Annotated in this window: 54 protein-coding genes and 4 pseudogenes (1 of these 58 cut by a window edge); 34 read left to right on the forward strand and 24 right to left on the reverse strand. The window is 70.6% G+C overall.

Annotated elements, in window-relative coordinates:
* The 6 genes from AB0912_RS09925 to AB0912_RS09950 all read left to right on the forward strand — a co-directional run.
* Nucleotides 1–259, forward strand: the 3' end of a protein-coding gene (locus AB0912_RS09925) for a DUF2993 domain-containing protein (RefSeq protein WP_366697610.1). It extends 476 nt beyond the left edge of the window; the window shows 259 of its 735 coding nt (coding positions 477–735); its start codon lies off the left edge, out of view; its stop codon occupies nt 257–259.
* A gap of 200 nt (nt 260–459) precedes the next feature.
* Nucleotides 460–540 (forward strand): putative leader peptide, encoded by an 81-nt coding sequence (locus AB0912_RS09930; protein ID WP_350310325.1) that lies wholly within the window; start codon nt 460–462, stop codon nt 538–540.
* A 156-nt stretch (nt 541–696) separates the two neighbouring features.
* Nucleotides 697–1,542, forward strand: coding sequence for a sulfurtransferase (locus AB0912_RS09935; protein WP_366697612.1), 846 nt, complete (start codon nt 697–699; stop codon nt 1,540–1,542).
* A 29-nt stretch (nt 1,543–1,571) separates the two neighbouring features.
* Complete coding sequence (locus AB0912_RS09940; RefSeq protein WP_366697614.1) at nt 1,572–1,859, forward strand: DUF1416 domain-containing protein; 288 nt, start codon at nt 1,572–1,574, stop codon at nt 1,857–1,859.
* Between the two features lie 167 nt (nt 1,860–2,026).
* Nucleotides 2,027–2,290 carry a DUF3099 domain-containing protein gene (locus tag AB0912_RS09945; protein ID WP_366697616.1) on the forward strand — a complete coding sequence of 88 codons (264 nt, stop codon included), beginning with the start codon at nt 2,027–2,029 and terminating at the stop codon, nt 2,288–2,290.
* A gap of 143 nt (nt 2,291–2,433) precedes the next feature.
* Nucleotides 2,434–2,823, forward strand: a complete 390-nt coding sequence (locus AB0912_RS09950) for a VOC family protein (protein WP_366697618.1) — start codon at nt 2,434–2,436, stop codon at nt 2,821–2,823.
* Between the two features lie 49 nt (nt 2,824–2,872).
* On the opposite strand, the gene AB0912_RS09955 is transcribed toward AB0912_RS09950, so the two are convergent.
* Nucleotides 2,873–3,235 carry a DsrE family protein gene (locus AB0912_RS09955; RefSeq protein WP_366697620.1) on the reverse strand — a complete coding sequence of 121 codons (363 nt, stop codon included), beginning with the start codon at nt 3,233–3,235 and terminating at the stop codon, nt 2,873–2,875.
* Between the two features lie 182 nt (nt 3,236–3,417).
* Between AB0912_RS09955 and AB0912_RS09960 the strand changes: the two genes are divergently transcribed.
* From AB0912_RS09960 to AB0912_RS09985, 6 genes are all read left to right on the forward strand, one after another.
* Entirely contained in the window at nt 3,418–4,185 is a 768-nt protein-coding gene (locus AB0912_RS09960) for a hypothetical protein (protein ID WP_366697622.1), read from the forward strand.
* Nucleotides 4,182–5,060, forward strand: a complete 879-nt coding sequence (locus AB0912_RS09965; RefSeq protein WP_366697624.1) for a hypothetical protein — start codon at nt 4,182–4,184, stop codon at nt 5,058–5,060. Before AB0912_RS09960 ends, AB0912_RS09965 begins: the two co-directional genes overlap by 4 nt.
* Entirely contained in the window at nt 5,057–6,007 is a 951-nt protein-coding gene (locus AB0912_RS09970) for a hypothetical protein (protein ID WP_366697626.1), read from the forward strand. Before AB0912_RS09965 ends, AB0912_RS09970 begins: the two co-directional genes overlap by 4 nt.
* A gap of 307 nt (nt 6,008–6,314) precedes the next feature.
* A complete protein-coding gene (locus AB0912_RS09975) occupies nt 6,315–6,890 on the forward strand; it encodes an FABP family protein (protein ID WP_366697628.1) in 576 nt (191 codons plus the stop codon).
* A gap of 136 nt (nt 6,891–7,026) precedes the next feature.
* Nucleotides 7,027–7,452 (forward strand): transcriptional repressor, encoded by a 426-nt coding sequence (locus AB0912_RS09980; protein WP_366697630.1) that lies wholly within the window; start codon nt 7,027–7,029, stop codon nt 7,450–7,452.
* 166 nt (nt 7,453–7,618) lie between these two features.
* Nucleotides 7,619–8,584 carry a folate-binding protein gene (locus tag AB0912_RS09985; protein ID WP_366697632.1) on the forward strand — a complete coding sequence of 322 codons (966 nt, stop codon included), beginning with the start codon at nt 7,619–7,621 and terminating at the stop codon, nt 8,582–8,584.
* Between the two features lie 78 nt (nt 8,585–8,662).
* On the opposite strand, the gene dtd is transcribed toward AB0912_RS09985, so the two are convergent.
* Nucleotides 8,663–9,088, reverse strand: coding sequence for a D-aminoacyl-tRNA deacylase (gene dtd, locus AB0912_RS09990; protein WP_366697634.1), 426 nt, complete (start codon nt 9,086–9,088; stop codon nt 8,663–8,665).
* A gap of 195 nt (nt 9,089–9,283) precedes the next feature.
* Here dtd and AB0912_RS09995 point away from each other — a divergent pair, with 195 nt between their 5' ends.
* The 3 genes from AB0912_RS09995 (at nt 9,284) to AB0912_RS10005 (ending at nt 13,133) form a co-directional block, all read left to right on the forward strand.
* On the forward strand, nt 9,284–9,940 hold the full coding sequence (locus AB0912_RS09995) for an AmfC protein (protein ID WP_366697636.1): 657 nt from the start codon (nt 9,284–9,286) through the stop codon (nt 9,938–9,940).
* A 438-nt stretch (nt 9,941–10,378) separates the two neighbouring features.
* The gene (locus tag AB0912_RS10000; RefSeq protein WP_366697638.1) at nt 10,379–11,464 is read left to right on the forward strand and encodes an asparaginase; all 1,086 of its coding nucleotides are present in this window, start codon (nt 10,379–10,381) and stop codon (nt 11,462–11,464) included.
* Nucleotides 11,465–11,855: 391 nt separating this feature from the next.
* Nucleotides 11,856–13,133 carry a GNAT family N-acetyltransferase gene (locus tag AB0912_RS10005; RefSeq protein WP_366697640.1) on the forward strand — a complete coding sequence of 426 codons (1,278 nt, stop codon included), beginning with the start codon at nt 11,856–11,858 and terminating at the stop codon, nt 13,131–13,133.
* Between the two features lie 315 nt (nt 13,134–13,448).
* Here the strand turns inward: AB0912_RS10005 and AB0912_RS10010 are convergent, their stop codons facing one another.
* On the reverse strand, nt 13,449–13,634 hold the full coding sequence (locus AB0912_RS10010; protein ID WP_366697642.1) for a hypothetical protein: 186 nt from the start codon (nt 13,632–13,634) through the stop codon (nt 13,449–13,451).
* Between the two features lie 335 nt (nt 13,635–13,969).
* Between AB0912_RS10010 and AB0912_RS10015 the strand changes: the two genes are divergently transcribed.
* The gene (locus tag AB0912_RS10015; protein WP_366697644.1) at nt 13,970–14,356 is read left to right on the forward strand and encodes a hypothetical protein; all 387 of its coding nucleotides are present in this window, start codon (nt 13,970–13,972) and stop codon (nt 14,354–14,356) included.
* Nucleotides 14,357–14,383: 27 nt separating this feature from the next.
* On the opposite strand, the gene AB0912_RS10020 is transcribed toward AB0912_RS10015, so the two are convergent.
* Entirely contained in the window at nt 14,384–14,572 is a 189-nt protein-coding gene (locus AB0912_RS10020; RefSeq protein ID WP_366697646.1) for a hypothetical protein, read from the reverse strand.
* Nucleotides 14,573–14,749: 177 nt separating this feature from the next.
* On the opposite strand from AB0912_RS10020, the gene AB0912_RS10025 reads away from it, so the two are divergent.
* The 3 genes from AB0912_RS10025 (at nt 14,750) to AB0912_RS10035 (ending at nt 17,785) form a co-directional block, all read left to right on the forward strand.
* Nucleotides 14,750–15,631 carry a winged helix-turn-helix domain-containing protein gene (locus AB0912_RS10025; RefSeq protein WP_366697648.1) on the forward strand — a complete coding sequence of 294 codons (882 nt, stop codon included), beginning with the start codon at nt 14,750–14,752 and terminating at the stop codon, nt 15,629–15,631.
* Nucleotides 15,580–16,392, forward strand: coding sequence for an HAD-IA family hydrolase (locus AB0912_RS10030; RefSeq protein WP_366697650.1), 813 nt, complete (start codon nt 15,580–15,582; stop codon nt 16,390–16,392). The genes AB0912_RS10025 and AB0912_RS10030 overlap by 52 nt, the downstream gene beginning before the upstream one ends.
* Nucleotides 16,393–16,708: 316 nt before the next feature.
* Complete coding sequence (locus tag AB0912_RS10035) at nt 16,709–17,785, forward strand: phosphotransferase (RefSeq protein WP_366697652.1); 1,077 nt, start codon at nt 16,709–16,711, stop codon at nt 17,783–17,785.
* Between the two features lie 122 nt (nt 17,786–17,907).
* On the opposite strand, the gene AB0912_RS10040 is transcribed toward AB0912_RS10035, so the two are convergent.
* Entirely contained in the window at nt 17,908–18,951 is a 1,044-nt protein-coding gene (locus tag AB0912_RS10040; RefSeq protein ID WP_366697654.1) for a zinc-binding dehydrogenase, read from the reverse strand.
* Between the two features lie 205 nt (nt 18,952–19,156).
* On the reverse strand, nt 19,157–19,828 hold the full coding sequence (locus AB0912_RS10045; protein WP_366697656.1) for an SDR family oxidoreductase: 672 nt from the start codon (nt 19,826–19,828) through the stop codon (nt 19,157–19,159).
* Between the two features lie 285 nt (nt 19,829–20,113).
* Here AB0912_RS10045 and AB0912_RS10050 point away from each other — a divergent pair, with 285 nt between their 5' ends.
* Complete coding sequence (locus AB0912_RS10050; protein WP_366697658.1) at nt 20,114–20,662, forward strand: GNAT family protein; 549 nt, start codon at nt 20,114–20,116, stop codon at nt 20,660–20,662.
* A gap of 155 nt (nt 20,663–20,817) precedes the next feature.
* A pseudogene (locus tag AB0912_RS10055) lies at nt 20,818–20,983 on the forward strand (RNA polymerase subunit sigma-24); the annotation flags it as partial.
* Nucleotides 20,984–21,008: 25 nt separating this feature from the next.
* Here the strand turns inward: AB0912_RS10055 and AB0912_RS10060 are convergent.
* A pseudogene (locus AB0912_RS10060) lies at nt 21,009–21,643 on the reverse strand (nucleotidyltransferase family protein).
* 74 nt (nt 21,644–21,717) lie between these two features.
* A complete protein-coding gene (locus tag AB0912_RS10065; RefSeq protein ID WP_366697660.1) occupies nt 21,718–22,404 on the reverse strand; it encodes a TetR/AcrR family transcriptional regulator C-terminal domain-containing protein in 687 nt (228 codons plus the stop codon).
* Nucleotides 22,405–22,457: 53 nt separating this feature from the next.
* Here AB0912_RS10065 and AB0912_RS10070 point away from each other — a divergent pair, with 53 nt between their 5' ends.
* Complete coding sequence (locus AB0912_RS10070) at nt 22,458–23,759, forward strand: NAD(P)/FAD-dependent oxidoreductase (RefSeq protein ID WP_366697662.1); 1,302 nt, start codon at nt 22,458–22,460, stop codon at nt 23,757–23,759.
* A gap of 34 nt (nt 23,760–23,793) precedes the next feature.
* Here the strand turns inward: AB0912_RS10070 and AB0912_RS10075 are convergent, their stop codons facing one another.
* The gene (locus AB0912_RS10075) at nt 23,794–23,955 is read right to left on the reverse strand and encodes a hypothetical protein (protein WP_366697664.1); all 162 of its coding nucleotides are present in this window, start codon (nt 23,953–23,955) and stop codon (nt 23,794–23,796) included.
* Between the two features lie 104 nt (nt 23,956–24,059).
* Here AB0912_RS10075 and AB0912_RS10080 point away from each other — a divergent pair, with 104 nt between their 5' ends.
* The 3 genes from AB0912_RS10080 to AB0912_RS10090 all read left to right on the forward strand — a co-directional run bounded on the left by AB0912_RS10080 (nt 24,060) and on the right by AB0912_RS10090 (nt 25,806).
* Nucleotides 24,060–24,653, forward strand: a complete 594-nt coding sequence (locus AB0912_RS10080; RefSeq protein WP_366697666.1) for a helix-turn-helix transcriptional regulator — start codon at nt 24,060–24,062, stop codon at nt 24,651–24,653.
* A gap of 59 nt (nt 24,654–24,712) precedes the next feature.
* Nucleotides 24,713–25,318, forward strand: a complete 606-nt coding sequence (locus AB0912_RS10085; protein ID WP_366697668.1) for a hypothetical protein — start codon at nt 24,713–24,715, stop codon at nt 25,316–25,318.
* 149 nt (nt 25,319–25,467) lie between these two features.
* On the forward strand, nt 25,468–25,806 hold the full coding sequence (locus tag AB0912_RS10090) for a DUF2516 family protein (RefSeq protein WP_366697898.1): 339 nt from the start codon (nt 25,468–25,470) through the stop codon (nt 25,804–25,806).
* A gap of 194 nt (nt 25,807–26,000) precedes the next feature.
* Here the strand turns inward: AB0912_RS10090 and AB0912_RS10095 are convergent, their stop codons facing one another.
* Both AB0912_RS10095 and AB0912_RS10100 read right to left on the reverse strand, forming a co-directional pair.
* Nucleotides 26,001–27,332, reverse strand: coding sequence for a fused response regulator/phosphatase (locus AB0912_RS10095; protein ID WP_366697670.1), 1,332 nt, complete (start codon nt 27,330–27,332; stop codon nt 26,001–26,003).
* 427 nt (nt 27,333–27,759) lie between these two features.
* Nucleotides 27,760–28,818, reverse strand: coding sequence for a saccharopine dehydrogenase NADP-binding domain-containing protein (locus AB0912_RS10100; RefSeq protein WP_366697672.1), 1,059 nt, complete (start codon nt 28,816–28,818; stop codon nt 27,760–27,762).
* A gap of 129 nt (nt 28,819–28,947) precedes the next feature.
* On the opposite strand from AB0912_RS10100, the gene AB0912_RS10105 reads away from it, so the two are divergent.
* Nucleotides 28,948–29,883 carry a helix-turn-helix domain-containing protein gene (locus AB0912_RS10105; protein ID WP_366697674.1) on the forward strand — a complete coding sequence of 312 codons (936 nt, stop codon included), beginning with the start codon at nt 28,948–28,950 and terminating at the stop codon, nt 29,881–29,883.
* A 184-nt stretch (nt 29,884–30,067) separates the two neighbouring features.
* On the opposite strand, the gene AB0912_RS10110 is transcribed toward AB0912_RS10105, so the two are convergent.
* The 3 genes from AB0912_RS10110 to AB0912_RS10120 all read right to left on the reverse strand — a co-directional run bounded on the left by AB0912_RS10110 (nt 30,068) and on the right by AB0912_RS10120 (nt 32,862).
* Nucleotides 30,068–30,313: a hypothetical protein gene (locus AB0912_RS10110; RefSeq protein ID WP_366697676.1), complete on the reverse strand. Its 246-nt coding sequence runs from the start codon at nt 30,311–30,313 to the stop codon at nt 30,068–30,070.
* A gap of 376 nt (nt 30,314–30,689) precedes the next feature.
* A complete protein-coding gene (locus AB0912_RS10115) occupies nt 30,690–31,841 on the reverse strand; it encodes an NlpC/P60 family protein (RefSeq protein ID WP_366697678.1) in 1,152 nt (383 codons plus the stop codon).
* Between the two features lie 208 nt (nt 31,842–32,049).
* A complete protein-coding gene (locus tag AB0912_RS10120; RefSeq protein ID WP_366697680.1) occupies nt 32,050–32,862 on the reverse strand; it encodes a class I SAM-dependent methyltransferase in 813 nt (270 codons plus the stop codon).
* Nucleotides 32,863–33,335: 473 nt separating this feature from the next.
* On the opposite strand from AB0912_RS10120, the gene mshA reads away from it, so the two are divergent.
* Together mshA and AB0912_RS10130 are read left to right on the forward strand one after the other, a co-directional pair.
* Nucleotides 33,336–34,673, forward strand: a complete 1,338-nt coding sequence (gene mshA, locus AB0912_RS10125; protein WP_366697682.1) for a D-inositol-3-phosphate glycosyltransferase — start codon at nt 33,336–33,338, stop codon at nt 34,671–34,673.
* 233 nt (nt 34,674–34,906) lie between these two features.
* Nucleotides 34,907–35,395, forward strand: coding sequence for a YbjN domain-containing protein (locus AB0912_RS10130; protein WP_366697684.1), 489 nt, complete (start codon nt 34,907–34,909; stop codon nt 35,393–35,395).
* A gap of 45 nt (nt 35,396–35,440) precedes the next feature.
* Here AB0912_RS10130 and AB0912_RS10135 read toward each other — a convergent pair whose 3' ends face one another.
* Entirely contained in the window at nt 35,441–36,232 is a 792-nt protein-coding gene (locus AB0912_RS10135; protein WP_366697686.1) for an AraC family transcriptional regulator, read from the reverse strand.
* A 49-nt stretch (nt 36,233–36,281) separates the two neighbouring features.
* Here AB0912_RS10135 and AB0912_RS10140 point away from each other — a divergent pair, with 49 nt between their 5' ends.
* Entirely contained in the window at nt 36,282–36,806 is a 525-nt protein-coding gene (locus AB0912_RS10140) for a DUF2000 domain-containing protein (protein ID WP_366697688.1), read from the forward strand.
* A gap of 109 nt (nt 36,807–36,915) precedes the next feature.
* Here the strand turns inward: AB0912_RS10140 and AB0912_RS10145 are convergent, their stop codons facing one another.
* Nucleotides 36,916–38,343 carry an MFS transporter gene (locus AB0912_RS10145; RefSeq protein WP_366697690.1) on the reverse strand — a complete coding sequence of 476 codons (1,428 nt, stop codon included), beginning with the start codon at nt 38,341–38,343 and terminating at the stop codon, nt 36,916–36,918.
* Nucleotides 38,344–38,541: 198 nt separating this feature from the next.
* On the opposite strand from AB0912_RS10145, the gene AB0912_RS10150 reads away from it, so the two are divergent.
* Nucleotides 38,542–39,303 carry a phosphoglyceromutase gene (locus tag AB0912_RS10150; protein ID WP_366697692.1) on the forward strand — a complete coding sequence of 254 codons (762 nt, stop codon included), beginning with the start codon at nt 38,542–38,544 and terminating at the stop codon, nt 39,301–39,303.
* A gap of 80 nt (nt 39,304–39,383) precedes the next feature.
* On the opposite strand, the gene AB0912_RS10155 is transcribed toward AB0912_RS10150, so the two are convergent.
* From AB0912_RS10155 to AB0912_RS10175, 5 genes and pseudogenes are all read right to left on the reverse strand, one after another.
* Nucleotides 39,384–39,563, reverse strand: coding sequence for a hypothetical protein (locus tag AB0912_RS10155; RefSeq protein WP_366697694.1), 180 nt, complete (start codon nt 39,561–39,563; stop codon nt 39,384–39,386).
* A 449-nt stretch (nt 39,564–40,012) separates the two neighbouring features.
* Nucleotides 40,013–40,860, reverse strand: a pseudogene (locus AB0912_RS10160) (site-specific integrase); the annotation flags it as partial.
* Nucleotides 40,839–41,363: pseudogene (locus AB0912_RS10165) on the reverse strand (conjugal transfer protein TraS); the annotation flags it as partial. The pseudogenes AB0912_RS10165 and AB0912_RS10160, both read right to left, overlap by 22 nt.
* On the reverse strand, nt 41,363–41,704 hold the full coding sequence (locus AB0912_RS10170) for a hypothetical protein (protein WP_366697696.1): 342 nt from the start codon (nt 41,702–41,704) through the stop codon (nt 41,363–41,365). The gene AB0912_RS10170 and the pseudogene AB0912_RS10165, both read right to left, overlap by 1 nt.
* A gap of 103 nt (nt 41,705–41,807) precedes the next feature.
* Nucleotides 41,808–42,596 (reverse strand): GntR family transcriptional regulator, encoded by a 789-nt coding sequence (locus AB0912_RS10175; protein WP_366697698.1) that lies wholly within the window; start codon nt 42,594–42,596, stop codon nt 41,808–41,810.
* A gap of 107 nt (nt 42,597–42,703) precedes the next feature.
* On the opposite strand from AB0912_RS10175, the gene AB0912_RS10180 reads away from it, so the two are divergent.
* The 4 genes from AB0912_RS10180 to AB0912_RS10195 all read left to right on the forward strand — a co-directional run bounded on the left by AB0912_RS10180 (nt 42,704) and on the right by AB0912_RS10195 (nt 44,307).
* On the forward strand, nt 42,704–43,111 hold the full coding sequence (locus AB0912_RS10180; RefSeq protein ID WP_366697900.1) for an NUDIX hydrolase: 408 nt from the start codon (nt 42,704–42,706) through the stop codon (nt 43,109–43,111).
* 46 nt (nt 43,112–43,157) lie between these two features.
* Nucleotides 43,158–43,586: an ATP-binding protein gene (locus AB0912_RS10185; protein ID WP_366697700.1), complete on the forward strand. Its 429-nt coding sequence runs from the start codon at nt 43,158–43,160 to the stop codon at nt 43,584–43,586.
* 68 nt (nt 43,587–43,654) lie between these two features.
* Nucleotides 43,655–43,933, forward strand: a complete 279-nt coding sequence (locus AB0912_RS10190) for a hypothetical protein (RefSeq protein ID WP_366697702.1) — start codon at nt 43,655–43,657, stop codon at nt 43,931–43,933.
* Nucleotides 43,930–44,307 carry a hypothetical protein gene (locus tag AB0912_RS10195; protein WP_366697704.1) on the forward strand — a complete coding sequence of 126 codons (378 nt, stop codon included), beginning with the start codon at nt 43,930–43,932 and terminating at the stop codon, nt 44,305–44,307. The genes AB0912_RS10190 and AB0912_RS10195 overlap by 4 nt, the downstream gene beginning before the upstream one ends.
* Before the next feature lie 336 nt (nt 44,308–44,643).
* Here the strand turns inward: AB0912_RS10195 and AB0912_RS10200 are convergent, their stop codons facing one another.
* From AB0912_RS10200 to AB0912_RS10210, 3 genes are all read right to left on the reverse strand, one after another.
* A complete protein-coding gene (locus AB0912_RS10200; RefSeq protein ID WP_366697705.1) occupies nt 44,644–45,027 on the reverse strand; it encodes a hypothetical protein in 384 nt (127 codons plus the stop codon).
* A gap of 47 nt (nt 45,028–45,074) precedes the next feature.
* Nucleotides 45,075–46,283, reverse strand: coding sequence for a hypothetical protein (locus tag AB0912_RS10205; protein WP_366697706.1), 1,209 nt, complete (start codon nt 46,281–46,283; stop codon nt 45,075–45,077).
* Between the two features lie 212 nt (nt 46,284–46,495).
* Nucleotides 46,496–46,714 carry a hypothetical protein gene (locus AB0912_RS10210; RefSeq protein WP_366697708.1) on the reverse strand — a complete coding sequence of 73 codons (219 nt, stop codon included), beginning with the start codon at nt 46,712–46,714 and terminating at the stop codon, nt 46,496–46,498.
* Between the last annotated feature and the right edge of the window lie 183 nt (nt 46,715–46,897).

Genomic DNA, 46,897 nt, shown 5'->3' on the forward strand with positions numbered 1-46,897 from the left:
GAAGTTCCTCGGCCACGCGCTGCCCCCGGTCTCGGTGCTCAGCTCCGTCAGCGTCTCCGGCGACACCGTGCGGGTGCACGCGGACTCCCTGCCGAAGATCGGTGACGTCCAGCTCGCCGACGGGACGGTCCGGTCGGTCACCGACTTCGAACAGAAGATCAAGGAGCTGCCGGGCGGCATCAAGCTCGACAAGGTCCAGGCGGCCCCGGACGGCGTGGACATCTCGGTGAAGGGCTCGGACGTCAGCCTGGCCAGGTAGACCCCCGGCACGGCCTGTCCGAAGAGCGAGACGGCGATGTCCGCACCGCAGATGCGCGATCGGCGTGAAGACGGGCAGGCGGGGCGGGACCCGTGCGGCGACGGGGCCGGCCCCCTTTTCGTATCACAATACGGACGATCGCGTCTCAGTATGCGACACGCCGGTGACATGCCCGCCTGTCCGTCCCTACGATCGGACGCATGAAGCGACAGGCGGATCTCACGAAGCGGCGGGCAGTCGACCTGTGCCGCGTCGCCGCCATGCTCTGTCGCACCTTCTGAGCGGAAGCGTTCCGGTCTTCCGCGCGCCGGGCCCTTGGACCTCTCTCGTCAGGGCCACCCTTGCGCCGTGCGGCCCTGACCGGCCCGCACCAGCGCGCACCCCTCTCCAACGCATCACGCATCACCTCGCCGCAACTGCCCCGGAGGAGAACGAGCATGAGCCGCACGGACGTCCTGGTAGACGCCGACTGGGTCCAGGACCACCTGGACGACCCGAACGTGGTCGTCGTCGAGGTCGACGAGGACACCTCGGCCTACGAGAAGAACCACATCCGCAACGCCATCCGGATCGACTGGACGAAGGACCTCCAGGACCCGGTCCGCCGTGACTTCATCGACCAGGAGGGCTTCGAGAAGCTCCTCTCGGCGAAGGGCATCGCCAACGACACGCTGGTCGTGCTCTACGGCGGCAACAACAACTGGTTCGCGTCCTACGCCTACTGGTACTTCAAGCTCTACGGCCACGAGAACGTGAAGCTCCTCGACGGCGGCCGCAAGAAGTGGGAGCTGGACTCCCGCGACCTGGTCGACGGCTCGCAGGTGCCCGAGCGTGCCGCGACGACGTACAAGGCCAAGCCGCAGGACACCTCGATCCGCGCCTTCCGTGACGACGTCGTCGCCGCGATCGGCTCGCAGAACCTGGTCGACGTCCGCTCGCCCGACGAGTTCAGCGGCAAGCTGCTCGCGCCGGCGCACCTGCCGCAGGAGCAGTCGCAGCGTCCGGGCCACGTGCCGAGCGCCCGCAACATCCCGTGGTCGAAGAACGCCAACGACGACGGCACCTTCAAGTCGGACGACGAGCTGAAGGAGCTGTACGCCGAGGAGCAGGTCGACCTCGCCAAGGACACCATCGCGTACTGCCGCATCGGTGAGCGTTCCGCGCTCACCTGGTTCGTGCTGCACGAGCTGCTCGGTGTCGAGAACGTCAAGAACTACGACGGCTCCTGGACCGAGTACGGCTCCCTCGTCGGCGTGCCGATCGAGCTGGGCGCCAACAAGTAATCCCACGGCCTGAAGGACGGAACTGACATATGTGTGGAGCGAAGGCCGGCGGCCCCGACGCCTCGGCGATCAAGCCCGGTGAGACGACGATCCAGGGGCAGGTGACCCGCGACGGCGAGCCGGTGACGGGCTACGTCCGTCTGCTGGACTCGACCGGCGAGTTCACCGCGGAGGTGCCCACCTCCGCCACGGGCCAGTTCCGCTTCTACGCGGCCGAGGGCACCTGGACCGTCCGGGCGCTGGTCCCCGGCGGCACCGCCGACCGCACGGTCGTCGCGCAGACGGGCGGCCTCGCCGAGGTCGCGATCGCCGTCTGAACAACGGGCCGCCGTCCCTGACGGCAGCCTGCCGAACAGTCGAAGGGCCGCACCCCCGGGGGTTGGACGCTCACCGGACCGGGGTGCGGCCCTTCGGCGTGCCCGCCCGCGCCGGGAGGCCTCCGGGGCACTGCGCCGGACGGGAGGTCCGGGCCTACGCTGGAGGCATGTACGCACGCAGGCGTCACGTGTACTTCGTCATGATGGGGACGTGCATCGCGCTGTTCGTCCTCGCCTGGGGCGTCGTACGGATCTGGTCGGTGCCGGCCGCCGTCGCGATGTGCGTGGTGGCCATGGTCATCCCGCCGGTCGCCGCGATGGTCGCCAACCGGCGCGGGCCCGAGGACCGGTGGTGGGACGACCCGTCCGGCGACGACAAGTCCGACGAGTGGTGGGACGAGCTGGACGGCAAGAAACGACGACAGCAGTAGTGACGCCGGCGGCAGCGGTCACGAGGGCAGTGGTCACGTGATGGCGGTGCCGGCGATGGCAGGGGTGACGACGGCAGTGGTGACGACGGCAGTGACGACGGCAGTGGTGACGGCAGGCAAGCGGTACGGCCCGGAGAGCTGATATGTCGCGTACGAGGTTGTCCACGGTGGTGCTGGACGCACCCGACGCCCACAAGCTGGCCGAGTTCTACCAGCGGCTGCTCGGCTATGTCGTGCGCGCCGAGGAGCCGCACTGGGTGCTCATCGGCCCGCCCTTCGAGGGCACCGCCCTCGCCTTCGAGACCGAACCGCTCTACACCCCGCCGGTGTGGCCTGCGGGCCCCGGTGACCAGCGGATGATGGTGCACCTCGACATCGAGGTCGACGACCTCGCCGAGGAGACCGAGCGGGCCGTCGAGCTGGGCGCCCGGCTCGCCGACCATCAGCCCCAGGACGACGTACGGGTGCTGTTCGACCCGGCGGGCCACCCCTTCTGCCTCTGGGTGGACCTCCGCCGCAAGCCCCGCTTGTAGCGGGCCCCGCAAGCCCTGTCTCGTCGGTACCCCCGTAAGCCCTGTCCCGTCAGTAGACGAGTGCCTGGGTCCCGTCCGTCATAGCCTCCTGCACGAACACCTGCGCCCCCGCGATCCGTACGCCCTCCAGGACGTCCTTCTCGGTGATGTCGCGGCGGGCCGCGCACTGGGTGCACAGGGTGATGCGGCCGGCCGCCAGGATCGCGTCGATCAGATCGGGCAGCGGCGCCGCGTGCGGCAGCTCGAACTCGGCGGCCCGGCCCGGCAGCGCGAACCAGGCGGACTCGCCGGTCAGCCAGAGGGACACCTCCACGCCACTGGCCACGGCCACCGCGGCGACCGTGAAGGCCTGGGAGCAGCGTTCCGGGGCGTCGGCACCGGCCGTCACCTTGATCACGAGCTTGTTCGCCATGGCCGTCATCGTATGCCGGGGCGTCGGCACCCTCCGTATGCCGGATCGTGATCATCCTCGGCGCAACCCCATGCGGGGGCCATGGGTCTCCTGTGCGCGCGGATACGGAATCCACGCTTCACGTTCTGTGGGGGGACGTCTTGGAAGTACCCGAAGGGTCCGGAACACCGGAAAGACCGCGTGTGTCCGACGACGCGCCGATGGCCGGCGCCGGTGAGTCCGCGCAGGCCGCCGTGGCGGACGGCTCCGCCGAGCCGCGTGCCCGGCGCCGGCGGGGGCGTACCGCCCTGCTGATCGCAACGGCCGCCGTGCTCGGTCTCGTGGCCGGCACCTGCACCGGCTTCGTCGTCCAGGCCGGCCGCGCGCCCACCAAGCTGCCGCCGCTGTCCCAGCCGGTGGTCGCCCAGGCCGAGGGCGCCGGCCCCGAGCCGCTGTCCGCCGCCCAGGACCACCGGGTCAAGACGGACGGCGACCTGCGCAAGCTGCTGCTGCCGCGGCCCAAGGGCGCGAAGGAGCCGGACTGGGCGCCCGAGGAGGACGGCTGGCTCGACCTGGCCGAGTACGCCGGCTCCCTGAAGAATTCCGACCGGGAGTTCGGCGATCTGATCAGGGCCGAGTTCCGCCGGGGCGCGGGCGTCACCTGGAGCCAGGGCCACCACAACACCCAGATCCGGCTGGTGCAGTACCGCCAGAACGAGAGGCTCGCCGCCTTCGACCGGGCGGGCCGGTGGAACGTGGACGACACCCGGAGCTGGGGTGTTCCCGGCTCGGGCAACGGCATGGTCTACCTCTTCAAGCCGGAGACGAAGCCCGGTTACCTGCCGCTCTACAAGGCGCAGGCGGCGGCCGCACGCGGCGACATCGCCCTGGAGATCTGGGTCTTCGATTCCAAGCCGATCCCGAAGACGGAGATCATGGACCTGGCCAAGCGTCAGTTGGAGCGGCTGTGAGCGAGCTACCCACCAACCCGGAGAGCCCGGAGAGCCCGCAGAGCGCGGAGACCCCGGAGAGTCCGCGGAGTGCGGAGGCCCCGGAGAGCTTGCCGACCTCGGAAAGCGCGGAGAGCACCGCGCCCGGCGGGAAGCCGGGGCGGCGCGGCCGTGTCGCCGCCGTCGCCGGTGCCCTGCTGCTCGTCGGCGCCGTCGTCGCGGGCGGCGCCTGGACCGTGGTGAGCGTTCAGGACGCCGACCGTGACGCGGGCGCCCCGGTCTGGAAGTTCCCGAAGACCGCGAAGGCGGACGCGGGTAAGCCGAAACCGGCGTCCCCGCTCGCCGCGATGCTGGTGCCGTACGGCGACGACTACGCCCAGGGTCCCGACATGACCCGGTTCGGCTCCGACACCGCGCTCAGCGGAGGCGCGGCCACCGCCCTGCGCAAGGAGTCGGTCCGCGGCCTGCCCCGCTCCCAGCGGCTTCAGATCGAGAAGCAGATCGACAAGCAGCACACCAAGGGCATGGCGATGCGCAGCTACCTCTACAACGGCTCCACGCGGGGGAACGACGGCACCTTCACCGTCAGCGTCCAGCTCGCCCAGATCGAGGACAGGCGGGCCGTGCGGAACATGTCGACGTTCCAGAACGGGGTCCTCGACGCCCTGGAGATCTTCCGTTCCGGACCGCGGATCGAGGGCCACAAGAACGCCAAGTGCTTCCTGCCGCCCAAGGACAAGAAGCAGAAGCTCGACATGATGATCTGCTCCGCCTACCAGGGCGACGTGCTGGTCGAAGCCGTCGCGTACGCGGCCAGGCCGATGAACACCAAGGGGGTCGCCAAACTGCTCCGCGAGCAGCTCGACCGCATCCAGGAACCGGGAGAGGCGGTATGACCGAGCAGGCGACTCAGACAGCGCAGGCAGCTCAGACGGCGCAGGCAGCTCAGACGGCGCAGGCGGCTCAGGCGGCGCAGACGGTATCGGGCGACGACGTGGGACCCGCGCCGGACCGGCGGCCGGCCGACGCCCCGAGCCTCGTGGCGGACGCGGCCCAGGAGCCCCCGGTCAAGGCCGTCAAGGACCGCCGGGTGCTGCGCGCGGTGCTGCGCTGGACCGCCGCCACGGTGGTGTTCGCGGCGGTCGGCGCGTCCACGGCGTACGGCATCACGCGCATGGAGCGGAACGACGTACCCGGTCTGTCGACCAAGGCCGACGGGCGCTGGGACTACCCGGCGATCGCGAAGCCGCCGCTGCCCTCCGGCAGCCCGGCCCCCTTCGCCGCCCCCGACAAGACGGGCGTGCACTCCGCCGACCTGCGCGCGCTGCTGCTCCCCGCGCCGAAGGGCGCAACGGCGGACGCCTCGCTGCGCGGCACCGACGGCTGGCTCCCGGCGAAGGCCTTCCTGTCCCAGTACGCCGAGAAGGGCGACCGGGAGACGATCGGCCAGATGCTGACCGACTACGCGGTGCGGCACATCGCGGCGCGCGGCTGGAGCACCCCGGACGGCACGCGCACGCGGATCTACCTGCTCCAGTTCGACACCGCCGCCGTCGCGGAGGAGCTGGTCTCCACCAAGCTGGCCAACTACGACACCCCGCAGTACGGGCTCACCGGCGCCGTCACGACCGAGCGCGACCAGCGCTTCCCGGCGGCGTCCGAGGTCGACGACGTCACCCGGTACGCGTACACCGAGAGCAAGCCGTACGGCCCCGAGCAGGTCCGTGAGGCCTATCTGTCGGCCGGGGACACCATCGCCCTGGTCGTCCAGTCCCGCGAGGGGCTCGCCCCGGCCGTGCCGTTCCGGCAGACGGTGGTGCTCCAGAGCCAGCTCCTCGGCTGACGCCGGTACACCCCCGGGAAGTGGCGGCCGGACTTCCCGGGGGGTGTATCCGAAACTTCCCGGGGGTGTACCTGAAAGAGAGCGGCGGGCCCCGGCCGCGTAAGCTGGGGCCCGGCCTTGTGTACGTCCCCGGTCGCGGCAGCGCCGGGCGGGGGACCCCGTTCCGCTCACCGAGGAGCACCCGTGGAGATCTTCTTCGAAACCCTTCTGGTCCTGGTCTGCGTCGGCGTGCTCGCCTTCGCCGGGCTGACCGTGAAGAAGCTGTACCAGGGCCAGCGCTGACCCCCATCAAGGAACTGTTCAGCTCATGATCGAGATCCCCTCGGACCTCCACAAGGACCTGGTCCCCCTTGCCTTCCTGCTCGGCGACTGGGCCGGAGTCGGCGTGCACGACTTCCCCGGCTCCGAGAAGTGCAACTTCGGGCAGGAGGTCAGCTTCAGCCACGACGGCCGGAACTTCCTGGAGTACCGCTCGCACAGCTGGGTGCTCGACGCGGAGGGCAACAAGGTCCGTCCGCTGGAGACCGAGACCGGCTTCTGGCGCGTCGACGCCGACCGCAAGGTCGAGGTCGTGATGACGCGCGACGACGGTGTCGTGGAGATCTGGTACGGCGAACTCGCCGACAAGAAGCCGCAGATCGACCTGGTCACCGACGCCGTGGCGCGCACCGCCGCGTCCGGCCCCTACAGCGGCGGCAAGCGGCTGTACGGCTATGTGAACAGCGACCTCATGTGGGTCGGCGAGAAGCAGACCCCCGAGGTCGAGCTGCGCCCCTACATGTCCGGTCACCTGAAGAAGACGGTCACCCCGGAGGACGTCGAGCGCTGGGCCAAGGAGCTGCCCGACGACATGCCGGACGACGGCATCGCGTTCTTCAAGTAGGCCGCCTTCAAGTAGGCCGCCGAATTCCTCGGGCAGGCCGCCGAACGGCCGTACGGCTCGGCGTGAGTGCCGCTTTCGTTCACCAGTCCGGTTCGGCGGCCCCCGCTCGTGTGGCCGATGGTCCTAGACTTCCAGTGTGGTGAGCACCGACTGGAAGAGCGACCTCAGGCAGCGCGGCTACCGGCTGACGCCGCAGCGTCAGCTTGTCCTCGAAGCAGTGGACACCCTGGAGCACGCGTCCCCCGACGACATCCTCGTGGAAGTGAGGAAGACGGCGTCGGGGGTCAACATCTCGACCGTCTACCGCACGCTGGAGCTCCTGGAGGAGCTGGGGCTGGTCAGCCACGCCCACCTCGGGCACGGCGCGCCGACCTACCACCTGGCCGACCGGCACCACCACATCCACCTGGTCTGCCGGGACTGCACGAACGTCATCGAGGCCGACGTCTCGGTCGCCGCGGAGTTCACCGCGAAGCTGCGGGACACCTTCGGCTTCGAGACGGACATGAAGCACTTCGCGATCTTCGGGCGCTGCGAGGACTGCGCGGCCCGGCAGAAGTGAGCGGTGCGTGACCGTCCAGGTCCGCGGAAATGGCCGTTGCGTGACCGTCCGGGTCCGCGGAAATGGCCGTTGCGTGACCGTCCGGGTCCGCGGAAATGGCCGTTGCGTGACCCTTCGGGCCCGCAGAAATAAAAATGACGAGCCCACGGTCGTAGTGTGTATGTCCATGAAGAGCTCCCTCCTGTCCCTGCCCGGCGCCGTTCCCGCCGAGGGCGTGGACGAAGGCGTCGCCGCGCACTACGGCGACCTGTTCCGCGAGCAGCGTGCCCTCGCCGACGGTCTCGGCTTCGTGGACCTCTCGCACCGCGGTGTCGTCACCGTCACCGGCGACGACCGGCTCTCCTGGCTGCACCTGCTGCTCACCCAGCACGTCACCGACCTCCCGGCGGGCCGGGCCACCGAGGCGCTGATCCTCTCCGCGAACGGCCACATCGAGCACGCCCTCTACCTCGTCGACGACGGCACGACGGTGTGGATGCACACGGAACCGGACACCCAGGAAGCGCTGATCGCGTACCTGGAGTCGATGAAGTTCTTCTACCGCGTCGACGTCGCCGACCGCACCGCCGACTTCGCGGTGGTCCACCTCCCGGCCGGTTCGATCGCCGAGGTCCCCGAGGGCGTCGTCGTCCGCGAGACGCCGTACGGCCGTGATCTCTTCCTGCCGCGCGCCGACCTCGACTCCTACGCGCAGACGGCCGGCCCGCCCGCCGGACTCCTCGCTCACGAGGCGCTGCGCGTCGAACAGCACCGGCCCCGCCTCGGCTTCGAGACCGACCACCGCACCATCCCGCACGAGCTGGGCTGGATCGGCACCGCCGTGCACCTCCAGAAGGGCTGCTACCGCGGCCAGGAGACCGTCGCCCGCGTCCAGAACCTGGGCAAGCCCCCGCGCCGGCTGGTCTTCCTCCACCTCGACGGCAGCGAGGTCCACCTGCCCGCGCACGGCACCGAGCTGCGCCTGACGGCCGACGGTCCCGAGGGCCGCAAGGTCGGCTTCATCACCACGGCCGTACGCCATCACGAGCTGGGCCCGATCGCCCTCGCCCTGGTGAAGCGGAACGTTCCGGTGGACGCTCCGCTGACGGCGGACTCGACGGCGGCGGCGCAGGAGGTCGTGGTCGAGCCGTAGCAAGCCCCGGCAGGCCCCCTACGGAGGCCCCCTACGGAGGCCCGTTACGGAGGCCCGTTACGGAGGCCCGTTACGGGGTCACATCTCCAGGAGGACGGTGAACGGGCCGTCGTTCGTGAGCGAGACGCGCATCTGCGCGCCGAACCGGCCGGTGGCCACGGTGGCGCCGAGCGCCCGGAGCTGTGCCACGACCTCCTCGACCAGCGGCTCGGCGACATCGCCGGGGGCGGCGGCGTTCCAGGTGGGGCGGCGGCCCTTGCGGGCGTCGCCGTAGAGCGTGAACTGGCTGATGACCAGCAGCGGGGCGTCGATGTCGGAGCAGGAGCGCTCCTCGCTCAGCATCCGGACGGACCACAGTTTCCGGGCGAGTTGGGCCGCCTTCTCCTTGGTGTCCTCGTGCGTGACCCCGACCAGGACACAGAGTCCCTCGCCGCTGATCTCGCCGACCGTCTCGCCGTCCACGACGACGCTCGCGCCGTCCACCCTCTGCACCACCGCACGCATGCCGACCATGATGCCGTGCCCGGCCGGCGGGGCGCCGTGCGGGCCCTTCGCGTGATTTCCGGACGTAACCAACCCCCCATCTGGGGCCGATCGGGGGCACTCGGTTACATAGCGACCATCCGGGGTGGCACCATGCGGGGTGTTGCGGTGCATCCGGTGGATGGACCGCGCCGGTCGAGGGGACGGTAGAGGCACATGAGCACACCGAGTACAGGGCGGCAGCCCGGCGCCGTGTCGTTGACCCGCGCGAGCGCACGGGCGGGCCGGGCCGCGTCCCGGCCCCCGGTGCAGCGCACCGGCGGCGAACCGCTGCCCGCCGACGCCGGCCGGCCCGGTCTCGCCGTACTGCGGCTGCCCGAACTGCGGACCCTGCGCCGGGACGCCCAGCGGGACGAGGCCGACCTCAGCTATGTGCGGCGGCTTCTCCAGGGGCGGATCGACATCCTGCGCGCGGAACTGGCGCGCCGCCGGGAGCGCCGGACGCCCGGCCCGGCCGCCGGGCCCCGGCCGTTCCTGGCCGCCCGGGAGCCGTCCGTCGTCGAGCGGCTCTCGGAGATCCTCACGGACGCCCCGGCCCGCTCCCGCTCCTCGGCCCGCCATGTCACCGTGGGCACGCCGCACAGCGAGGAGTACCGGGCACTCGCCGCCGACATGCTCGCCGAGGTGGAGCTGTCCGACCTGGAGGCCCGGACCGACGACGAACTGGGCGCGGGCCTCGGCCGTCTCGTCCGCTACGAACAGCAGGTCTCCCGGCAGCGCCAGCAGCTTCAGCGCACGGCGGACGACTGCAGCGCGGAGATCGCCCGCAGGTACCGTGAGGGCGAAGCGCAAGTAGACGACCTGCTCATGTGAGGCGGCGGCGGCGACGTGACGCGGCTCGGGTGACGCGGTGGCTCATGCGACGCGGTGGCTCCGGTGACGCAGTGGCTCCGGTGACGCGGTGGCTCCGGTGACGCGGTGGCTCCGGTGATCCGGGGGCTGAGGCGATCCGGGGGCCGTCAGGCGCCGGGGCCCGACGGCTTCGGGGCTGGGAGCAGCGCTGGGACCTGGGGGCGGTGGGACCTGGGGGCGCTGGGGCCTGGCGGCTCCGGGGCCGGGGGTTGCTCCCGGACCCGGCTGGTTCCGGGCTCGGGGTTGCGCAGGGACCTGGCGGCGCGGGCTCGCTCCGCGGTGGTGGGCGCGGTCCGGGTCGGGCCTGCCCGGTGCGGGCTCGCTCCGCGATGGCGGTGCTCTCCGGGTCCGGCCCGGCCGGCGCTCTCTGGGCGGGTCCCGTTCCGGAAGGCAGCGCCGATGTCCGTCGCCCCTCGCACACCCGAGGACCCGTCCACCCCGGACGCCACCCCCTCCACTCCCTCCACCCCCTCCACCCCCTCCACTCCCTCCACCCCATCTGCCCTCTCCACTCCCTCCGTCCTGCCGGGCGGGCTGCCTCACGCGGCCCCGCCGGTCCTCGCCGAGGTCGTACGCTCCGGGTTCGTCGAGGGCCGCCATCGCGGCAGCCTGGTGCTGCTGGCCGCCGACGGGACGGTGGAGCTGGCGCTCGGTGACGTGACCGCGCCGGTCTTCCCCCGCTCGTCCAACAAGCCGATGCAGGCGGCCGGCGTCCTGCGCGCGGGCCTCGACCTGTCCGAGGAACGCCTCGCCCTCGCCGCCGCCAGCCACTCCGGCGAACTTTTCCACCGTGACCTGGTGCGGAAGATGCTGGTCGAGCACGGGCTGACCGCCGACCGGCTCCAGTGCCCGCCCGACCTGCCGCTGGACCCCGTGGAGGCGGAGACCTACCTCGCCTCCGGCGCCGTACGGGACCGGGTCGCCATGAACTGCTCCGGCAAGCACACCGCGATGCTCGCGGCCTGCGTGCGGCGCGGCTGGCCCACCGAGTCCTACCTCGACGCCGGGCACCCGCTCCAGCGGCTCATCCGCATGGTGGTCGAGGAGGCGGCGGGGGAGCGGGTCGCCGCGGTCGGTACGGACGGCTGCGGGGCGCCGCTCATGGCCATCTCCCTGACCGGACTCGCCCGCGCCTTCCGCCACTTCGTCCTCGCCGCGCCCGGCACCGCGGAACGCCGCGTCGCCGACGCCATGCGGGCCCACCCCGAGTACGTGGCGGGCACCGGGCGGCCCGACACGTGGGTGATGCGGGAGATTCCGGGGGCGCTGTCCAAGATGGGCGCCGAAGCGGTCCAGGCGGTGGCCCTGCCGGACGGCCGCGCCCTCGCCTTCAAACTCGACGACGGCGCGACCCGGGCCCTCCCCGCGGTCCTGGCCCAAGCCCTGACCCACCTGAACGCGACCTCACCCGTCCTCCTCCAGTCCCTCCACACCCCCCTCCGGGGCGGCTCCCAAGAGGTAGGAGAAATCCGAGCAACCTTCTGAGGACTGGAAGCCCCAGGGGCACGGGCTCAGGGGCGGGGGCGAAGCCCGGGAACGAGGGGGACTTTGAGGGGCGCGGGGAACTGCGCGACAAGCCCCCACGGGGGGACGGCCGGCCGACGACGGCGAGCAGGGGCGAGGGCAAAGCCCCGGAACGCCGGGGACTTTCAGGGGCGCGGGGAACTGCGCGACAAGCCCCCACCGGGGGACAGCCGGCCGACGACCGAGAGCAGGGGCGGGGCGCAGCCCCGTACGCACCGAGCCCCCCGCCGAGCCCCCGCGGCAAGCGACCTGCAAGCGACCTGCAAGCGACCCGCAAGCAACCCCGCGGCAAGCGACCCGGCGGGGACGAAATCCCCGCGACACCCCACCGCCGTACACCTAGCGTGGCCCCATGACCCCGCACAACACCCCCGAAGCCCCCGAGGCCCCCCTCATCCGAACCCTCACCCCCGAGGACATCCCGGACTGGCTACGCGCCCTGAACACCGGCTTCCTCCGCCCCCCGGCGGTGTCCAAGGAGGAGACCGAGGCGAGAGGCGCGGGCTTGGTCCTGCCGCGTACCCAGGGCGCGTACGACGGCAACCGCTGCGTGGCGACGTTCCGCTCGTTCCCCCAGCAGCTCACCGTCGTAGGCGGCGCCACCGTCCCCGCGGACGCGATCTCCAGCGTGACGGTCTCCCCCACGCACCGCCGCCGCGGCCTCCTCACCCGCATGATGGAGACCGACCTGGCGGCGGCGAGGGCCCGCGGCGAGGTCGTCGCGACGCTGATCGCCGCCGAGTACCCGATCTACGGCCGCTACGGCTTCGGCCCCGTCACCACCACCACCGAGTGGACCGTCGACGTGGCCCGCACGGGCCTCGACCCCCGCTGGGCGGGCCCCGCCGACGGCGGCCGCGTCGACCTCGTGGACGCCGATGACGTACGCCGCGCGGGCCCCGCCCTGCACGACCGCTTCCGGCGCGACCGGCCCGGCGCCATCAGCCGCGACGACCGCTGGTGGCAGATCGGCACCGGCGTGCTCCGCCTGAGCGCCGACCCCTGGAAGGAACCCTTCTACGCGCAGTACCGCTCGGCGTCCGGCGAGATCGAGGGCCTGGTCTCCTACGAGTCCGACGACAACTGGGACGACTCCAACCAGCCGCAGAACACCGCCACCGTGAACTGGCTGCTCGCGGTGACGCCGGCGGCGGAGCGCGCCCTGTGGCAGTACCTGTGCTCGATCGACTGGATCACCCGGGTCAGGACGGGCCGCCGCGCCCCCGACGACCTGCTGCCGCAGTTCCTGCCGGACCCGCGGGCCGCCCGCATCACCACCCAGTCGGACTGGCTGTGGGTGCGCATCCTGGACGTCGAACGGGCCCTGGAGGCACGGACGTACGCCGCCGCCGGGACGCTCGTCCTGGAGGTGACGGACGAGAGCGGGCCGGACGGCGGCCGTTACCTGCTGCGGGCCGCCGCGGACGGCACCGCGACCTGCGCCCGGACCACCGAGGACGCCCAACTCACGCTGTCCATCGCCGACTTGGCGACCCTCTGGCTCGGTGACGACTCCGCGGAGCGGCTCGTGGCGCTCGGCCGGGTCCGGGAACGGCAAGAGGGCGCCGCCTCCATCGCCGACGCCCTGCTGCGCACGTCCAGGCGACCGTGGTGCCCGGACATCTTCTGAACCACCGCTGCCGTTCCGTGCGTTGTCCACGCCCTCCTTCCGTGCGGGTACCGGGCGGCTCCCCGTGATCTCCGACTCCGTAGCGATTCAGTTGTGATTGTTGATCCGTTGGACCGTTGATCCGTTGGACCGTTGGACCGTTGGACCGTTGGACCGTTGGACCGTTGGACCGTTGGACCGTTGGACCGTTGGACCGTTGGACCGTTGGACCGTTGGACCGTTGATCCGGTGGTGCGGTGGTGCGGACCGACCGGGCTCCCGGCTCCCCTCCGGAGGAGAGCCCGGTCGGCCGGGCTGGCGGACGGCTGCGTCCGGTCAGCCGGACTGGGCGAGCAGCATCACGAGGATCACGGCCCCGATGCCGCTGATCGTGGTGTTCTTGGCCTTGAGACCGACGGACAGCGCGACGAACGCGATGATGCCCATCGGCCCGTACTTCCACTGGACGAGCTGCTCGAAACCGATGGCGAGGGCGGCGACGGCGAGGGCGAAGAGCGGCATGAAGGTCCCTCCTTCGGGACGATAAGGCGAACCCCGATGAGGACCGCCCGCCCCGACACCCCGACCAGCGACCGGACCAGACCAGCACCCGGATCACAGGCGTCACTCAGGCAGCCAACCCCCGGTAAGTGCAACCATGTTGTGCAAGTTGGTGACCAACTCATTCCTAGTTATCTCCAGGTTGGGGCAACTCATAACCACCTGTCCGGCAACTGCCCAAAGATGGCGGGAAGTTGTAGTGTTCGGACGTGGAGCCGGAACACGCCGCCGCCGACCGGCGGAAGAGGCCACCTCGGTCGCCTGGGCCGCCTCGGCCGCCGAGGTCGCACCGGGAGGTGGTCGATGAGCTGCGCAGCCGGATCAGGTCCGGTGAACTGCGGGCCGGCGAGCGTACGCCCACCCGGGCCAGGCTGGCCGTCCGGGTGCTGCTGCCGAGCGGTGACATCGACCTGCCCTTCCCGGCCCCCGTCGGGGCGCCACCGGTGAAGCTTTACCTGCTCAACGGCGCGGAGGCCCTCTTCGCCTACTACGCGCCCGCCCGGCGTGAGGAGGAGGTCGACTATGAGCGGCTCCAGCTCTACGACGTCCAGGGCACCCGCTCCACGCTCTTCTCCTTCGACCAGGGGGCGGAGCCGCGTGACACGGCGTCCGTGGAGCAGTCCCGTCTGTGGTTCGACGCGCTGTGGGAGACCATCAGCTCCGAGCTGCTGCTCTCGGGCTGAGGTCCCCCGGATGCGGTGCCTCGCAGGTCACAGGGCCGGGCCCGTGACCATCAGGGCGAGTACGACCGCCCCGATGGAGCTGCACGTCGGGCTCTTGGCCTTGATCCCGATGGCCAGCAGGAGCAGTCCGACGAGGCCGGACGGTCCGTACTGCCACTGGGCGAACTGCTCGAAGCCGACGACGAAGACGGCGGAGAGGAGGGCGATGACGGGCATGGAGGTTCCTCCTGCTGTGGAAGGAGGGCCGGCGGGGGGACCGGTCACGATGGGGAGGCAAAACTTCCGCCAACTTGGCCAGGTTGGTTACCAACTATGCTTAAGTTGTCCCCACTTGGCCGGTAGCCATAAACAACTTTCAAACAACTGCCCATAGGTAGGCGGCAGTTGTAGCGTTTGGTCGTGACTCAGGAGAACGTGGCCGTGAACGACAGCAGAAGGCTCTCGCCGCAGCAGATCGCCGACACCCTCCGGGAGCGCATCCGCACCGGCGAACTCAAGGCGGGCGACCGCCTGCCCACCCAGGCCGAACTGGCCGACGAGTTCGGCGTGGAACGCGGCACGGTCCGCCAGGCCCTCGGCCTGCTCCAGACGGACGGCCTGCTCAGCAATGTCAGCAAGGGGAGTCCGCCGCGGATCGCCGAGGTCGCTCCCATCCGGGACGGTCCGCAGCCCACGATGGTCGGGCTCGCCCCCCGCCTCACCGAGGCGTTCGCCGTGCCGCACGTACGGATCGACGCGGCCTGCCTCACGGCGGAGACGCTGATGGTGGCGCTCAGCGAACCCGTCCGGCAGATCCACGACGGCAGACTCCATCCCCAGTCGATCGACGTCCGCATTCTGCTGCCTTCCCGGGACATCACGCTGGCGTTCCCGGTTCCGGTGAACGGCCAGGACGAGGAGGAGGACGCCGTCCACAAGCGGTGGCTGGACCAGCGCAACGCCCAGGTGCTCGTACTGCGGCACAACCTCCAGGCCCTGCGCGCCTCCCATGGCATCGACGTCAGCGTGACCTTCCGCGCGCTGCCGTTCACCCCGCCGCTGAAGCTGTACCTGCTCAACGACTCCGAGGCGCTGATCGCGTACTACATGATCGCCCAGCGCGAGGAGACCGTGGAGAGCGAGGTCCTGGATCTGTACGACGCGATCGGCTCGACGTCCCTGCTCTTCTCCTTCGAGAAGCGGGCGGGCGGGCGCGACGCCACGTTCGTGGAGGAATCGCAGAAGTGGTTCGACGCCCTCTGGGAAACCATCACCACGGACCTGAAACTCTCCTAGTGACTTCTGAAACGGCGCGGGCCGAAGCGGTGGCGACACGGACGACCGAAGCGGTGGCGACACGGACGGCGAAGCTCAGGGACGCGGTCACGCGCGCCCGCTTCGTGCTCTTCGACTTCGACGGCCCCGTCTGCCGGCTGTTCGCGGGGCATTCGGCGGAGCGGGTGGCCCGGGACCTGGTCGAATGGCTCGAACGGCAGGGCATGCACGGGCTGCTGACCGACGAGGAGCGGATGCACCCCGATCCGATGGTGGTGCTGCACGCGGTCAACCGGCGCCGCCCGCGCAGCGATCTGGTGACGGAGCTGGAGGCACGGTTCACCCAGCAGGAGCTGAAGGCGGTGATCTCCGCCTGGCCCACCGCCTACGCCGATCCGCTGATCCGGACCTGGAGCGCCGTCGGCGCCCGCCTGGCGATCACCACGAACAACTCCCCTCAGACGGCGACCCGTTACCTGGCAAGCCGGGACCTGACCGACTGCTTCGCCCCCAACATCTACGGCCGCACCGAGGACCTGCACCACCTCAAGCCGGACCCGCACTGCCTCAACCGGGCCCTGAACGCCCTCGGCGCCGCCCCGTCCGCGGCGCTGATGATCGGCGACGCCCCCTCCGACCTCCAGGCCGCACAGCGGGCCGGAGTCCCCTTCCTCGGCTACGCGCGCAACGAACGCAAGGAGAAACTCCTGCGCGACGCGGGCGCCGAGGACGTGGTGACCTCCCTGGAAACCGTGCTGTCGATCCTGCGCGACCGGAACTGAGGGACCGCCGAGGGGATGGCCGAGGGGATGGCCGAGGGGACCGGCGACGGGATGGCCGACGGGATGGGGGAGGGGGTGGCAGAGGCGGCAGCGGTTGGGAAAGCGGACGAGAACGGGATACGGGGGCGCCCTCGGGTACTCGGCATCGTGGCTGGTGCGCTCACCCGGCAGCCGCTTTCGGGCGAAGGGTGGGTCATACGTTCAAGGAACGGCGCGAGGTGAGCGGAAGGAAACTTCTGGCACCATGCGCACTCGGCGGGGAGTAACCTGCTCCCCTTTTCCTCATTGGTTGCGGTCTCACGTGAGAGAACGGTCCATGTCACCCCAATCGGCCACCCCGGCCCTGCTGCGCGCCGTCGAGGCGAGTGGCGACGCGGACGCGGTCGAGGGCCCGCTCCACGGCTACCACCACGAGACGTACGTCTTCCCCCTGCCGGACGGGACCGGAACGGCCGGGAAGGTCCGCTGGAAGTGCCGGGAGCCCCGGCCCGACCTGCTGTGGTTCGACCGGCGGTGCTTCGCCTCCGAGGAGGAACTGCTCCTGTCGCTGGAGGGCCGCGTCGACGGCATCCCCGAGCTGATCCAGGCGGGTTCCGTCCGCCTCCAGCGGTTCGTCGAGGGCCACACGCTGGGCCAGTTGTACGGCTCCGGCACGGAGGTTCCCGAGCCGCTCGTCCGGCAGATCGTCTCACTCTTCGGCCAGTTGGCCGCCGTCCAGCCCGACTCCCTGACCGCCGAGCGGACGTGCCGGCTCGCCGACCGGGCCGACGAGGCGGACAGCGCCGGCTTCCTGGAACGGCTGGTGCTGTTCACCGAGGAGCGGGTGTACCGGCGGAACCTGCCCCGCTTCGCCGGCCTGTTCCACGACCTCGGCCTGAACGACGACTCGTTCAGGAACCTCCGCAAACAGGTGTCCGGCCTGACCGACCGCCCGTTCTGCCTGCTGCACGCCGACCTCCACCGCGAGAACTTCATCGTGGACGCCGAACGCCGGCTGTGGACGATCGACTGGGAGCTGGCGATGTTCGGCGACCCGCTGTACGACCTGGCCACGCACCTCTACCTGATGCGCTACCCGGCGGCCCAGGAACGCCGGGTGATCCGGCAGTGGCGCGAGGCCGTCGAGGGGGTCGACCGCCGTTACTCGGCAGAGCACGCGGACGACCTGCGCAAGCTGCTCGCCTTCAAACGCGCCCAGTCCGTGTTCACCGACGTCATCCGGACGGCCCGGACGCTGGACAGGGGTCTGGCCACCGAGGGACCGGCATTCGACCACGCCTGCGGCAGGATCGCGACGGTACTGATCGCGGCGGAGGAGCCGCTGGCGATCGAGAGGATGCCGGACAGGAAGGAAATCGCCATCGCGCTCGAAAAGTGGTGCCAGGCGGCCTGAGCGATCTGAACCGGGGTGAGGCCTGGCATGTCCCTCACGCCCGGTGCGCGGCGGTGCCAGCCCGTTGCGCGGCGGTGCGCGGCCGGTGCCCGCCCGGTGCGCGACCGTGCGTCCGTACGCCCTTATGCCGTCGAAACCCCTGACACCTCTGACACGCCAGATGCCCCTGAGGCTCCGGACACCCCCAGCACCACCTTCCCCACCACCCCCCGCCCCTCCACCGCCGTGTGCGCTTCGGCCGCTTGGGGAAGGGGGAACACCTTGCCGATCACCGGGCGCAGGTGGCCCGTTGCCGCTTCGGTCAGGGTCGTGGTGGTGTGGCGGTGGATGCCGGCGGGGGTGAACTGGACGTCCGTGATGCCGAAGAGGGTGATGGCGCGACGGGCGGCCTCGGCCGGGTCGACCGGGGTGAAGCCGCCCGACGGGGCCCCGTGGGCGGAGAAGCGACCGCCGTCCGCGGTCAACGCGAAGGCAGCGAGGCCGAGTTCACCGCCCACCCCGTCCAGGACCACGTCCGCGGCGGCCGACCGGCTCTCGCTCTCCGTGTCGCCGCCGAGCGCGGTGCGTGCCGCGTCCGTCCAGTCCGGGCGGCTCACGTCGACCACCGCGTCCGCGCCCAACTCCCTTACCAGATGCAGCTTTTCCGCTCCGCGGGCCGCCGCGACGACCCGGGCACCGCGTGCGTGGGCCAGTTGGACGAGCAGGGTGCCCATGCCTCCGGAGGCGCCGAGGATCAGGACGCGGTCCGTGGCACCGAGGCCGGTCAGCTCCAGCAGGCCTGCCGCGGTGACGCCGTCGTGGACGAGGGCGGCGGCCGACGCGAGATCCAGGGCGTCCGGTACGACGGTCAGGGCCGTGACCGGAGCGACGGCCCGCTCGGCGTAGCTGCCGTCCACGAACGCCGTCACCCGGCGGCCGAGCCACTCCCCGGGCACCTCGGGACCGAGCCCGCTCACGACCCCGGAGACGCCGCCGCCCGGCACGTACGGGGGTGCCACCTTGAAGTACTCGCCGCCCCAGCCGGCCCGGATCTGGGTTTCCACGAAGATCGTGTCGGCGTACGCCACATCGATCAGTACCTCGCCGGGCCCCGGCACCGGGTCCGGGACCTCCACCGTCACGAGCACCTCGGGCCCGCCGAACTCCTGCACCTGTGCTGCTCGCATCGCCTGCTCGCTCCTCAACGGTTCTCGGAAGCCGGGGAGGGGGAGACCCTCGCGAGCAGTCTTCGACCTCAACTCAGGTTGAGGTCAAGGGCGGGGGTGCCGCCCCTTCATCCGAGGTCGTATCGGCCTCTCACCAGGCCAGTGGTCACCAGGCCAGTGGTCATCAGGGGAGCGGTCACCAGGGCAGTGGTCACCAGAAAAGCGGTCACCAGGGCAGTGGGCGTCCGTCGCGGAAGAAGCCGCCGGTGGGGCCGTCGTCGGGGAGCTTGACCGCCCACAGGACGCTCGCGGCGCCCTCCTCGACGGGCCGGCCGCCGGGGCCGCCCATGTCGGTGGCGACCCAGCCCGGGCAGACCGCGTTCACCAGAATCCCGTCGGAACGCAGTTCGGCGGCGAACATCCTGGTCAGCGCGTTGAGCGCGGCCTTCGACGCCGAGTAGGCGGGGGTTCCGCCGCCCATGCTGGTGAGGGAGGCCGCCTCGCTGGAGACGTTCACGACACGCGGGTGCGCGCTCGCCCGCAACTGCGGCAGCAGCGCCCGGGTCAGCCGCCAGGGCCCGTACAGATTGGTCTCGGCCGCCTCGCGTACGACGTCCAGGTCGGCGCTCGTGGCGCGCTGCCAGGTGTCGTACGTGATCGCCGCGTTGTTGACCAGTACGTCGAGGGCGCCGATGTCCCGGGCCGCCGCCGCGACGTCCTCGGCGGAGGTGACGTCGAGCCGGAGCGGTCGGACGTCCGGCCCGCCGATGGCCCTGGCCGCCTCGGTTGCCGCCTTGCCGGAGCGGGCCGTCAGGTACACGGTGTGGCCCTCGACGGCGAGCCGCCGGGCGACCTCGCGCCCGATTCCGCGGTTCGCGCCGGTGACCAGCGCGATCACGACGCCGCTCCGACGCCGTCCAGGAGCGGGATCAACTGCTCTTCCTCATACGTCCTCATACGTCCGATGGGCTTCACATGTCGGATGGGCTTCATACGGCGGATGGGCTTCACATGTCAGATGGGCTGGGAGACCGCCGGGTGTGGGGGTCCACCGGTGTGGGGGTTCACCGGTGTGGGGGTTCACCGGGGTGGGGTCCACCTCGGAGCGTACGCGGACCGGGTCGTCCTCCGGGGCAGCGACGGCGCCGGTCGGCGGGGGCGAACGTATCCCTAGGATCACCGGATGATCGAAGGCAGACTGGTAGGACTGCGGGCACTGAGCGCCGAGGACCTGGACGCTCACTTCCGGTGGCGCAACGACCCCGAGGTGGTGCACTGGGCCACCGGCGGCAACCCGTACTTCGGGCCCGTGAGCCGGGAGGCCATGGCCGCCTTCCACGAGGCGCGGCTGCGGGACAACCCGAGCAGCGAACTGACGTTCACGGTGGAGGACCGGGCCGACGGGCGGGCGATCGGCATGGCCGACTACCGCGACCTGGACCCGTTCGCCGGGCGCGCGACGGTCGGCATCACCATCGGGGAACGCGACCGCTGGGGCGGCGGCTACGGCTCCGAGGCGCTGAGTCTCCTGGTGGGCCACCTCTTCGGGGCCTGCCGGCTGCACCGCCTCGAACTGGACACCTGGAGCGGCAACGAACGCGCGATGCGCGCTTTCCGCCGGGTCGGTTTCGTCGAGGAGGGGCGCCGCCGGTCGAGCGTCCGGGTCGGGGACACGTGGTACGACACCGTCGAGTTCGGCTGCCTGAGCGAGGAGTGGGCCGCCGGCCGCTGAACGTACGCCTCCCGAGGGGGCCGCGCCCTGTGTCATAGGCGCCCCGGCTGTCTCGTCTCGGTGACGAGGCGCCGGGCCCTCGGGAGAGCGACCGAGGCCGAGGACGCCGTCCAGGAGACCTGGCCGCGCTGGACCGCGTCCACGACACGCCCCGCCGGTTCTTCGACGCGTTCAAGGAGGGCGACGTCGACGGGCTACGGGAGCTGCTCGCCGGCGACGCCCGGTTGCTCGGCGACGGCGACGGCGGGGGCGGGGGCGGGGCAGGGCCCTCAACTGGCGGGTGGCGTCACCGGCGTGGACAACGCGGCCCGGGTGCCGGCCGCGTTCACCGCGCGGTCCGCCGACGTCAGGGGGTGAGCCTCCGGCAGCACGAGGTGAACGGTCTGCCGGTCGGCCAGGGCAGCACGGTGAGTTCCGGCCACTCGTCCTTCCAGCGCCGCGCCTTGGCTACGTAGACCTCCCGCGGGGCGAGCACCGGGTTGGGCCGGACCACGAGGTCGAACACGTCGGACAGTCCGTGGGGCGCGTAGACGCGCCACTCTCCGCCGGGCTCCAGCCGCACTCCCAGACAGCACGTCGTCGCGGCGAACGAGTCGATCGCCGCCTCGGTGGAGTCGTACGGGGGGCACGGCACGCCGAATTTCCGCTCGTACCAGAGGTGTACGCGGGCCTCGTTGCGGATCTCCACGTCGGCCGGCAGCTCGGCGAACGTTTCCCGGCCGCTTTGATCACGGCGTCCTCCGCCTCCCAGGACAGGTCGGCGTCGTCGAAGTAGAAGATGTCGTAGTCCTTGATGCCGCCGGCCGGTGGCCTGCCGGTGACCACGTTCCACACCGTCTGGAAGAGACACCCCGCCGTCACGTACCAGCCGGGCAGCTCCAGCGCCGCCGCCCTGGTCAGCACGTCGATCAGAACCTCGTTCTCGGAAAGCGCGGACCGCAATCCATCAAGCTGCCCAACAACGGGAAGCCGACCCAGCATCCGTCCTCCCTATCACTATGAGCCCCTGAACCAGGGGAAGTTGGCCGCGCCCGCAGGCCCCGCTGCCCTGCGATCTACGAGGCGAGCCTGGCGGCCACCGAGTCGAGGACCCAGTCCAGGCCGGTTGTGAAGGAGGTCTCGGCGGTCACGTCCGTGCCGTCGTGCACGGCCTTGGCCAGCGCCGGGAAACGGCCCGTGGCCAGCATGCTCGTGAGATGCGGGCCGCGGGCGCGCTGCCAGTCGTGCTTGGACAGGCCCGTCGCCCGCTCGGCCCGCAGATGCGCGATCTCGCGTCGGATCGCGCCGGTGAAATAGGCGCTGACGGTCTCCACCGCGCGCATGACGGTGTCGATGTCGGCGGTGGTGTCGTCGAAGGCGGAGAGCGTGGCCTCGGCGAGGGCGAGGCCGTTCGGGCCCAGGGCAGGTCGGCCGCCGAGCAGGTCGGCCAGCCACTCGTGGCGGAGGGCGGCCTGTCTGGTGCGCTGGGCGAGGCCGCGCAGCGCCTCCCGCCAGTCGGCGGCCCGCTCCTCGGGGAGGATCTCGGCCTGGACCTCGTCCACCATGAGGTCGAACAGCTCCTCCTTGGTGGAGATGTACCGGTACAGCCGCATCGGACCGGCGTCCAGGCGGGCCGCCACCTTGCGTACCGACACCGCCTCCAGCCCGCCCGCGTCGGCCAGGGCGACGGCCGCGGCGACGATCCGCTCCCGGTCGAGCGGCACGGGGCGAGTCGGCGGCTCCGGCCGGTCCCAGACAGTCATGCCCACACCGTACCGTTGCGATACACCGTATCTTCCCAATGCGGTGTATCGGCATGAGGCGCACACACGACACGAGCCCCCGCATCGCGGTGATCGGAAGCGGTCCGGGCGGCCTGACCTTCGCCCGCGTCCTGCACCGCCATGGCCAGCCGGTCACCGTCCTCGAACGCGATCCCGCCCGCGACGCCCGCCCGCCGGGCGGCACGCTGGACCTGCGCGAGGGGATGGGCCAGCTCGCGCTGGACAAGGCGGGGCTGCTGGCGGAGTTCCAGGCGCTGTCCCGTCCCGAGGGGCAGGCCATGCGCATCCTGGACACGGACGGAACCGTCCTGCGCGACTGGCGGCCCCGCCCGGACGACCGGGCCCACCCCGAGATCGACCGCGGGCAACTCCGTGACCTGCTGCTCGGCCCGCTCGACGTCCAGTGGGGCCGGGAAGTGACACGGGTGGTGCCGGGGGCCCGCGACGGCGTACGGGTCCATTTCGCGGACGGGCGGCAGGAGACGTTCGACCTGGTGGTCGGCGCGGACGGCGCCTGGTCCCGGACCCGGCCGGCCGTCTCGACGGCGACCCCGCACTACACCGGCGTCACCACGGTCGAGACCTCCCTGAACGAGGTCGACACCCGCCACCCCGACCTCGCCCGCCTGATCGGCGACGGCTCCGTGGCCGCGTACGGCGTGAACCGAGCGGTGGTCGCGCAGCGCAACAGCGGGGGCCACGTGAAGGTGTACGCGCAGTTCCGTGCGCCGGTGGGGTGGGGGACGGGCGGGGGTGTGGACTCGGGCCGCCTCGACCCCCACGTGTGCTTGGACCCGGACCCGGACCCGGACGCGGGCCTGGGGCGGAGCCGAGGCCGGGGCCGGGGCTCGAACCTGGACTTGGCAGAGGTGGATCTCCCTGCCGACGCTGAACCTGAACCTGAACCTGAACCTGAACCTGAACCCGACGCCGAGGTCGTACGGTCGGCCCTGCTGGCCCTGTTCGACGGCTGGGCGACCCCTCTCCTGGACCTCCTCCGCCACGGCACCGCGTTCGTCCACCGTCCCCTCTACGCCCTGCCCGTCTCCCACACCTGGACCCACGTCCCCGGCGTGACGCTGCTGGGCGACGCCGCCCATCTGATGCCCCCGCTGGGAGCGGGCGCGAACCTAGCCATGCTGGAAGGCGCCGAACTCGCCGAGTCCCTCGCCACAGGCACAGGAGATCCGGACGAAACCGTCCGCGTCTTCGAGGAACGGATGTGGGAACGGGCCGGCAGGTGGGCGCGGATCACTACGGCGGGCCTGGAACGCCTCGTAAGCCCGAACCCCACCGAAGCCCTAACCCTCTTCGACCAGGTCCAGCCCTCCTGACGGCCGGGCTGGTCGATCAGGCGACGTGCCCGCTCTACTTGACACGCCCACGGCGCAGGGCGTTCCGCCGTTCGGGGTCGACCTTTCCCTGCGAGACGAAGATGGCTCTGTTGTTGTTGGCGTGACAGGAGCGCATGCCGTGCTTCCGGCCCTCCTGGAAACGGGGGAGCTGGAGCGAATGAGGAGGGACGTTCACGACCCCTACTGCCGTGCTCAGGCTCAGCCCCGTCCCTCGTGGCGTGGCGCACTTTTGCAAGCAGGCGCTTGCAAAAGTTAGCGAGGGTGCGGCATGGTGGGGGCATGGCATCGCTCAACGTCGGCAATCTTGGTGAGTATCTGCGGGAGCAGCGGCGCAGCGCGCAGTTGTCCCTGCGGCAGCTCGCCGATGCCGCCGGGGTGTCCAATCCGTATCTGAGCCAGATCGAGCGCGGGCTGCGCAAGCCGAGCGCGGAGGTGCTCCAGCAGGTCGCCAAGGCGCTGCGGATCTCCGCCGAGACGCTGTACGTGCGCGCCGGCATCCTCGACGCCGAGCGGGACCGGGACGAGGTCGAGACACGTGCCGTCCTCCTCGCCGATCCCACGCTGAACGAGCGGCAGAAGCAGGTGCTGCTCCAGATCTACGAGTCCTTCCGCAAGGAGAACGGGTTCGAGATCGTGCCGGCCGATGGGACCGATGGGACCGATGGGACCGACGGGGGCGAGCGGAGCGGCGGGGGCGACGGGACCGGCCTGTCCGCTTCCGTCACCGGGCTCACCGGGGTCGACGAGGACCCCGGCACCGGCGGGTCCGCCGCTCAGGACATACCGGGTGACCAGCCCGCACAGGACACCGACCACCGCGGCCCCCGCACGGCCGACGGCAGCGATGCCGGTCCGCAGCAGGACGCCGGCTGACCACCTGCGCGCGGACCACCAACCCTCAGCCGACAGCGATTCACGGGAGGACCACCCTCATGGCCATCACCGACGACATCCGCAAGGCCGCCACCGACCCCACCCCCCTGTACTTCCTCGCCGGCACCGCCGACCTGGCCGTGCAGCAGGCGAAGAAGGTCCCCGGCCTGGTGGAGCAGATCCGCACCGAGGCTCCGGCGCGTATCGACACGGTGAAGAACATCGACCCCAACGCCGTCCAGGAGAAGGCCTCCGCCCGCGCCAAGGAGGCGCAGGAGAACCTCCAGACGAAGGTCACCGAGTTCATCAACTCCCTCGACACCGACCTGAAGAAGCTCGGTGAGTCGGCGCAGGACTTCGCCCTGCGCGGCGTCGGCGTCGCCGCCGAGTACGCCGTCAAGGCCCGGGAGGCGTACGAGAAGGTCGCCGAGCACGGCGAGCTGACCGTGCGCACCTGGCGTGGCGAGGCCGCCGAGGAGATCGAGGACTTCGCCATCGCCGTGGAGCCCAACGCCGGGCCCGGCGAGATCAAGACCGAGCCGAAGCCGAAGCCGACTCCGGTGGTCGTGGCCGACGAGACCGCCACCGCCAAGAAGGCCCCGGCGAAGAAGGCTCCGGCGGCCCGCAAGCCCGCCGCCAAGAAGACCACCCCGCCCGCCAAGTAAGGCAGAGCAACCCCGAGCGGTGGGGGTGGCAGTACTACTTCACCGTTCGCGTTCACCGTTCGCGGACGGGCCGGGCACTCTCGGAGTTCCCGGCCCGTTCTCCGGGTACGGTGGCGAAACAAGACGACTAGACCCGGGTGGTGGGCATTGTGGCGATGACGGCGTTCGGCGGCCTCATGTGGCTGATCTTCACAGCCATGCTGGTGCTCGCCGTGGTGGCACTCGTGATGGCCGCGCTCGCCCGCGACGACGCCTACCGCGCCGCCGACAAGCAGAACAAGATGTTCTGGCTGATCATCCTCGGCATCACGGTCGCCGTGAACCTGCTGGTCCCCGTGCTGTTCCTGCAGATCGCGGGCCTGATCGCCACGATCGTCTTCTTCGTCGACGTCCGTCCCGCCCTGCGCCAGGTCTCCGGAGGAGGCCGCGGCCGCCGCGGCGGAAGCAGCAGCGACGGCCCGTACGGCCCCTACAACGGCGGCCGCTAGCCAGTCCTGGCCCCCTGGGTTCGCCGGGCCCCCTGGGTTCGCTGGGTTCACTGCGTCCGCTGGATTCGCAAGATCGCGCTGGTTCGGGTGCCCCCGCTCCCGGTGGGCCGGTGGCCCGGTCGCCCGGTGGCGGCCCAGTGGCCCGGCGGGACCGTCGCCGTAGCCCCGCATCCCGGCGTCCGGCAACCCCCTTGCTACGCCCCCCGATCCAGCAACAGCACCGCCACATCGTCCGCCAGTTCCCCGCCGTTGAGTTCGCGGACCTCGCTCACCGCCGCGCGCAGCAGCGCCTCGCCCTCCAGGCCCTGTGCGAGCTGGCGGCGGACCATGTCCACCATGCCGTCCTGGCCCAGGCGTTCGTTGCCCACGCCGGTGTGGCCCTCGATCAGGCCGTCGGTGTAGAGCATCAGGCTCCACGCGGCCCCCAGTTCCACCTGCGTGCGCGGCCAGCGCGCGTTGGGCAGCAGGCCAAGGGCGGGGCCGTTGTTCTCCTGCGGCAGGAGTTCCGCGGGCCGGCCCGGGCGGGCGATCAGCGGGGAGGGGTGGCCGGCCAGGCAGAGTCCGGCGCGACGGCCGTCCGGCGCGATGTCCACCGTGCACAGCGTCGCGAAGATCTCGTCGTTCTCCCGCTCGTGCTCCAGCACCTGCTGAAGCGTCGAGAGCAGTTCGTCCCCGCACAGGCCCGCGAAGGTCAGCGCGCGCCAGGCGATGCGCAGTTCCACGCCGAGCGCCGCCTCGTCGGGGCCGTGCCCGCAGACGTCGCCGATCATGGCGTGCACCGTGCCGTCCGCCGTACGCACGGTGTCGTAGAAGTCGCCGCCGAGCAGCGCGCGGGACCGGCCGGGGCGGTAACGCGCGGCGAACCGCAGCGACGAGCCCTCCAGCAGCGGCGTCGGCAGCAGGCCCCGCTCCAGGCGGGCGTTCTCCTGGGCGCGCAGCCGGGACTCCGTGAGCCGCCGCTCGGCCTTGTCGGAACGTTTCCGCTCCACCGCGTACCGGATCGCGCGGCTCAGCAGCCGGCCGTCCAGCTCGTCCCGGAAGAGGTAGTCCTGCGCGCCGACCCGGACCGCCTCCGCGCCGGTCTCCGTGTCGCCGGACGCGGTGAGCGCGAGTACGGCGTGCCGGGGCGCCAGTTCCAGTACGTGCTTGAGCGTCGCCAGTTCGTCGGCGCCGTCCGCCGCCCGGCCCGGCGCGGGCAGCGCGAGGTCGAGCAGGATGCAGTGGACGTCGTGGGTGAGCAGCCGCTCGGCCTCGGTGAGGTTGCGGGCGGTACGGATCCGGATGGGCCTACCGGCCGCGTCGAGCATGTCGGGTACGCCGAGCGCGCCCGTCGGGTCGTCCTCGATGACCAGGAGGGTCAGGTTGGTGGTGCTGTCGGCCGGGGCCGTGGCGGCACGCGGTGCCGGTGCTGTCCCGGCGGGGCCGCCGGCCGGGTCTCCGGATGGGCCGCCGGGTGAGAACACGGCGTGAGCCTGACCACTTTCCACGGCCGGGATCGCTCTCTGCCGCGGTACGGGTACGGGCATCGTCTGGGTTCCTTCCCTCCCCCCGAGGGCGTGGTGGGGCGAAGGACCTCGACCCACCGACGGGGACCATAGCGTCCGTGAGTGCCGCAACGGAATGGCGTACGGCACGGCGGACGGCAAAGAGCCAGCGTCATATGCCGCATCCCGTAACGCATTTGGACAGGACGTGGTCCCGTCGGGGATGACGAAGGTCACGTCGCCGGGGGAGGGCGCCGGGGGCAACCGTGCGGTGGGTCACGTGCGGTGGGTCACCCCCTCGCCGGGGCGTCTCCGGCTCACCGCGGGCGCCCGATGTAGTCCTCCGGCTCACCGCGGGGGCGCGACGCAGTCCTCCGGCTCACCGCGGGCGCGCCCGGCCGGCTGACCGGGCGAGCGCGGGGCCGGGCGGGGGCCCGGGGTCAGGTGGTCCGGGTCAGGTGGTCCGGGTCTACGGGTGTGAGTGCGGGTGCGATTGGCGGGGCGGGGTGAGGGTGAAGGTGATCGTCGGGGTGAGTGCGCGCAGGAAGTCCGGGGCGTCGAAGATCTTGCCGGCGGAGGCGACGCCGGTAGTTCTCGTGCGGCCGGTCAGTACGCGGTCGACGGCCTCGGCGACAAGGGGCGCGGTGACGGCGTAGATGTCCCGGCCGGCCGCCGTGGCCCGGCGTTCGGCTCCGCCGGAGCGCACGACGGCGTCGACGAGGAAGGTCTGGCCCGAGCGACCGCTCTCGTCGGTGGCGGCGGGGGCCGGGGTGTGCGGGGCCGCGAGGTCGCGGACCGCCTCGGTGGTCATGTACGTGGTCACGTCCGGGATGGACAGGTGCTGGGGGACGGTGACGACGTCCGCCATCGTGAACTCCCCGATCACCGGCCGCCGCCCCACCGGCTCCGGGAAGGCCCACTCCAGGGCGGGCGCGGCGTCGCTGCGGCGCTCCCAGCGCCCGCCGGTGTAACGCAGGCGATGGGCGCCGCGCCGCTCGCGCGAGACCGCGCCCGAGAGGCGGGTGCCCGCGGTGGGGTGCCAGTCGCTGAGCGCGTACGCGATGTGCGCCTCGTCGGCCTCGGTCCAGTCGCCCATCGCCGCCGTGACCAGCAGGTCGCCCAGACCGCCGAAGAAGGCCATGGCCGGGACGATCACCGCCTTCTCGTCCCGGGCCCGCTCGCGGTAGTGGGCGAAGGTGTCGAGGTTCGCCTCCAGCTCGGCGGCCACGTCCAGGTACGGGACCCTCGCGCGGAGCGCCGCCTCGATCACCGGGCCGGTCGTGGAGGCGAATGGGCCGGCGCAGTTGACGACCGCCGCCGTGCCCGCTAGGGCCCGGTCGAGGGAGGCGGGGTCCTCGGCCGACGCCACTCTGGCCTCCCAGCCGTGCCGGCCGGCCAGCTTTTCCAAGGCCGGCGCGTTACGTCCGGACAGCACCGGCACGAACCCCCGCGCGGCCAGCTCCGCGACCACGAACCGCCCCGTGTGCCCGTACGCCCCGAACACCGCCACCAGATGACCTGACCCCATGAGACCGCTCCCGCCCGTTCGGACCCCCGCCGCGCCCTCGATCCGCCGCGGCCCTGATACCCCCATCCTGTTCTCGCGACAGCACCTCGGGGGAGCGTCGGAAACGACACGCCCCGTACAGTTCCGGACATGGCCTCCGTCGCGCTGGCCGTCACCGACGGCATGCTCGCCTACGAACTGTCCGTGGCCGTCGAGGTCTTCGGGTCCGACGTGACCCACCTCGTGGACCCCTGGTACGACTTCCGCCTCTGCGGGAGCGACCCGGTACGCGTCGGCCGCTTCCTCCTGGAACCCGACCACGGACTCGACCACCTCGCCTCGGCGGACACGGTGATCGTCCCCGGCTGGGCCGACACGGACCGCGAACCGCCCGCCGCCCTGGTCGAGGCCGTTCGCGCCGCGCACCGGGCCGGCGCCCGCGTGGCCTCGCTGTGCACGGGCGCCTTCGTACTGGGCGCGGCGGGGCTGCTCGACGGCAGGCGCGCCACCACGCACTGGGCCCACACCCGCGAACTGGCCCGGCGCCACCCCGCCGCCACCGTCGACCCGGACGTCCTCTACGTCGACAACGGCGACGTCCTCACCTCGGCGGGCAAGGCCGCCGCCATGGACCTGTGCCTGCACCTGGTCCGCCTCGACCACGGATCGGCCGTCGCCAACACGATCGCCCGCCGCCTGGTCATCCCGCCGCACCGCGACGGCGGCCAGGCCCAGTTCATCGCGACGCCCGTCCCCGCCGCGGGCAACCACCCGCTCGGCGAACTCTTCCCGTGGGTGCTGGAGCGGCTGGACCAACCTCTGACCGTGGAGGACCTGGCCCGCCGGGCCGGCATGAGTTCACGCCACCTCGGCCGGCACTTCAAGCACCTCACCGGCACGACGCCGTTGCGGTGGCTCCACGCCCAGCGCATCCGCCACGCCCAGGAACTACTGGAGACCACCAACGCCACCGTGGACACCGTCGCCGCGGCCACCGGCATGGGCACCGCGACCACGCTGCGCCGCCACTTCCACCGCAGCGTCGGAGTCTCGCCGGACACCTACCGCCGCACCTTCCGCGCCTGAGGACGCGACCGCCCGTTCAGCCTGACCGCCGACCGCCGACCGCCGACCGCCGACCGCCGACCGCCGACCGCCGACCTCCGACCGCCGACCTCCGGCTTCCGGCCGCCGGTCACCGGCCATCGACCGCCGTCCGCCGTCCGTCGGCCACCGTCCGCCGTCCGCCGTCCGCCGGCCATGGCGCGCGTCAGGGGGCGCGGTCGTCCGCGTGTTCGTCCGCGCGTTCGTCCTCCGGCGTACGGCGCACACGCCACACCCCGCATACGGCCCCCAGGGCCCCGCCCACGACGGCTGCCGCCACCGCCCACACCCCGCTGCCCGCGAACCCCGCCCCGAGCAGGCCGGCGAGCAGGGCGCCGATCAGCAGATACATGACGACGATGAATCCGGCGGCGAGGTAGCGGTCCCGCAGCGGCGGGATACCACCGTTCACCTTTCCGCTCCCGTACCACCGTCCGCGGCCCATCGGCCCGAGCCAGCACAGATGTTGGAGGCGTTCGCCCGCGTGATGTGCGCGGTCTGACGGCACCGTTGCATGAGGTCCTCGCGTCGCGTCCCGGTCGGCTGGTCCTCCTCTCGTGTGTCCGGGAACGGTCGCGGCAACCCCGGTTCTACGGGGGGAGGGGCAACCCCGGTTCTACGGGGGGAGAGGGGGCCGGGGGAGGCGGGGATCCCATCCCGGCCCCACGCCGGACGGCCTCCGCCCCACGCCGGGCGACCTCCGCCCTACGCCGGACGACCTCTGCCCCACGCCGGGCGACCTCCGCCGGACGCCGGACACCGGACGCCCCCGCCCTACGACCTTCGCCCTACGCGTCCGGCCGCACGACGCCCAGGATCCGCATCGAGCCGGCGCCCGCGATCGTCACGTTCCGGCCCGGCCGGGGGGCGTGCACGATCGCTCCGTCGCCTATGTACATCCCGACGTGGCTGGCGTCGTCGAAGTAGATGACCAGGTCGCCGGGGCGCATGTCCTCCACCGGGACGTGCTTGAGTTGCTTCCACTGCTCCTGCGAGGTGCGCGGGATGGGGTGGCCGGCGGCGGCCCAGGCCTGGGAGGTGAGGCCCGAGCAGTCGAAGGAGCCCGGACCCTCGGCGCCCCAGACGTACGGCTTGCCGATCTGGTCCGTCGCGTACTTCACGGCCTTCTTGCCCGCCGCGGAACCCTTGCTCTTGATGTCCGCGAGGACGCCGGAGCCGAGCCAGGCCGACTGAGCCTGGTAGGCGGCCTCCTCCTCCAGCTTCGCCAGCCGCTCCTTCTCCTTCTTCTCCAGCCGGGATTCCAGCTCCTCGGCGGCGGCGATCTTCTTCGTGATCTTCTTCTGGGCCTCGGCCTTGGCCTCGCGGTTGGCCTCCAGCTTCTTCCACTGCGCCGAGGCGTCCTGCTCGTACTGCTTCAAGTCCTGCTGGGTGCGCGCCATTTCGCCCAGCAGGCCCTTGGTGGCGTGCTCGCCAGCCCGCACGCGGCCCGCGCCGTCCAGGAAGCGCTGCGGGTTGTCGCTCAGCCACAGGCGGGCCTCGGGAGGCAGGCCGCCGCCGCGGTACTGCGCACGGGCCGCGGCACCCGCGCGGTCCTTCAACTCGTCCAGCTTCGCCTGGCCCTTGACGATCTCCCGGGCCAGATCCACGATCTCGGCCGACTGCTTCTCGGCCTTCTCCTCCGCCGCGTTGTACGCGTCCGTGGCGACCGCGGCGTCGTGGTAGAGCTTGTCGAGCCGAGCGCGGACGGCCTCAAGCTCCCTGTTACTCACCGGCTTCGGAGTTCCGGTCGCCGTCGCGCCCGGGGCCGGGGTCGCTGCCCCGCCCGCGCCCGGGGTCGGCGCCGGCCGCGGGGACCCGGTGGATGTCGGTTTCGGTGCCGGACTCGCGTACGCCACCCCCGGTGTCGCCAGCACCGCGCAGGCACATGCGCAGGCCAGGAACAAGGTCGCCGTCGTCAGACTCCGCTTGCCGGATCCCATTGCTTCGCCCCCCACCTGATTTACCGTCAGTAACTTCCGGACGTCCCGGGGATCGTGCCATGTCGGCGCGCAATGCGACAGAGCCGGGCAAGAAACTCCCTTCCCACCAGCCCCGTCCGGCATGACGCTCGTGTCCCCCGGCCTGTGTGACGTGCGACTCGTCGAGATCGTTCCCACCGCTTGCGGAGGGCACGGCTCCGCGGGTGCGTCAGACGCGCGGGGCCAACGCCTGCCAGAGCAACGTCACTTCGCCCTGGCGCCAGCGCGCGATCCCGTCCGCGACCGGCCAGTCGGCTCTCAGGTCGCGGACCGCGCGTATCCAGCGCTGCCGGGCGCCGTACGACGCGTACGGAGCGGCGGCCGCCCAGGCGCGGTCGAAGTCGCGCAGGAACGCGTGCACGGGCTCGCCCGGGACATTGCGGTGGATGAGCGCCTTGGGCAGCCGCTCGGCCAGGTCGGACGGGCGGTCCAGGGAGCCGAGCCGGGTGGCGAACGTGACCGTGCGCGGGCCTTCCGGGCCGAGGGCGACCCAGACGTGCCGGCGGCCGATCTCGTCACACGTGCCCTCGACCAGCAGCCCGCCCCCGGAGCCCGGGGCCGCCGGCGCGAGCCGCGCGCACAGCCGCCGCCAGACCTCGGCGACCTGCTCCTCGTCGTACTGTCGCAGCACGTTCGCCGCGCGGATCAGGGTCGGGCGGCCCGGCACCGGGACCTCGAAGCCGCCGTGCCGGAAGGCGAGGCCCTCGCGCTCGTACGGCAGGGCGGCGGCCACGCGGGCCGGCTCGATCTCGACGCCGAACACCCGGGTGCGGGGCGCGGCGGCGCGCAGCCGGGTCAGCAGCTCGACCGCGGTCCAGGGCGCCGCCCCGTAGCCGAGGTCGACCGCCACCGGGTCCGCGGACCTGCGCAGCTCGGCGCCGTGCGTCGCGGCGATCCAGCGGTCCATGCGCCGCAGGCGGTTGGGGTTCGTCGTCCCGCGTGTCACCGAACCCACAGGCCGGGACGCTGCGCGGGTTGTCATGCGTACGAGAGTAGGCGGCCTCGGCCAGGCCCGTTCCACCCTGTGGACAACCTCGGGTCGCCTCCCACAGGCCTGTGGATAACTCGGGTGACCCGGTGACCCGGTGACCCGGTGACCCGGTGGCTCGGTGACCCGGCGCCCCGCCCCGCCCTGCCATGCCCAGCCCTGGGCACCGCTCACGCTTGCTGCCCGCGCTGCCCGCGCTGCCCGCCCCTGTCCGCGCCGCCCCCTGTGCCCGGCCCTCGGCACCCCGGAATACCCGGCGGCCAAGCCGGGAAGACGCCTCCCTGGGTCGAACGGTTGAGCGACCGGCGGTAATGATTCGGCAAAGCGGAAATGGAGCGGAGACCTCCGGCGTTCCCTCTGCTGGAGGGTGCCGTGTGTCCTCCTGCTGGAGGGTGCCGTGTGTCCTCCTGCTGGAGGGTGCCGTGTGTCCTCCGACCGGCATGCCCGCAGCGAGGAGGAAAAGCCACGTGAGCCAGTACGTCAGCAGGCTCGGGCGTCGCTCCGCGGCGGGGCCCTCGCGGCTCAGGCTGCACCGCAGGCCCCGACGCGTCGCGATGCTCTCCGTGCACACCTCACCCCTGCACCAGCCCGGCACGGGCGACGCGGGCGGCATGAACGTCTACATCGTGGAGCTGGCCCAGCGCCTCGCCGCGATCAACATCGAGGTCGAGATCTTCACGCGCGCCACCACGGCCGCGCTTCCGCCCTGCGTCGAACTCGCCCCCGGTGTCCTCGTCCGGCACGTCGACGCCGGCCCCTACGAGGGCCTCGCCAAGGAAGACCTCCCCGCCCAGCTCTGCGCCTTCACGCACGGCGTCATGCAGGCCTGGGCCGGACACCGCCCCGGCTACTACGACCTCGTGCACTCGCACTACTGGCTCTCCGGGCACGTCGGCTGGCTGGCCGCCGAACGCTGGGGCGCGCCCCTGGTCCACGCCATGCACACCATGGCCAAGGTCAAGAACGCCTCGCTCGCCGAGGGCGACACACCCGAGCCCGCCGCCCGTGTCATCGGCGAGACCCAGATCGTGCGCGCCGCCGACCGCCTCATCGCGAACACCGCCGAGGAGGCCGACGAACTCGTCCGCCACTACGAGGCCGAGGCCGGCAAGGTCGCCGTCGTCCATCCCGGTGTGAACCTCGACCGCTTCTGCCCTGGTGACGGCCGCGCCGCCGCCCGGGCCCGGCTCGGCCTGCCGCAGGACGCACTGATCCCCCTCTTCGCGGGCCGCATACAGCCCCTGAAGGCCCCCGACGTGCTGCTGCGCGCGGTCGCCGCACTGCTCGACGAGCGGCCCGAACTGCGCCGCAAGATCCTCGTGCCGGTCGTGGGCGGACCCAGCGGCAGCGGGCTCGCCAAGCCCGAGGGGCTGCAGAAGCTCGCCGCGCGGCTGGGCATCACCGATGTCGTACGGTTCCGGCCGCCCGTCGGCCAGGACCAGCTCGCGGACTGGTTCCGGGCCGCTTCCGTGCTGGTCATGCCCTCCTACAGTGAGTCCTTCGGGCTCGTCGCCATAGAGGCGCAGGCGGCCGGCACGCCGGTGCTCGCCGCCGAGGTCGGCGGCCTCCCGGTGGCCGTCAAGCACCGGGAGACGGGCTTCCTGGTCCCCGGGCACTGTCCCGCCGACTACGCGCGCGTGCTGGGCGAATTCGCGGACGATCCGACCCTTCCCGACCGGATGGGCGCGGCGGCGGCCCGGCACGCCGAGCGCTTCGGCTGGGACACCGCCGCCGCGGCGACGGCGGACGTCTACACGGCGGCGACCCAGGAACACCGGCGGCGGGTGCGGGCGCATCACGCCTGAGGCGCCTGTGGGTGTTGAGGTGCTTGTGGTTGTTGAGATGCGGGTGCCTGTGGGGGTGGCGCCCGGGGCGGGCACGCGCGCGTGGCGCCGGTGTTCCCGGCCCGCACCCGCACCCGCACCCCGGAAGGGGTGACCCCGTGTCCGAGTGGACCCTGTGTCCTGTGGACCCCGTCCCCCAGTCGACCCGGTATCCGAGGTGACCCGTTGTCCGAGGGGTCACGTACGCTCGCCGTATGGCTGACGCAGCGTCGATCATCGAGCAGGTCCTCACCGAGGCCGAGCTGGAGTGGGAGAGTCCGGCGGCGGGCTCGTACGTGGTGAAACTGCCCGGCACCCGCAAGCTCTCCACGACGGTCTCGCTGATCGTCGGCAAGCACTCGCTGTCGCTGAACGCCTTCGTGATCCGCCATCCCGACGAGAACCACGAGGCGGTCCACCGCTGGCTCCTGGAGCGCAACCTCAAGCTCTACGGCGTCTCCTACGCGGTCGACTCCCTGGGGGACGTGTATCTCGTCGGCAAGCTGCCGCTGGCCGCCGTCACGCCCGCGGAGGTCGACCGGCTGCTCGGCTCGGTCCTCGAAGCCGCCGACGGCTCCTTCAACACCCTCCTGGAGCTGGGGTTCGCCTCGGCCATCCGCAAGGAATACGAGTGGCGGGTGTCCCGTGGCGAGTCGACCCGCAATCTGGACGCGTTCACGCACCTGACCGAGCGCCCCGCCTAAGGACCGCCCCGCGCGAGCCTCCTCACGACCGTCCGCCCCAAGTCCTCACGACCGCGCGTACCGTCCCGGAGTGACCCCCACCAACCGCCGGAAATGCCGGGTGAGATGGGACTGGTCGTAGAAGCCGGTCGCGGCGGCCACCTCGCCCGGCGGGCGTCCGTCGAGCAGCAGGCGGCGGGCGCGGTCAACCCGGCGGGACATCAGGTACTGGTGCGGAGCGATGCCGAACGCGCCGCTGAACGCCCGTACGAGATGGGCGGGATGGGCGTGCACGAGCCGCGCGGCCTCGTCCAGGGCGACCCCTTCCACCAGGCGCGCGTCGAGGAGTTCGCGCAGCCGGTGCGCCAGCGGCCGGTCGGGGAGCGGGAGTCCGGCCGCCGCCGAGGGCCGTAGCCGGCCGCGCAGCCGCTCCGCGATCAGCGTCAGCCTGCTGTCGGCCTCCAACTCGTCACCGGGGTGTGCGAGCGCCGTGTGCAACTGTCCGACCCGCCGTCGTAGCACCGGGTCCACCAGGTCGGGACCGTCGACGGCAGGCCCGATCAGGTCCTCGCCGAGCCGTGAGCTGTCGAGGTAGAGGACCCGTTTGCGGAAGCCGTCCGCGGTGGCCGGGGCGCCGTTGTGCGGGATGTGCGGCGGCAGCAGGGACACCGTGTCGTGCGGGGTGCCGTGCTCGTGCCGGTCCAGGTCGTACCGTACGGCGCCGTCGTCGACGATCAGCAGCGTCCAGGCCTCGTGTACGTGCATCGGGTACGCGTACTCGGTGTAGTGGGCGTGGAACACCTCCACGACGCCCGGGACACCCGGGCGCCACGCGGAGATCTCCCGTTGCGGAGCCATGCAAAGAACGTACAAGACCGCGCCGGACCCCGGTCGGCAGTCTCAAGGCATGAGCAGCGACAACAACGAGAACAGCGACAACAGCGACAACAGCGACAACAGCGAGGCCGGCTCGAACGGCGCGGGCACCGGCGACGGTGTGAACGTCTCCGGCGACGCCCCCGTCCGCTTCGACACCAAGATCGCTGTCGTCCTGCGCGACGACCTGGAGCCATGGCAGCGGCTCAACGTGACCGCGTTCCTCGTCAGCGGCCTGGGCACCGCCGTCCCCGAGGTGATCGGCGAGCCCTACGAGGACGGCGACGCGGTCGGTTACCTGCCGATGTTCCGCCAGCCGGTCATGGTCTTCGAGGCGTCCAAGGAGACCCTGACCGCTGCCCACGGCCGCGTGCTCTCCCGGGCGCTGCCCCGGGCTCTGTTCACGTCCGACCTGTTCGCCACCGGCAACGACCGGGACAACCGCGCGGCCGTACGGGCCGTGCCGACCGCCGGCCTGGACCTGGTGGGCCTCGCGGTGTACGGGCCGCGGAACGCGGTGGACAAGGTGGTGAAAGGGGCGCGGATGCATCCGTGAGGCTCCCCGGCCCGGGAAGCGGGAGGGGCGGGGGCCGTGCGCGGGTGCGGAACCCGGCACCCGGGGCCCGGCACCCGGCACCTGGCGCCCGGAACCGGGGGCCCGGTTCTCAGGCCGAGGCGGACTCCGGGCGGGCCGCCGTTTCGCGGGGCGCCGGCACCGGTTCCCGTACGGGGGACGCTCCCGGTTCCCGTACGGGGGACGGACCCGCCTCCCCGGGGACGGGGGACGCTCCCGGTTCCCGTACGGGGGACGGACCCGCCTCCCCGGGGACGGGGGACGCTCCCGATTCCCGTACGAGGGACGGACCCGCCTCCCGTACGGCGGACGCCACCGACTCCTCCGGCGGGAGGCTGCGCATGAGGAGTGTGTAGCCGAGGCCGGCGACCGTGCCGACCAGGGCGCACAGGCCCCACAGGTAGGCGGCGCCGAAGTGGTCGATGACGACGCCGGACATCACCGGGGCGATGAGCGCGGCCAGGGCCCAGGACAGCGTGTACATGCCCTGGTAGCGGCCGCGGCCGTGGACGGGGGAGAGGCGGACGACGAGGCCGGTCTGTGTGGGGGCGTTGACGATCTCGGCGAGGGTCCACACGCAGACGGTGAGGGTGAAGACGCCCACCGAGCCGGCGAAGGCGGTGAGCCCGAAGCCGTATCCCGCGAGGACCGACGAGACGACCAGGAGCCGCCGGGGATCGCGGTGCTCGATGAAACGGGTCACCGGGATCTGGAGGACGACGATCAGTACGCCGTTGACCGCGATCGCCGTGCCGTAGTCCGCCGGGGTGAAGCCCGCCTCGCCCATCGCGACCGGCAGGCCGACCGAGCCCTGCTGGAAGACGAGCGCGACCAGGAAGGACAGGCCGACGACGCTCATGAAGCGGCCGTCGCGCAGCACGGTCCCGAGCCCGACGGCGGGCGCGGTCTCCTTGGCGACCGGCGCCGGCTTGGACTCCGGGAGCTTGGCGAAGACGACGAACGCGCAGATCAGGGTCATGCCGGCCTCGATGAGGAAGCCCGCGAGGTAGCTGAACTCGGCGATGAAACCGGCGCCCATGGAGGAGACGGCGAAGCCGAGGTTGATGGCCCAGTAGTTGAGGGAGAAGGCGCGGACGCGGTCCTCGGGGCGGACGATGTCGGCCATCATCGCCTGCACGGCGGGCCGGGAGGCGTTGCTCGCCATGCCGACCAGGAAGGCGACCGCGGTGATGGCCACCGGGTCGTGCATGAAGCCGAGCAGGGCGACCGAGCCGGCCGTCGAGACCTGTGCGACGAGGAGGGTGGGGCGGCGCCCGAAGCGGTCGGTCATGACGCCGGCGACCAGCGAGGAGACGACACCGCCGAGGCCGTGCAGGGAGGCGACGAGACCGGCGTACGAGGCGGAGTAGCCCCGGTCGAGGGTCAGGTACAGGGCCATGAAGGTGGCGACGAAGGCGCCGAGCCGGTTGACGAGGGTGCTGGTCCACAGCCACCAGAACTCGCGGGGGAGCCCGGACACGGTCTCCCGGACGGCACGTCTGACGACGGCGACAGGCATGGAAAATCCCCCACGGACGTAAGCGGCTCTGGCGGTGAGCACAACTTACGAGGGTGCGGTCCCGGAGGGCCACTCGATTAACAGATGCCGTCAACTGACCGGCGCCGGGGAGGGCGGGGGACGGCGGGGCGGGGCCGCCGGTGTCCGACTGGCGACCGAGCGCGCGAGCGGTCCGGGGGTTCGATTACGCTCGGAGGCATGGCCGACGCACCGTACAAGCTGATTCTCCTCCGCCACGGCGAGAGCGAGTGGAACGCGAAGAACCTGTTCACCGGTTGGGTGGACGTCAATCTCAACGAGAAGGGCGAGAAGGAGGCAGTCCGCGGCGGTGAGCTGCTCAAGGACGCCGGCCTGCTGCCCGACGTGGTCCACACCTCGCTCCAGAAGCGCGCGATCCGCACCGCGCAGCTCGCGCTGGAGGCGGCGGACCGCCACTGGATCCCGGTCCACCGGAGCTGGCGCCTGAACGAGCGTCACTACGGCGCCCTTCAGGGCAAGGACAAGGCGCAGACGCTCGCCGAGTTCGGCGAGGAGCAGTTCATGCTGTGGCGCCGCTCGTACGACACCCCGCCGCCGCCGCTCGACCGCGACGCCGAGTACTCGCAGTTCGACGACGCGCGCTACGCGACGCTGCCGCCGGAGCTGCGTCCCCGGACGGAGTGCCTGAAGGACGTCGTCGTCCGCATGCTGCCGTACTGGTTCGACGCCATCGTCCCCGACCTGCTGACCGGCCGCACGGTCCTGGTCGCGGCCCACGGCAACAGCCTCCGCGCCCTGGTCAAGCACCTCGACGGCATCTCCGACGCCGACATCGCGGGCCTGAACATCCCCACCGGCATCCCCCTCTCCTACGAACTGGACGCCGACTTCAAGCCCCTGACCCCGGGCGGCACCTACCTCGACCCGACCGCGGCAGCGGCGGCTATCGAGGCGGTCAAGAACCAGGGGAAGAAGAAGTAACGCGACGTCAGAAAGCCCCCTACCCCCAGATTCTCTGCGGGTAGGGGGCTTTCTAGTGGGCCTCGGTCGTCTCTGGGCCGTCAGGTGCGGCGACGCCAGCGGCGGATGCGGATGTCGAAGACGATCAGTATGGCCACGGGGATGGCGATATCGGCGGGAGCGTTGGCCCACAGGGCAAGCGCACCGCCGGCTGTACCGATGAGCGCGATCGGCACGTCGCGGGGACAGATGTCGACGGTGACACCTGTGCGTGGGACCATGTGGCCTCCATCTGTGGTCGGTTCCTTGCTAGGGCTTCCGAGCGCGGAAATGGAAACGAATGCCGCCCCTGCTCGGGCGGCATTCGTGTGTGGTGAGACTTTCGCATAGCTGCGACGCATACACAAACAGCCAGCTAGGCGGGATCTCTACTGCGACAGTAGAAAAGTGGAAAGATCGGCTGTGCAAACCGCGTTGTCCATTTCCATGGACAGATTGTTCATCTTGATGAACAGGTGCAATGTGGCTGCTGAGAGGGTCGGTTCGAGGTGAGAATAGCGGTTGAGGTGGAGGCTTGCGGGTTTCTCCTCGATTTCCTTGCTCGCGAGCAAGGTTTCCCTCGCCCGGGAAACCTCTGAGGCTCTACTTGAGAGCTCTCGCATAGCCCTAAATCAAGGCGGCGGGATCGGCACAAATTCCTCGTACGTGCGGTCGATTGCCTTCCGGGTTCTTCCTGGCTGGACGGCATCAGGTGCGCGTACACCCGGAGCGTCAGACCCGGGTCCGAGTGGCCCAGGTACTCGGCGAGGGCCTTGACGTTCTCCCCGGCGTCCAGGAGCACCGAGGCGTAGAAGTGGCGGAGCGCGTGCATCCCGTTCTCGCGGGACTCGGCGTACGGCTGTCCGCGCTCGGGGACCGGAATCACCCCGGCGCCGGCCAGCGCCCGCTTCCACGCCTCCTCGTTGAGCGACGTGCGCCAGACGTGCCCCCTGCGCGGTCCGGTGAAGATGAGCCGCTTGGTCACCGGGGGACCGTCCGCGACCTTCCACGGCAACGTGATCTCTGCCGGAGAGAACTCCTTCATGTGCGCCCGAAGGGCGTCAGCGACTGGCCCCGGGAGCGGTACGTCCCGAAGCTTGCCACCCTTCGGCGGAGCGAATACGGCCTTGCTGCGGCTCAGCTTCAGTTGCTGGACCACGTGAAGCGTGTCCGACTCGAAGTCGATCGCGTCCACCGCGACGCCGAGGATCTCCCCCTGACGAAGCCCGCAGCCGCCGCCCAGGTCTACCATCGCTCGGAAGCGCTCGGGCATGGCCGCGCGAACAGCGAAGACTCGTTCCGGCGTCCACGGAATCACGCGCTTGGTGTCGACGGTCGGCGGCCGGACCGAGCGAGCCGCACACGGGTTGCGGGGGAGATGCCCGTCATCCACGGCCGCGCTCAACGCAGCACGCACGTTGGAGTAGATCGTCCGGGCATACGAGCCGCGGATGCTGTTCTCCTGTAGTGCCGTACCCAGTCGGGGATGTGGGCGGGTTGGAAGGACCCGAGCGGGCGCGTACCCAGGAACGGGAAGGCTCCCGCAGGGCCACGGGCACTTTGAGGAGCCGAGACACGACCTTGCGAGGCATACGCACACGCCGCAGTACGTCGAAGCCGACGAGCCGCAGTTCGACCACGCCCGGCTTGACGGTCGTGACGTACACGGCGTGCCCCCCCCAGGCGTGCCGGAGCCGTTCCGCCGAGGCGGCGACGTCTGCCGGCTCCTGACCGGGCGCGAGCCGAAGGCGAAGGCGTAACCCGGTCGAGGTCGGTCGGATGATGCCCCGCCGCGGTGGTACGGGCCGAACTTCACGGCGGGTGGTGGCCTTGACCGCCAGGACCCGCAGCCGGGACGGAGCCACAGTCAGGCCGCACGCCTCCATGACCGAGTTGTACGAGCCGAGGAGCGGGGCCGTGGATATCGGAGGCCGACCGTGGACCAGTAGACGCCGGGGTTGCCTGGCCCGGGTGTAGGCAGCCCCGCCGCCGAGTGCGGTGACAGGACCACCCACCTCCAGGAGCGTTGACAGGTCGGTCATCAGACCGTGGCCCCCATGGCGGCCGGGAACATGGCCGGGGTGACGGCGGCGGAGCGGTAGGCGATGCCGTGCCGCTGCTGGCCGTTGAACACGCTCTCCCATGGCCGGGCCACGAGACCCGGCAGCGAGATCGGTGCGGCGAGCGCGAGCCCCTCGGACACCCCGCTCTCGGGCACAGTGACCTCTCTCAGAGAGGGCTCCCCTTCCTCCATGTACACGACGCCGATCGTCATCAGTGCCTCACCGGTGTTGACGTCCTTGGCGATCGCGCCGGTCTGACGGTCACGGACCCTGGGCTCGGGTGCCTCGGTCAGCAGGATCCTCGCGGCCGAGGTCTCCACACGGCTGGTGCGAAAGAGTTCTTCCTTCTTCCTATTTACTCGTCTAAACGAGTATGCCTGTTGGCGGGTACGAGTCCGAAGAAGTGGCCTCGCGCACCGCCTGTCAGGTCGCCGGGAGCTGGTACGACAGCACGTATGCGTCCGCCGCCATCACCGTGTCGCAGACCTCGACCGCCCGTCCCTCCCTGTCGAAGGCGGTCCGGATGAGGTGGATGATCGGCACACCGGCCGCCAGCCGAAGCGTCTTCACCTCGGTCGGGGAGGGCATCCGGGCACGGATCTCTTCTTCGAAGTGGTCGAGGTGGTGGCCCAGTTCTTCGAGGCGGGCGTAGATGCCGCCGGGGCCGGGGTTGGGTTCGGCGATGGGAGTCCCGCGGGCGATGTCGAGCGGGAGGTAGGAGGTGGCGAACTCGACCGGCTTCCCGTCGAGCAGGTACCGGCGCCGACGCGCGAGAACCCGCCGAACGGACCCGAGCCGCGTGGAGATGTCCTGGCTGGCCTTCTCCTCCTTGACTTCCAGGCTGTCCACCTGTGGGTGACTGCCGGCCGCGTCGGCTTCCACGATGAACGCGGATTTGCCCTGCTCCCGGTGTCGCCGGGCGAAGCGGTCCGAGGCGAGCCGTCGCACAGGCGGTCGTGGTCGTACGAAGACTCCCCTGCCGTGCTCGGCGTGCACCAGGCCCTCACCCTGGAGGATGGAGAAGGCGTTGCGGACCGTCATCCGGGATACGCCGTAGTGCTCGACAAGGTCGGCTTCGGAGGGCAGCTTCTCGCCCTCCCGGAATCGCCCACGGTCGATGGCCTCGCGCAGCTGATCGGCGATCTGCCGGAAGACCGCACGATCGCTCGTGGGGTCGAGATCACCGAGCAAGCCCGAAGGGAGAGGGCTCACGAGTACTCCTTTAGGTATCTAGACGAGTGGGCGAGTGGTGTTGCTACGGTGGAGAGCCTAGTCAGCCGAGAGGGCCGAGGAACGTGAGCACAGAACGCCCGCACTCCGTGAGCGTCGCCGGGGTCGTCGTGGACGACCAAGGCCGGGCCCTCCTGATCCAGCGCCGGGACAACGGCCATTGGGAGCCGCCGGGCGGTGTCCTCGAAAAGGAGGAGACCATCCCGGAAGCCCTCCAGCGCGAAGTCCTCGAAGAGACCGGCATCAAGATCGCACTCCCGGCGACCCTGACTGGCGTCTACAAGAACATGAAGGGCTTGATCGTCTCTCTGGTCTTCCGCTGCGAGGCCGCCGACGGCACGCCCACCACCGGTGACGAGACCCGCGCACTGCGCTGGGCCAGTCGTGAAGAGGTCACCGAGCTTGCCGACGAGGCGTACGCGATCCGCGTCCTGGACGCACTCGACGCGGCATCCCCGCCGGCCATCCGCGCCCACGACGGCGTGAAACTCGTCTAGCCCGAACCCGCTGCACATGGCGGCCTACCAGCACGAAGGAACTTGTATGCACGAGTATACGAGCACTGCGCGGGTCTGGGGACTCACTTGCCCAGGATTTCCGGAAGAGGTGAGCAGGGCCCGCCGCTGGACGCGGGACATCCTGCGTGGTTCGCCGTTGGCCGAGGACGCCGAGTTGATCGTGAGCGAGCTAAGCGCCAATGCGATCCTCCACACTGCCAGCGGACAGCGGTCGGGCAGCTTCCATCTGGCTCTCGCGGTCTCTTCCCAGGTGGTTGCTCTGTCGGTCACAGACGACGGCGGCGCCGGGACAGCGCCGAAGGCCGAGCACGCCGACCAGGACGCCACACACGGGCGGGGCCTGGGCATGGTCAGCTTGATCGCCCACCGTGTCGTGATCCACGACAGCCAGGCCGGTCACACGGTCACCGCGGAACTCTTCACAAGTGCCCAGCCGGGAGGTCACCGGTGCTGACGTCGACAACTCCCGAGGACTTAGCGGAAGCGGGGCCGGGACGGGGTGGCACCTACCGCTGCTGGGCCGTGGCGTACCCACTGCACGAGACCAGCTCGATCCACCTGGGATCGCACGATGCGACGAGTCCCCGCCTGGCCCTGCGGTGGCTACGCGAACGCACGAGGAACGTCACGGACCAGCTCGACACGGCATACGCCCAGCCGGGCCGCTACTGGCTAAGGGACGAGCACGAACACGAACGAGCCCTTACCTACCTGATCACGGGCACGGCCTACCAACTCACCCTGCACGACGAGAACACGCGCTACGTCCTCGTGGCCTACCCGCCCGGAGTGACCTCGTGAACGGATACATCCGCGGCTTCTGGTGCGAATGCTGGACCGAAGACCTCACCAGGGCAGAGCAGCCGGCCCTTCACAGCTCGTTCGACGCCCACTCGGCCAGCCAGGCAGACCGCTGGATAGCGATCGCACTGCGCGCCATCACGCCAGCGCTGGACTCCAGGGCGTCCGACGAAGCCTGGGAGTGGCTGTACGAGGGCCGCATCCAGACGAGGAGAGCTCTCCTGCGCTCGGAGCCCTGCACAGTCACGATCAACCACGGCGGCACACGCATCTCTTGGACGGCCCGACCAGCGCTCTTCCTACCCCTGGCACGCCGACGAAGCCTCGAACTTCCGTCCTGCGCATATGACTTCAAGCCCCACGCGACCGACTGAGTTACAACTTTCTCTACTGGTTCAAGGCGGCTCGCTCCGCTCCCCGCGCGCGGCCCGGCCCCTGCCGGACCTGCGCTCATGTCTCCGCCCCGCTCCAGCCCGGCCGGTGTCCGTGCCGCGCGTTAGCAATCAGCCACTTGCCGTAGAAGGGGTACGTCGTGGCTGGGGCGGTCGGCTCCGCGGCTTTGCGGAGCCACTTTGGCGCGAGCCTCGCAGATCATGGACCCAACGTCGTGCTTTACCGGGCAGGTCCACAGACTGCCCGACTCGCCGCAAGCTTATGGGGCCATGATCACTCGCGCCAAAGCAGCGCCACCCCAAAGTCGCTCCACCGACCTAAGGCTGTCCACCTTCAAGCCGCTGCAAGGCAGACGGGAAATCCAGGACCGCACGCCTAATGGCTCGATAGTCATCCTCGGGGACTACAACATCGGGGCCGATTTCGTCAAATTCATCACCATAGAAGAGTCCCATGAAGAAGTCATCATCTTCGGACCCTTCGCCGAAGAGGTTGCGTGGAGCATTAGCAGTCTGCAGAAGTTGCACGTAGCAGCCGTAGTCAATCTGCAGCACGTCGAAGCGAGCGCCGGGCTGACTCTTACTTGAATACCCTCTCTTGATGACGTGCAGAATCCGCTCATCCACGAGTTGTTGTACCAAGGGATGCGACACATCGTCGGGAGAAAGAAGGAAGGCCCGCGCTTTCTTTTGATTGATCACATCGTGAATGATGATGTCCAAAAGCTGTCGGGCCTGCGGATTAGCGTTCAGAAGAGCTTGTTTCGAGTCTGATATACCTGACTCGCCGCCCGCCGAACGTGATCTGTACTGATGGGCCTAGACCCGGCCCTGAGGGCGGCTCTCGAAGCAATCAGCAACGCATCGCGTGGCACACCCTCTGCAGCTCGCACCAATTCCTGCAAGGCGGTGGTTTGCGTGAAGAGTAGCCGCACCATCTGAGTGTGGCCGTCAAGCTGCTGCGCCCCCCGATCCTTGAGCACTTGATTCAAGTGCCGCGTCAGCAGCCGTTTATAGAAGTCTGTTGCACGACTAGTCTGCTCCTCCCTGTTCCTAGCCGGGAAGACCACAAATTCGTCGAGGTCAAGGATCGGGAAGAGCTCAGCTCCCACTTCTACGCCGATGTAACCGCCGTCCTCCCGTTTGAGGCGCCAAGAGGTGCGATGGGGGATCGCGGCAATTCGGACACTAACCTTCGGTATCGAGAAGAAGAGCCGGCGAAGCATCTCGGCGAGGTACGGCTGCAGATCCATAGGCAAGCCGCTCCACTCGTCGATTAGCAGCCAGAAACGAGGGGCTGGGTGGGCTGCAACGACTTTGCCCAGCAGCGACCCGAATGCGCCGAAATGGACGCGATGCCGCACCACGCCCGTCTGCTTAATCCGCGTGGAGTCTGTCAGCTTCTCGCTGGAGTCCGCTTTCGCGGTAATGCCCATTCGGGGGCTAGAGCCGAAATTGGCATCAAATCCAGCAGTTCCGGCCTCAAGCGACTCGGAGCCCCTTGTTTCCTCAACCTCGCCTTGATCCGACACGATAATTTGCCCGAAATGGTCACACATCAGGTCAATGTCATCAATGCAGACATCAAGGGGACCGTTAAAGGCTTCCTCGACAAGGCGATTATGGATGATCCCAAGGACGTCCACCAAAAGTCTGGTGGCTCGCTGTACTAGGCTGATGCTGGAATCTGAGTATATGCCTTCTGTGGATCCAAGGTCCCGTTCAACATCGATGTAGACGACGAAAGCACCGTCGGCCGCTTCGGTCTGTTCCAGGTATTTCAGGGCGTGGGTTTTGCCAGTTCCTCGACGGCCATAAATGATGCCGTTGTCTCGATTGGCAAGCGCGTCAGAAAGCCCACCACTGTCGACATAGGTAGCGACCACATGCTCATCACTGACCCGCTCTGTGCGCTTCTCAACGCCCTGCAAAGCCTTCAACAGGTCTGCGGTTTCCACTGCCCCGTAACCCTCCCCGCCCGTGATCGTCCCGCAAGCGTAGCGTCGCTGAGTCCGGTGAGAAGGCCTAGCGAAGGGAAAGTGTGCTGACGCGTGGGGTGACCGCCCCCTGGGGGGGTGATGGCGGTGCGGGCAGGGCCCTGTAAGCAGCAGCCCTGCCCGCCGCAGAGAGCCCCGGCCGGATGACGCCTACCGCCAGGGACCGCCGGGCGTCACAACCTGTCGCCGCCCGCGCCGATCTTCTTGGAAATCAGGACCGAGATCGCACGGGCGTGGTTGGCCATGGCGCACAGGTGATCTCGGATCGAAACGGCCGGACCGGTAGCCGACTGGCCGCAGGGCGCCATCGGGTTCGAGGCCAAGGCTATGAGCCAGGTGACGCCGAGCAGGGCGGGCACGATCTGGCCGATCTGTGCGATCTTCATCAACACGGTTGGTCCCCCTCATCAGGTTTGGACGTGATGTGTGGTGTGCCGGGCGCCGCGGCACGCATCAAGAATCACGACGGGGGGATCAAGATCGCAAACGGTGAAAGAGGGGGCTGACCAGCCTTCTAAGTTGGTGCGGTGGGTACGATTCGCCTTCACCGAGACCTCGGTGAAGGCGAATCGTAC

This window comes from Streptomyces sp. NPDC007084 (genome assembly GCF_040703595.1).
Taxonomy (GTDB): domain Bacteria; phylum Actinomycetota; class Actinomycetes; order Streptomycetales; family Streptomycetaceae; genus Streptomyces.

Coding starts and splice junctions, on each gene's coding strand:
- AB0912_RS09930 (WP_350310325.1), top strand. CDS start 460: ATGAAGCGACAGGCGGATCTCACGAAGCGGCGGGCAGTCGACCTGTGC.
- AB0912_RS09935 (WP_366697612.1), top strand. CDS start 697: ATGAGCCGCACGGACGTCCTGGTAGACGCCGACTGGGTCCAGGACCAC.
- AB0912_RS09940 (WP_366697614.1), top strand. CDS start 1,572: ATGTGTGGAGCGAAGGCCGGCGGCCCCGACGCCTCGGCGATCAAGCCC.
- AB0912_RS09945 (WP_366697616.1), top strand. CDS start 2,027: ATGTACGCACGCAGGCGTCACGTGTACTTCGTCATGATGGGGACGTGC.
- AB0912_RS09950 (WP_366697618.1), top strand. CDS start 2,434: ATGTCGCGTACGAGGTTGTCCACGGTGGTGCTGGACGCACCCGACGCC.
- AB0912_RS09955 (WP_366697620.1), bottom strand. CDS start 3,235: ATGGCGAACAAGCTCGTGATCAAGGTGACGGCCGGTGCCGACGCCCCG.
- AB0912_RS09970 (WP_366697626.1), top strand. CDS start 5,057: ATGACCGAGCAGGCGACTCAGACAGCGCAGGCAGCTCAGACGGCGCAG.
- AB0912_RS09975 (WP_366697628.1), top strand. CDS start 6,315: ATGATCGAGATCCCCTCGGACCTCCACAAGGACCTGGTCCCCCTTGCC.
- AB0912_RS09985 (WP_366697632.1), top strand. CDS start 7,619: ATGAAGAGCTCCCTCCTGTCCCTGCCCGGCGCCGTTCCCGCCGAGGGC.
- dtd (WP_366697634.1), bottom strand. CDS start 9,088: ATGCGTGCGGTGGTGCAGAGGGTGGACGGCGCGAGCGTCGTCGTGGAC.
- AB0912_RS09995 (WP_366697636.1), top strand. CDS start 9,284: ATGAGCACACCGAGTACAGGGCGGCAGCCCGGCGCCGTGTCGTTGACC.
- AB0912_RS10000 (WP_366697638.1), top strand. CDS start 10,379: ATGTCCGTCGCCCCTCGCACACCCGAGGACCCGTCCACCCCGGACGCC.
- AB0912_RS10005 (WP_366697640.1), top strand. CDS start 11,856: ATGACCCCGCACAACACCCCCGAAGCCCCCGAGGCCCCCCTCATCCGA.
- AB0912_RS10010 (WP_366697642.1), bottom strand. CDS start 13,634: ATGCCGCTCTTCGCCCTCGCCGTCGCCGCCCTCGCCATCGGTTTCGAG.
- AB0912_RS10020 (WP_366697646.1), bottom strand. CDS start 14,572: ATGCCCGTCATCGCCCTCCTCTCCGCCGTCTTCGTCGTCGGCTTCGAG.
- AB0912_RS10035 (WP_366697652.1), top strand. CDS start 16,709: ATGTCACCCCAATCGGCCACCCCGGCCCTGCTGCGCGCCGTCGAGGCG.
- AB0912_RS10040 (WP_366697654.1), bottom strand. CDS start 18,951: ATGCGAGCAGCACAGGTGCAGGAGTTCGGCGGGCCCGAGGTGCTCGTG.
- AB0912_RS10050 (WP_366697658.1), top strand. CDS start 20,114: ATGATCGAAGGCAGACTGGTAGGACTGCGGGCACTGAGCGCCGAGGAC.
- AB0912_RS10065 (WP_366697660.1), bottom strand. CDS start 22,404: ATGACTGTCTGGGACCGGCCGGAGCCGCCGACTCGCCCCGTGCCGCTC.
- AB0912_RS10070 (WP_366697662.1), top strand. CDS start 22,458: ATGAGGCGCACACACGACACGAGCCCCCGCATCGCGGTGATCGGAAGC.
- AB0912_RS10080 (WP_366697666.1), top strand. CDS start 24,060: ATGGCATCGCTCAACGTCGGCAATCTTGGTGAGTATCTGCGGGAGCAG.
- AB0912_RS10085 (WP_366697668.1), top strand. CDS start 24,713: ATGGCCATCACCGACGACATCCGCAAGGCCGCCACCGACCCCACCCCC.
- AB0912_RS10095 (WP_366697670.1), bottom strand. CDS start 27,332: ATGCCCGTACCCGTACCGCGGCAGAGAGCGATCCCGGCCGTGGAAAGT.
- AB0912_RS10100 (WP_366697672.1), bottom strand. CDS start 28,818: ATGGGGTCAGGTCATCTGGTGGCGGTGTTCGGGGCGTACGGGCACACG.
- AB0912_RS10105 (WP_366697674.1), top strand. CDS start 28,948: ATGGCCTCCGTCGCGCTGGCCGTCACCGACGGCATGCTCGCCTACGAA.
- AB0912_RS10115 (WP_366697678.1), bottom strand. CDS start 31,841: ATGGGATCCGGCAAGCGGAGTCTGACGACGGCGACCTTGTTCCTGGCC.
- AB0912_RS10120 (WP_366697680.1), bottom strand. CDS start 32,862: ATGACAACCCGCGCAGCGTCCCGGCCTGTGGGTTCGGTGACACGCGGG.
- AB0912_RS10130 (WP_366697684.1), top strand. CDS start 34,907: ATGGCTGACGCAGCGTCGATCATCGAGCAGGTCCTCACCGAGGCCGAG.
- AB0912_RS10135 (WP_366697686.1), bottom strand. CDS start 36,232: ATGGCTCCGCAACGGGAGATCTCCGCGTGGCGCCCGGGTGTCCCGGGC.
- AB0912_RS10140 (WP_366697688.1), top strand. CDS start 36,282: ATGAGCAGCGACAACAACGAGAACAGCGACAACAGCGACAACAGCGAC.
- AB0912_RS10145 (WP_366697690.1), bottom strand. CDS start 38,343: ATGCCTGTCGCCGTCGTCAGACGTGCCGTCCGGGAGACCGTGTCCGGG.
- AB0912_RS10150 (WP_366697692.1), top strand. CDS start 38,542: ATGGCCGACGCACCGTACAAGCTGATTCTCCTCCGCCACGGCGAGAGC.
- AB0912_RS10155 (WP_366697694.1), bottom strand. CDS start 39,563: ATGGTCCCACGCACAGGTGTCACCGTCGACATCTGTCCCCGCGACGTG.
- AB0912_RS10185 (WP_366697700.1), top strand. CDS start 43,158: ATGCACGAGTATACGAGCACTGCGCGGGTCTGGGGACTCACTTGCCCA.